The sequence below is a fragment of the Anaerovibrio lipolyticus LB2005 genome (assembly GCF_000621545.1).
GTDB lineage: Bacteria > Bacillota > Negativicutes > Selenomonadales > Selenomonadaceae > Anaerovibrio > Anaerovibrio lipolyticus_A.
This window is the reverse complement of record NZ_KK211304.1, coordinates 1-57,671: the sequence shown is the minus strand read 5'-3', so window position 1 is coordinate 57,671 and position 57,671 is coordinate 1. Positions and strand designations below refer to the sequence as shown.

Sequence of the window (57,671 nt, the reverse complement as noted above, 5' to 3'; positions counted from 1 at the left end):
CCCATACCTACCTTGAAAGCGGCAGAGGAATACTTGCTGCGATACTCGCTGTACTCCTTCTCGCTGAGAAGCTGCTTCTTGCTGAGCTCAGTAGTACCTGGGTCAATTACAATATAAGAGGCAAAATATAAAACCTTTTCCAGGGCTCTTGGAGCAATATCCAAAACAAGGCCCAGACGGCTTGGAATACCCTTAAAGTACCAGATGTGAGATACAGGGGCAGCCAATTCAATGTGACCCATTCTCTCACGACGAACCTTGGCACGGGTTACTTCAACACCGCAACGCTCGCAGATAGTACCCTTATGGCGAATTCTCTTATACTTACCGCAATGACATTCCCAATCGCGGGTTGGTCCAAAGATACGCTCACAGAACAGGCCGGAGGTCTCTGGCTTTAAAGTACGATAGTTAATAGTTTCTGGCTTGGTAACCTCACCGTAAGACCACTCTCTGATCTTATCAGGAGACGCCAGACCTATACGCATTGAATCAAAGTTATTTACATCCAACAAGGGCGTGTCACTCCCTTCCATTATTCATTGTCAAAATTATCGGCATTAACGTCAACGATTAAGTCAGTATCAGAATAGTCATCCGCTGCTTCAGCATCATCCTCCGTATACTCATCGGAAGGTGCTGCCACATTGCCGGAATCATCTACACCATTTACATCAACATCCAGCTCGTTGGCTGCATCTCTGATGTCTTCCTCATCGTCCTGAACCATAATCTCGTTGGCATTCTCATCCTGAACCTTAATATCCAGACCGATACTCTGGAGCTCCTTGATGAGAACCTTGAAGGACTCTGGTACGCCTGGCTCAGGGATATTCTCACCCTTAACAATGGACTCATAGGTCTTAACACGACCCACAACATCATCGGACTTAACAGTCAGAATCTCCTGCAGGGTGTAAGCAGCACCATAAGCCTCCAGTGCCCAAACCTCCATCTCACCGAAACGCTGACCACCGAACTGTGCCTTACCACCCAGAGGCTGCTGGGTAACTAAGGAGTAAGGACCAACGGAACGGGCATGAATCTTATCATCAACCAGATGATGCAGCTTCAGCATGTATACGCAACCAACAGTAACCTTATTTTTGAAAGGCTCACCAGTACGGCCATCGTAAAGAACAGTCTTGGCATCCTCATCCATGCCGGAAGCACGAATAGTATCGAATACATCCTTCTCACGGGCACCATCGAATACTGGAGTTGCAATATGAACGCCAGCCTTGTCAGACTTAGGCATGCCATACTTGTCAAAATCATAACCAATAGCACGGAGACGCTTCTCAACTGTAGGGTCACCGTTCTTAATCTGAGTACCGATATTTCTAACAGCCATACCCAAATGAGTTTCCAGAATCTGACCAATGTTCATACGGGAAGGTACGCCCAATGGGTTCAGAACTACATCTACTGGAGTACCATCTGGAAGGAATGGCATATCCTCCTCACGCATGATACGGGAAACGACACCCTTGTTACCATGACGACCGGACATCTTATCACCTACAGAAATCTTACGCTTCTGGGCAATGTATACGCGAACCATATTGTTTACGCCAGGGTTCAGCTCATCATTGTTCTCACGGCTGTACACCTTTACGTCAACAATCTTACCAGCCTCACCATGAGGAACTCTCAAGGAAGTATCGCGAACCTCACGGGCCTTCTCACCAAAGATAGCACGAAGGAGGCGCTCCTCGGCAGACAGCTCAGTTTCTCCCTTTGGAGTTACCTTACCTACCAGAATATCGCCGGTTCTAACCTCTGCACCAATGCGGATAATACCGTTTTCGTCCAAATCCTTCAGATTTTCCTCGGAAACATTTGGAATATCACGGGTAATTTCCTCAGGTCCCAGCTTGGTATCACGAGCCTCGCAGTCATATTCCTCAATATGAATGGAGGTATAAATATCTCTCTTAACGAGGTTTTCACTAAGAAGAATAGCATCCTCGTAGTTGTAACCTTCCCATGGCATATATGCAACGATAATGTTGTAGCCCAATGCCAGCTCACCATGGTCAGTAGCAGGACCATCAGCTATAGGCTGCTTCGCCTCTACCACATCACCCTTAAATACGATAGGGAGCTGGTTAATGCAGGTGCCCTGGTTGGAACGCATAAACTTCTGGAGCTTGTACTCATCGAAATCGCCGTCCTCAGTGCGGATAACAATCTTGTCTGCACTTACGGAATCAACCACACCGGCATGCTTAGCCAAAATCATAACACCGGAGTCGCACGCAGCCTTGTACTCCATACCAGTACCAACCAGTGGAGCCTGGGTACGGAGAAGCGGAACTGCCTGACGCTGCATGTTGGCACCCATCAGTGCGCGGTTAGCATCATCGTTTTCCAGGAATGGAATCATGGCAGTTGCAATGGAAACCACCTGCTTAGGTGATACGTCCATGTAGTCAACCTTTTCACGGCGAACCTCAGTGGTCTCCTCGTGAACACGGGCTACTACACGCTCATTTACGAACCAGTCATTTTCATCCAATGGTTCGTTGGCCTGAGCAATAACCAAAGTATCCTCAGCGTCAGCAGTGATGTACTTAACATCATTGGTAACGCGCTTGTTTTCCTTGTCAATACGGCGATATGGGGTCTCCATAAAACCATACTTGTTGATACGGGCGTAATTGGACAGAGAACCAATCAGACCGATGTTTGGACCTTCTGGGGTCTCAATAGGACACATACGACCGTAATGGGAGTTATGTACGTCTCGAACCTCGAAACCGGCACGCTCTCTGGACAAACCACCAGGGCCAAGGGCAGACAGACGACGCTTGTGAGTAAGCTCTGCCAATGGGTTATGCTGATCCATGAACTGAGACAGCTGGGAGGAACCGAAGAATTCCTTAATTGCTGCCACAACTGGGCGAATATTAATGAGGTTCTGTACTGCAGAAATGTCCTCCTGAGTAGACATACGCTCACGAACTACGCGCTCCATACGGGTAAGACCGATACGGAACTGATTCTGCAGCAATTCACCTACAGAACGAACACGGCGGTTACCCAAATGGTCGATATCATCAGTACGGCCAACGCCATGCATCAGATTCAGCAGATAGCTGATGGATGCAATAATATCGTTTACAGCAATGGTGCGCTTTTTATCAATGAGAGTTGGGGAGCAAATCATATCCAGCAGGTCACCCTCATCATTCAGCTTAACCTGAACGATAATAGCCTTGCCTTCGCCAAAAATACCCTTCTCCTGATCATCGGAAATCTCATCAATCAAATCCTGGGTAATCAGCTCATTAGCTGGTACTACGACCTCACCAGTCTCCTGATTTACCAATGGCTCAGCCAGAACCTGGCCTACCAGACGATGCTTCCAGCCCAATTTCTTGGTAATCTTATGACGGCCAACAGTAGCCAAATCATAACGCTTCTTATCAAAGAACAAGCTGCGGAGCATAGAGCGGGCATTATCTACGTTAAATGGCTCGCCCTGACGAAGTCTCTTATAAATCTCATCTAAAGCTACTTCTTCAATGGTTCTGCCATCCATGCCCTCAGTAGCATCACGCTCAAGGGTTGCAACGATTGCAGGGTCATTGTTGAAGAGTGCCAAAATTTCATCCTTGGTTCCGAAGGACAAATCAGAGGTCAGCACCTCGATGTGATCCTCGTTACGGCCTGTTTCAGCGGCACTTGCAGTGCCATCGGCAATCTGCTGGTTTCTTGCGATTTCAGCCTTGTTAATGAAATCAAGAGCTCGCAGGAAAACAGTTACAGGCAGCTTACGGGTTCTATCAATACGAACAGAAATAACATCGTTGGTATCAGTTTCAAGCTCAATCCAAGCGCCACGGTTAGGGATAACTGTAGCATTGAACAGGGACTTACCAGAGGAATCCACGGTGACACCATAGTAAGCACCTGGGGAACGTACCAGCTGGCTTACGATAACACGCTCTGCACCGTTGATAACAAATGTACCGGAGTCAGTCATCAGAGGGAAGTCACCCATGAAGATTTCGCTGTCATGGAACTCACCATTTTCCTTGTTAATACGACGAACTTTTACACGAAGAGGTGCAGAATAGGTTGCATCTCTTTCCTTGCTCTCCTCCAAGCCGTATTTTGGCTCGCCCAGAGAGTAATCCAACAGTCTTAATTCAATCTTGTTCTGGAAATCGGTAATAGGGGAAATATCCTCGAAGATTTCCATAAGGCCAGCGCCCTTGGTACCCTTTTCTACATCGCCAATAAACCATTCATAGGACTTTCTCTGAATGTCAAGAAGGTGTGGCATCTCCATAACTTCTTTGATCTTGGCATAGCTATACCTGGTTCGTTTGCCTACCGGCACAGGATGAAACATTAAGAACTTCACTCCTTAGCTAAAAATAACAAAAATGACAAAAAATCCGCACACGAAAAATAAACAGATTCACAACACCTCTTCATGGGCTAAAACCACACGACGCATTGCCAAATGTCCGAAAACACCTGATGAATCCATTTAATACCCCTTGCACGAACTTATTTACTATTTTCTTGGTGACCGAAGTCACTACTACAGTCTTTTAACCTGTAGCAATTTATTTTACCAATATATATTATACATGTCAAGGAAAATACCTATACAAAAACAAAAAAGCTGTGAAAAATGATTGCTCATTTTCCACAGCCTTATGTTTTACTTAGAAGCTATCAATAAAGCAGAAATTACTTCAGCTCTACAGTTGCACCAGCGGCCTCGAGGGAACCCTTAAGAGCCTCAGCGTCAGCCTTGGACAGACCTTCCTTAACAGCAGCAGGAGCACCGTCAACCAGAGCCTTTGCTTCCTTCAGGCCGAGACCAGTAGCCTCACGAACAGCCTTGATTACGTTGATCTTGCCAGCGCCAGCATCCTTCAGGATTACGTCGAACTCGGACTTCTCACCAGCAGCGCCACCCTCAGCAGGAGCAGCAGCAGCTACAGCTACAGGAGCAGCAGCGGATACGCCGAACTTCTCCTCAGCAGCCTTTACGAGCTCGGAAAGCTCAAGAACAGTCAAGTTACCAATTGCCTCTAAAATTTCTTCGTTAGTCATTTTTATTTCCTCCAATTTTTAACATTAATTTCTTTTTTAAATATTTTAAGCAGCGGTCAGATTAAGCGGATGCCTGCTCTTCCTTCTGCTTGCGAATAGCGTCAAGCACATTGACGATGCTGCGAACCATGTTGCCCATGATACCAACAGTGTTGGAAACTGGAGCCTGCATGCTGCCCAGCAGCTTGCCGATGAGGATCTCTCTGGAAGGCAGAGAAGCGATAGCCTTAACTTCGTCAGCACTTACTACCTTACCCTCAACGATACCACCCTTGACTACGAGCTTTTCCTCTTCAGCCAGGTTGTTCTTCTTAATGAACTCGCTGATAACCTTTGCAGGAGCAACTGCATCGTCAGCAGAATATGCCATAGCAGTAGTACCCTCGAGGAATGGAATCATATCATCGAGACCTGCCTCCTTGGCAGCAATACGAGTCATTGTGTTTTTGATTACATGGTAGGTAACACCAGCCTTACGGAGTTCTACACGCAGTGCAGTATCCTGAGCAACAGTCAGTCCCTTGTAAGAAGTGATGACAGCACCCTTGGAGCTAGTGAGAATTTCTTTTAAGTTAGCAACAATTGCCTTCTTCTGTTCTGTAACAGCCATGAATACACCTCCTTTTTTATAATATAAAGAGCAAAAACGGCCTCCGGCTGATTTACCGGAAGCCGCATATTCATGCGTAAGCATCCGGCCTCGGCAGGCGTCTCCTTTAAATGAAGCCGAAGCTCCATACCTGCTGTCTACAGCCATAGACTATTTTATTATACAGCCCACAAAAAATCAAGCATGTACTACTGGAACACCAGGGCCCATAGTGGAGCTAATGGTGACAGAGCGGATATACTGACCCTTTGCAGCAGCCGGTTTTACTCTAATTAATGTATCCATCAAAGCATTGAGGTTCTCTACGAGCTTGTTAGCATCGAAGGAAGCCTTGCCGATAGGGCAATGAACATTACCAGCCTTATCAGTACGGTATTCAACCTTACCAGCCTTGATTTCGCTGATTGCCTTGCCAAGATCCATAGTTACAGTACCGAGTTTAGGGTTTGGCATCAAGCCTCTAGGACCGAGGATTTTACCAAGACGACCAACAGTACCCATCATATCTGGAGTAGCTACAGCGACATCAAAGTCAGTCCAGCCACCCTGGATCTTAGTTACGATTTCGTCGGAGCCAACAAAGTCTGCACCTGCAGCCTCTGCCTCTTCAACCTTTGCGCCCTTAGCAAATACTAATACGCGCTTGGACTTACCAGTACCATGTGGCAGCACGATTGCGCCACGAACCTGCTGATCTGCATACTTAGGATCAACGCCTAAGCGTACATGAAGCTCAATAGTCTCGTCGAACTTTGCAGTTGCAGTCTTCTTTACGAGATCAACAGCTTCCTCAACAGTGTAAACTTTACCAGTCTCAAGAAGCTTTACAGCGTCCTGATACTTCTTACCTGCTTTTGCCATTTTAAAATTTCTCCCTTCGTGGTAATAACGGATTTTCCTCCCACGAGCACGAAATCAATTATTAGTCAACGATTTCGATACCCATGCTGCGAGCAGTACCCTCGATCATACGAGTAGCAGCCTCAATGCTTGCAGCGTTCAAATCTGCCATCTTGGACTCAGCAATCTCCTGAGCCTTTGCGCGAGGCAGCTTTGCAACCTTGTTCTTGTTTGGTTCACCAGAAGCCTTTGCCAGACCTGCAGCCTTCTTCAGAAGTACAGCAGCTGGAGGAGTCTTAGTGATAAAGGTAAAGGATCTATCCTCAAATACAGTAATCTCTACTGGAATGATGAGACCAGCCTGCTTAGCAGTTCTCTCGTTAAATTCCTTAACGAAAGCCATGATGTTAACACCAGCCTGACCAAGAGCAGGACCTACTGGAGGAGCTGGAGTAGCCTTAGCAGCCTCAACCTGCAACTTTACCATCTTTGCAACTTTCTTTGCCATCTTATATACACCTCCTTAAAAGGAAATCAGCTTTTCTCTACCTGATCAAAATCAAGTTCAACAGGAGTTTCACGACCGAACATGTCGATAAGAGCCTTAACCTTGCCCTTCTCGTTGTCCACGGAAACAACCTTTGCTGCGTAATTTTCAAATGAACCGGATTTGATTTTAATGACTTCGCCAACCTCAACATCAATGTTGACAATAACCTTGGCTTCGCCCATTCCCATCTTGCTGAGGATGTTTTCCATCTCTGCTTCACCGATAGGTGTAGGATCTGTACCGGAACCAACAAATCCAGTAACGCCGTCAGTATTTCTAACGTCGAACCATGTCTTTTCGTTGACAATCATCTCGACAAATACATAACCAGGGAAAAGCTTTCTCTTGATTACTTTTTCGACGCCGTTCTTCTTTTCGATCTCATCCTTTACAGGAACAAGCACATTGAAGATTTTGTCTTCCAATCCCAAGGAACTAACTTTTCTCTCAAGATTGGACTTAACCTTATTTTCGTATCCAGAATAGGTATGTACAGCATACCAATGTCTTTCAAGCTTCTTTTCAGATTCCATACACTTGGATGCCCAGCATCCCTACCCTCCAGTCTTAACGTAAAATTAGATTAAACAACCTTGTAAAGAACGTATCGCATATCCAAATCAGAGAGCATACAATGAAAACCGTTATGGATACCACAACAGTATATCTGCCCAGCTCCTCCTTAGTGGACCAGGATACCTTTTTCATTTCAGCCGAAACTTCACGCAAAAACTGCATAGGGTTAAAACCTGAAGACTTCGTCTGAACTGCTGACGCTTTCTCGTTCGTCAATGCATTCACATCCTGTCTAATATTGCAACCCTTACACTCTACTGCTAATTATTTGGTTTCCTTGTGCAGTGTGTGCTTCTTGCAGAACTTGCAATACTTGTTGAATTCGATTCTATCTGGATCGTTCTTCTTGTTTTTGTTGGTCTGATAGTTGCGACTCTTGCACTCAGTGCAGGCCAACGTAACCGCATTGCGCATCGTATGCACTCCTTACTATTGAAAATTATGTACACTTAACAAAATGTCACTAACATAATTTATCATAATATATTCTGAGTGTCAACAGACAAGCTCATTAAAATAAAAATGAAGGACATTTCATTTATGGCATAAATAAAACCCCTTTATTAAGGGGCTAAATTTAGTAGTTGGTGGCTGCGAAGAGATTTGAACTCCTGACACTCCGGGTATGAACCGAATGCTCTAGCCAACTGAGCTACGCAGCCATATATATGGAGCTGATAACCAGATTTGAACTGGTGACCTCATCCTTACCAAGGATGCGCTCTACCGACTGAGCTATATCAGCATACCAAGCTTTTGGTTGCGGGAAGAGGACTTGAACCTCTGACCTTCGGGTTATGAGCCCGACGAGCTACCGACTGCTCCATCCCGCGATATTCTGAAGATATAAAATGGTGGGCAGGGATGGATTCGAACCATCGTAGCCTACGGCGACGGATTTACAGTCCGTTCCCTTTAACCACTCGGGCACCTACCCAGTATCTTCACTTGGTGGCGGTTATCACTCCGATGCACCTCTATCAGTGCGTCTTTTGTGTTTCCCGCTGACAGGTATATATACTATCATCTTATTTTGAGTTTGTAAAGCACTTTTTTTATTTTTTTATTATTTTTTTCTTTTTGCCCTGTCACGAAGCCTGCGAGACCTGTCATTACGGCCTTTGTGGGTACTTCCCTTTCTATTTGCATACTTGCTTTTTGCTTTTTTTGCCTGTTGTTTTTCAGCCTGCTGCTTTTTCAGTGCAAGCTCCTTTTCCCGTTTTTCTCTTTTTATACGGGATGCCAAGCTTCTGCCAGAAATATCCTTGGTAATGTGATTTTTTATGCCAGCCTCGATTTTTCTCAGCATATTATATTGGCGGGCATTTACAAAGGTAATGGCTACACCCTGCTGGCCTGCACGTCCCGTACGACCAATGCGGTGTATATAGCTTTCGGTATCCTGAGGAATATCATAGTTAAATACATGAGTTACTCCCTCAATATCCAGTCCGCGGGCTGCTATATCAGTGGTAACCAAAATCTGGAGCTTAGCCTGACGGAATTTTTTTAACACGTTGGTACGTTGAAGCTGGCTAAGCTCACCATGCAGCTCGTCTGCCAGATAGCCCCGCTTGGCCAATGTCATAGCCACCTGGGACACCCGTGTACGGGTAGAGCAGAAGACCATGGCCAAATATGGCTGCTCCTCATTAATAAGCTCACAGAGCTTGTCCAATTTGGATGTTTCCATGGTATCCACCACGCGCTGTTTAATGGTGTCCAAGGTGATATGCTCCGCCTTTATCTCAACGTGCTGAACCTGGACCATATAGCGATGGGCCAGGGATTTGATACGATCGGGCATAGTGGCGGAAAACAACATAATCTGCCTGTCCTTGGCCATGGTGGAAAGTATGGTTTCCACATCCTCAATGAAGCCACGGCGAAGCATTTCATCCGCCTCGTCGAGAACTATTTTGTTGGTGGTGGAAAAATTTAATGTGCGACGGCGAAGATGATCCAGAATTCTCCCCGGAGTACCAATAATAACGTGGGGATCACGACCCAGCTTATGCTTCTGGCGCTCAATATCCTGACCGCCGTAAATTGCCAAGGAACGTACACCAGTGGCCTTATCCAATATTGCCGCTACCTTGGAAATCTGAATAGTAAGCTCACGGGTAGGAGTGATAATCAAAGTCTGAACATTATCCGCCTGTGTCTTAATCTTGTCATATAAAGGCAGCAAAAAGGCCAGGGTCTTTCCTGTACCGGTCTGGGCCTGAACAATAGTGTCACGGCCGTTTCTGAGAGCCGGAATAGCCTGCTCCTGGACTGGAGTGGCCTCTCTTATACCGATTTTCTTTAAAGCATCACAGAGGGGCTGTGAAACGCTTAATTCTTCAAATAATTTCATAATAATCCCTCATATACATATATACAGATAGCTCCCCCAAATTGGGGGAGCCAATACAACGCTTATTTATTTTCGTACTGTGCAGCCAGACGCTTCTGGAGCTCCTCATCAGCAAGGAAGTCATCATAAGTAGTAAACTTATCAAATACACCACCTGGAGTAAGCTCTATAATACGATCAGCTATAGTCTGTACAAACTCATGGTCATGGGATGTAAAGAGCAAGGTACCCTTAAAGGCAATAAGGCCATCATTAAGGGCGGTAATGGATTCCAGATCAAGATGGTTGGTAGGCTCATCCATCAAAAGAACGTTGGCACCACTGAGCATCATTTTGGACAGCATACAACGAACCTTCTCACCACCGGAGATAACAGAGGCCTTCTTCAAGCTCTCCTCGCCACTGAACAGCATGCGTCCCAGGAAACCACGAACAAAGGATTCATCCGGATCCTTGGAATACTGACGAAGCCAATCGGTCAAGCTCAGTTCGCAGCCCTCGAAATACTTGGTGTTGTCATTTGGCAAATATGCCTGAGTAGTGGTAACGCCCCACTTAAAGGTACCCTCATCTGGTTCCATTTCCCCCATGAGAATCTGGAACAATGCAGTCTTACCAGCACTATTAGGGCCAGTAAACGCCACCTTATCTCCCTTCTTCAGGGTAAAGCTTACATTATCAAGAACCTTCTCACCCTCAATAGTCTTGGAAATACCCTCAACTATCAACAGCTGATCACCAGCCTCGCGGTCAGGGGTGAAGGCAATATATGGATAACGGCGGGAAGATGGCTTAATGTCGTCAAGGGTAATCTTCTCCAGCAGCTTCTTACGGGAAGTAGCCTGCTTGGACTTGGACGCGTTAGCCGCAAAGCGGGCAATAAAGGTCTGTAATTCCTTGATTTTTTCTTCCTTCTTCTTGTTGGCATCCTTGGCCATCTGCAAAGCCAACTGGCTGGAATGATACCAGAAATCATAGTTACCAACGTAAAGCTGAATCTTGCCAAAGTCCACATCTGCAATATGTGTACATACCTGATTTAGGAAGTGACGGTCATGGGATACTACAATAACAGTATTTTCAAAGTCTGCCAGGAAGTCCTCCAACCACTTAATGGATTCCAAATCCAAATGGTTGGTAGGCTCGTCAAGAAGAAGAATATCCGGATTTCCGAACAGAGCCTGGGCCAAGAGGACACGCACCTTCAGATCTGGATCCATTTCGGACATCATCTTGTTGTGATGCTCCTCATGGATGCCAAGTCCATTTAACAGCTTTGCCGCATCAGCCTCTGCATCCCAGCCGTTAAGCTCGGCGAATTCTGCTTCCAGTTCGCCGGCACGAATACCATCTTCATCGGAGAAATCAGGCTTAGCATAAATTGCGTCCTTTTCTTCCATAATATCTACCAGATGCTGGTTACCCATAATAACTGTACGGATAACATCATACTGGTCAAAGGCAAAATGGTCCTGCTTCAGTACGGACATGCGCTCACCAGGAGTAATATCTATGGAACCCTTGGTAGGCTCAATATCGCCGGAAAGCAGCTTCAGAAAGGTGGATTTACCAGCACCGTTGGCACCAATAACGCCATAGCAGTTTCCCGGAGTAAACTTAATGGAAACATCCTTAAAGAGCACGCGCTTACCGAACTGGAGTGTAACACCACTTGTTGAAATCATTGTAAAAAAATCCTCTCTATACTGTTTTAAAAATTACTATATATTAATCATGAATTTAAAATTGCATGATAATAATCTAAAATACTTTGGCCGTAACCAACTCCTGGTACAGCCCAGCGACCATTAAGGTCCTGCCACTGGTTAAGGGTATTGCTACCATAAACGCCCCTTACCAGGGAATAACGTGGATCCACCACCGGAGTAGCCGGATTCTTGGTGGAAACATAGGCCAACAGATGCTGAATATGGGCCCTTACCCCCACCCGTGGGGACTCGAAAAAGGCTCCCTTTACTGTGGCACTAGTGGTTCCCAGACCGCAATAATTATTTTGAGCCGGAATAACGGTACCTCCATAGCTGAAAAAGCCTGTTTCCTTCAGAGCTTGTGCAAAGGCGATATCAGGACGTATGCCCTCCAAGGAAGCCTCTTCATAATAAAAGTTTACCAATTCCTCCGGAGTGGTATTAAGGAGCGGATTTGGATTGTTCTTCAAAAGGTATCTTACACACTGCTCCCGAGTTGCCACAGGACTGCCCATAATATTCATTTCATCGGATGAGGTTGGCAATACGACCTCTGGCTGCTCCACAGGTGTAGGATGAAGTATCTCCTCTATTCTTTCAGCAAAGCTCTTTTTCTTCTCAGTTGAACTGCTCTTGTCGGTAACCACCTTTGTTTTACCATTATTATATGTTCTCTCTGTAGAAACTGTGGTTTTCTTAACAGGCTCTGCATTACTATCAGCAATAGACTTTGCCTCTGTTGCACTGCCACAGCTTAACACTGCCAGCACACCCATGGCAAATAAAAAACGGGCACAATTACCTTTTAAAAACACCCCAAAGACCTCCCAATTTCCATTTTAACATTCTTATTTTATCTTTTTCTGATGCCATTTACCATCTTTAAAGTATAGTACAGAACAAGCCCAAAGCCTATTCCTGACGTAAGACTCCCCCAAAGGGGAACCAGCATCAGAGTAAAAACTCCTGCCAAGACTGATATATTATCATTAATTGGTAAAAATTTCAAATCTGACAGCAAATAGCAGCCTGCTCCAATTACAGATGCGGCAAAAATTACCGGATAATCCTTAAGCCCCATCATCATAGGACCACAAAACAGTAATAATATCAGCAATATTACTGTAACCTTAGAGATTTTTGCGGGGTTATCACTGCCATAACCACCGACAGCAGAAACCTCGGCCACACTCATGGCTCCTCCTGAAAACAGCCCTCCCAGCAGAGCTCCAAGGCCATTAATTCTCAGCAGCTTCGCCTCATTTTCCCCCATGGTCTTGGCTACAGCCAGCCCATCAAAGAGCAATACAAGGAAAACAACTGCTACTGAAGCCAACAGCTCGAAAAATCTGTCAAAATTAATCTGAGCTGCCGTATCTGTAAAGCCCTCCGGCACTGAAAAGATATATGCAGGGATTTCAACATAGCCATTAATAAATGCCATTACCAGAGCCACCAACAAACCTACAGCCAATCCCTGTGTTTTTTTGCTACTCAGAAAAATCATTACAGCCACAAAGCTTACAATAGTAATTATAACCAAAGGATCATTCAGACTTCCCATGGCTGATACTTGAAACGGATCTCCAATAACCAGCCGTCCCATTACAAGTCCTCTATAAATAAGCAGGATTCCCAAAGACGCAGGAATTACTGTTTCCAGATACTTGGGCAAAATGGATATCAGCTTATGATGAAGATTGGCATAAACCAAAAATAATATTAGCAGCCCAGCCAAAAAAGGCACTGTCATGGCCTCCTGCCAGGTATAGCCCTGACAAATAACCAAATCATAGCATAAAACGCTGTTAACCACTATTCCGGGAGCCACTGCCACTGCCGTCTTATAATATACAGCCACCATTGTTCCAAGAACAGAGCTCAGCACAACTGCCGTATATGCTCCATTAAAGGGTACACCGGCTTTCTGCCACATGATGGTAACCACCATAATATTTACAAGAATCAGGGCAAAATTTATGATGCCTGCAATTATTTCTTTAGATACATATTTCTCCATACACTTCACATCGCATAGCACCCATTAATATCATATAAATAAATCAGCCTATAACAAACACGGCTATAGACTGATATACATTACTTATCAATAACTTTAATGGAATTTGGATCATCCTCATCCAAATCCTTGTCCAGCACATGTTTGCCAAATACTGTAATGGTATAATACAGGCCCACAAAAAATGGCAAATACTCTGCAATAAAACGCCATGATACAGCAAGAATACCTACTGTACCAGATGGTACACTTTCACTAAAGAGATATACGAAACCACCCTCTGCAATACCAGAACCTCCCGGGGTAGGAGAAAAATAAAGCAGGATATTCAAAAACATCATGCGTCCCATTACCGTAAGCCAGTCCACAGTAGCACCCAATCCAAGCATAAGGAAAGGGACCACCATGTAAATAAAAATCAGACTTAAACCAGATTCAAAGAAAACCCGAATCATAGATTTGGGTGATGACGCCAGCAAAATTATGGCAGACTTGCTATCTCTGTACATGTCCACAAATTTTCTGCTCCACTTTTTGGATAGCTTTCTGGCAATTTTCACCGCTAAATAATCAAATGCATTTCTGCGAATACCATAGGCTGCCACCAGCATTAAAACAGTTACAGTACCAGCAACATAAACCATTACCGCATTGGAAACACCTGGCAATATCCCCTCGTCATGAAGGAATATAAAAGGCAGACAGCAGGCCAGGAAAAATATGGAAACCACCGTACGGACCAACGCCAACACAGCGGCCTTTCCTCCAGGAACTCCGGCCCTGCGCAGAAACATCACCTGTGCTATGGCACCAGCAGCGGCGCCAGGACCCAGCATGGCCAAAAAATAGTTACCAAAAACCACTTGTACAGCCTGCTTCAAGGTAATATTTTCCCCAGATATTTTTACCATGTGCATTAATCTGGTTCCATCCAATACAAGACCTATGGCCATGGCCAATATTGCCAAACCAACGGACCAGGGCTGGAACATATATAAATTGGTAATGGTATTAATGTCCACCGTAAAATAAATTACGGCACTGGATATTACCAAAACCAATAGGAATAAGCCTAGTATACGCCCATAAACCTTATTCATTCAGCAACTCCTTAAAAAGAAATCAGCACTATTATACCATTTGCTTTCTTTCGTGCCAAATTCTACCTCTATTCCACAAACTCCTCATGACTGGCATAAGCGCTGTGGTTGTGAATGCTTTCAAAATTATCGCAGTCCAGAGCGAACCATTTGATGCCTTCAAGCTGACGAAGGGCAATCACGCCATCTCTTAAAATATCCTCAACGAATTTTGGATTGTCATAAGCCTTTTCCGTGACGAATTTCTCGTCCTCACGCTTTAGCAGCGGATAAACCTGACATGAGCCCTGCTGCTCCATAAGAGCTACCAAATCCTCAATGAGAATACATTCATGTTCATCATCGAAGGAAACCCTTACGTCCATAACACCACGCTGATTATGGGCTCCGTATTCAGAAATTTCCTTGCTGCAAGGACAAAGGGAAGTATATGGAACCTTCACACCCAAAGTAAACTGCAATGGCTGTTCTCTTTCCATAACACCATCAAAGAAGCAGTCCACGTCCAAAACTGATTTTCTCTTACTAACTGGGGCAAATCGATCCACAAAATATTTAAATTCAATATGGATAGCCGCTGTCTCCGCCTGTAATTTATCCATAGCCTCTTGCAAAATATCAGCCATTTCCTCCTCTGCAATTGGCAAACGAGTCCATTTGTTCAGAATCTCCTGAAACCGACTCATGTGAGTCCCCTTGTATTCCATTGGCAGTGAAACTGTAAAGCTAATATTTGCCAAAACCTGCTGGTAGTCCCCCTCCTTTGTTTTTATCAAAAGAGGAAGATGCGCATCCCTGATACCCACCTTCTGAATGGCAATACCGCGGGTATCTGCACTATTTTGTACGTCCTTCATAAATACACCTATTACATATTTTCATACTCAACCGGGTCAACTACACCAGCCTCTGCAAATCCACGAAGTCTCAGCTTACAGCTGTCGCAGACACCACAGGCCTTCTCTCCGCCCTTGTAACAGCTATGGGTAAACTGCAATGGGGCACCCAGTTTACTTCCCAGCTGAACTATTTCCTTCTTAGAAAGGTCCTGCAAAGGGGTTTCTATCTTAATATTACGTCCATCGGCAGTCCCCGCCTTAGTAGCCAGATTTGCAGTTTTCTGGAAGCTACCGATAAATTCTGGACGGCAGTCCGGATAGCCGGAATAATCCACTGCATTCACACCAATATATACATGGTCTGCCCCAATAACCTCAGCATAAGCCATGGCATAGCTGAGAAAAATCATGTTACGGGCAGGAACATAGGTAACTGGAATATCCTCTGCCCCATGCTGAAAATCTCCGTCCGGAACCTCTATCTGACTGTCTGTAAGGGCAGAGCCTCCAATTTCCTCCATATTAGTTTCTATAATAAGGTGCTTTTTCACGCCATAGAATTTGGCAACCTTTTTAGCACTCTCCAACTCAATATTATGTCTCTGATGGTAGTTGAAGCTGATGGGATAAACCTCCATCCCCTTTGATTTGGCCACAGCCATACATACGGTAGAATCAAGACCACCAGAAAGTAAAACAACTGCTTTTTCCATTATGTAAACGCCCTCCTTACCCGACGCAATGCAGTTTACGTATAGCCTCAGTTATATCCTGTGCCTTATATACCGCTGAACCAGCCACCAATACATCGGCCCCGGCCTCTGCCAGTGCCTTGCAGTTGTCCACGGTAACACCGCCGTCCACCTCAATCTCGGCCTTGCTTCCGACCTTGGTAAGCATCGCCTTTAAACGGGCAATTTTATCCAATGAATTAGGAATAAACTTCTGTCCACCATAGCCTGGATTTACGGACATAATAACAATCAAATCCAGATCATCCAACAGCTCCTCAACCATTGAAAGAGGAGTCCCTGGATTAAGGCATATACCAGCCTTACAGCCAGCAGACTTAATGGCCTGCAATACTCTATGAGGATGTTTTGCAGCCTCCACATGGAAGGTAATAATATCCGCACCTGCTTTGGCAAAGGACTCAATTTGAGTATCCGGATGCTCTACCATGAGATGTACGTCAAATACAGCATCCGTAACAGGACGAATAGCCTTTACAATCAAGGCACCTAAAGTAATTTCAGGCACAAAGGTGCCATCCATAACATCTATATGTACATAATCAGCGCCTGCTGTAATAACCTTTTCAACCTCCTGAGCCAAATTGGCAAAATCAGCAGATAAAATTGATGGCGCAACCTTAGTCATCAATATGCCTTCTTTCTTTCTAAAATACTTTGCAATATATTCAAATACGCATCATAGCGCTCCTGACTGACAATTCCCTCTGCCAGGGCATTTTTTATACCGCAGTCGGGTTCATGGCTATGGGTACATGTATTATAATAGCACTTTTCTATTAATGGTCTGAACTCAGGGAAATAACCAGCCAAAAGATTTTTGTCAAGGTGCTCCAGCTCTGCCGCACTAAAGCCCGGAGTATCCACTACGATGCCGCCGCTGGCTACTGGCAGCAAGCAGGCCGCTCTTGTGGTGTGCTTCCCCCGCTTTATCTTTTCAGATATAACCCCCGTGGTAAGAGATAAATTACTGTCAATGGCATTAAGGAGAGATGATTTTCCCACGCCAGAAGGTCCCGCAAAGGCAGTAACCTTTCCCTTCAGCAATTCCCTGATTTCCTCGATTCCCTGCTTTTCATGAGCTGAGGCAAAAATAACTCTATAACCTGCATCCACATAAGGCTTAACAAACTCCTCAGCAGAAGCAGGCAATAAATCAGTTTTATTAAGACAAATTACAATCTCTGGGATATCTGACCACTCTGCCAGTACCAAAAAACGGTTTAGCAACAGCGAGTTAATATCCGGCTCCTTAACTGCAAAGGTTATGATCACCTGATCAATATTGGCAACAGAAGGTCTATGGAGAAGTGTTTTTCTGGGCAGCCGTTTTTCAATAACGCCAGTACCATCACCCAAAAGCTCATATTCCACCATATCCCCGGTCACCACGGAGCCCTTTATTCTTTTTATTCTGCCACGAAGGCGGCAGGACAATAGCTCCGGATTCTGAGTAAGCTCCCTGCCATCTTCAAGCACATAATAAAATCCGTTATATGTTTTTATAACCTGACCTGTTGGCATTTATATATCCTTTACATTTTCAAAATAACTATGGTTTTACAACCTCTTCCGGAGATGTTTTCTGGGTTTTCTTCCCTGGATCTGTTGGCTTGGTAGTAGTTGAGGTAGCCTGTCCGCTGGAAACAATAATATTTACAGCACCGCCTTCCTTTACCTCAGACCCTGCTGCCGGTGACTGCCCAATAACGGTGCCCCTTGACTGGGAACTCGTCTTTTCCGTAACAGTGCCGAGCTTCAGCTTATTTGCTGCCAAATTGGATTTAACACTATCCACAGACATACCAGTATAATCCGGAATGGTCACTCCAGTCTTCTTAGGTCCCTTGCTGACAGTAAAGTCTACGGTCTGCCCCTTGGTAACCTTGGAGCCATTAGCTGGATCCTGCTTCAAAACCGTTCCTGCCGGTTCATCGGCTTCTTCCTCGTAAACTGCGCCTATTTTAAGCCCCATTTTATTCAGCTTGGCTTCAGCATTTGAACGTGACATCCCCTTTAAGTCCGGCATAGTCAGCTCTTCGCCGCCCTTGCTGATATAAATGGTTACCTGGCGCTGCTCCTTAACCATAATTCCCGCCTCAGGGTACTGGGATACAACCTGTCCAGCCGGAACATTAGCATCATAGGTTTCTGCTATCTTAACACGCAGATTCTTTTCCTCCAGCATTTCACGGGCAATCTCCACCTGACGCCCTACCACATCCGGAACCTCCACCTCTACGGAGCTCCAGAAATTTCCAAAGGAAAGGAAGGACCCTGCAAAGAATCCCAATATCAAAATCAAGACCAAGCCAAATACAAACTTTTTGGACTTAATCATTTTCTTGAAGGACCCCTCATCTTCCTCTCCGGAATCATCGTAATCACCATCATAATCGTAATCATAATCCTGAGAGCTGTACTGCTGAGGCTGATTCTGCTGAATCATATCAGGAGTAACCCGTGGAATAACCTGGGTTGCGAAAGGATCATTTTGTGGCTGCGGTGCATTCACGATTGACCCAGTGGATTTGCCCTGAATCATGGACAGAGCCTGCTCCAGATCCATGTACATATCTGTGCTGGTAGGCCGCAACATAGGATCCTTGTTCATTGCCTTCTGTACAATGGCCTCCAAAACCGCTGGAACAGATGGTTTAATCTGACGAATAGGTACCGGCTCCTCCTGCAAATGCTTCAGTGCAATGCTGACAGAGGTTTCGCCGTTGTATGGCAATGTGCCGGTAAGCATCTCATACAGCACCACGCCAAGAGAATATACATCTGACTTAGTGGTAATAGCAGTGCCCTTAGCCTGTTCAGGAGAGAAATAATGGACAGACCCCATTACATTTCCCCCATAGGTCATTGTGGAAGAAGAAACTGCTCTGGCAATACCGAAATCAGTAACCTTAATGTGACCATCATCCATAATCAAAATGTTATGGGGCTTAATGTCACAATGCACCAAATCATTCTTGTGGGCAGCCTCCAGGGCACAGGCCAATTCCTTGGCTATGCGGGCAGCCTCCTCCGGCTCCAGATAGCCCTTTTCCTGAATATATTCCTTGAGGGTTTTGCCAGCCACATATTCCATAACAATAAAATGACTGCCTTCATCTTCCCCTACATCATATATATTAACGATATTCTGATGGGTGAGCTTGGCTGCACCCTTGGCCTCACGATGGAATTTCTCTATGAATTCAGCATCATTGGCAAACTGCGCATGAAGGATTTTTACAGCAACAGCACGGTCCAACAGCTTATCATGGGCTCTGTATACATCAGCCATGCCGCCGCCACCGATATGTTCCTGAATTTCATAACGTCTTGCTAAAACGCGCTCTATCATGCCATATCCTCCTACCTGTCTTTCAAAGCTGTAATTATCTGACGGGCGATAGGAGCCGCTACGGTTCCACCGCCACCACTATTTTCAACAATTATGCAAAAGGCTATTTTCCCCTTTGGAAGCTCAGCTGCGCCAATAAACCAGCCGTGGTCTGCCCCTTGGGAATTTTCTGCAGTACCGGTTTTGCCAATAACCCGGACACCGGGCACTGCCGCTGCCCCACCAGTACCATTGGTTACAACATTCTCCATAAAGCCGCCAATTATGTTGGCACGCTTTTCAGAGGTAACATCCATCCATTTCGACGGAGAGGCTTTTCTTATTACCAGCCCTACAGGAGAAATCACTTCCTCCACAAGATATGGAACCATAATCTTGCCATGATTAACATAAGCACTGGCCAGCATTGCCATCCGCAGAGGTGTTACCAATGTCTCCCCCTGACCGATACCAACCTGGGCCGTATCCCCATCACCAAGGGATGAAAACTTTGGCAAATGGCATTTGCTTTCATTAAACTCGCTGTTAATCGGAGTGGTAAAACCAAATCTTTCAAAGGCACTCTCCAACCCTTTTCCATGCATTCGCATAGCCAGGGTACCAAAGGTAACATTACAGGATTCTGTAAGAGCATCCTTCAAGGTAAGATTGTTACCATGAACTGCCCCGTGACTTTCGCCTATATATTCATTGCCAATCTGCAATTTGCCGTTGCAGTTGAACTTCTCATTTAAGTCAGTAACTTTTTCATCAAGGGCTGCATCAGCTATCAGCACCTTAATGGTGGAGCCCGGAGGATAAAGACCTTGGGTAGCTCTGTTTAGGAGTGGACTGTCTTCCCTTGCTGTGAGACTTTTCCAGTTGCTCTCCACATCTGTAGGATCTACAGTAGGCTTGCTCACCATGGCAATTATGGCTCCAGTCTCTGCATTCATAACCAACACAGCCCCCCTATGGCTGCCCAATGCCTCATAGGCCAATTGCTGAATGTCTGCATCCACCGTCAGCTTCACATTATTGCCCTGGGTTGACTGCATGGCCTGGCCTATTGGCCCCAACATCTGTAGCTGCTGTGACTGACCTGTAAGATCATTGCCTGCCACAGACTCAATACCATCACTGCCTATGGCCTCTCCAAGATACCCTGTTACTGGTGCCATTATTTCACCATAAGGGTAGCTTCTTTCTCCCGGCTGAGAGCTTTTTGCCAGCTCCCGTCCATTTATGTCGAGGATTGCTCCCCTTGTTATATCTAATGCCGCATTGCCACGACGGTTCATAGGATTTGCCGCCAAGGATGGTGCCGCGATAACCTGCAAGTAAACAATATATCCAAAAAGACACAGGAAGCATGCCATCATAAAAAGACTGCAATGCAGAATATATTTTTTTATATCTTTATGCCCCATGAACCTTTTCCTTCTTTGATAATGACAATAAAAGACCTATCATAATAAAGCCTGATACCATGGAACTGCCGCCATAGCTAATAAATGGCAGAGTAATGCCCGTAAGAGGCAGAAATTTTGTGACACCAGCGATAATGATAAAGGCCTGGGTGAAGAGAGCTATGGAAAAGCCCGCGGCTACCAGTGTGTGAAGCTCCTTTTTGCAGTTCATGGCAATCATAATACCACGATAAAAAAGCATCACATATACCATCATAATCACGGTACAGCCTAAAAGCCCCAACTCCTCAGCCACAGCCGAGAAAATAAAATCCGTATGAACCTCTGGTATAAGGCCTGGATGACCATGTGTAAAGCCCGTGCCCCAAACACCACCAGCAGCAAAAGCAAACAGGGACTGAACCACCTGATATGCCTGCCCTGCTGGATCTGCCCAAGGATCAAGCCAAATGTTAAAGCGGACCTGCACATGGGAGAAAAAAGCATAGCTGACTGCAGCTCCCAGACCGAAAAACAGCATAGCTATAAACACATAGGATTTACTGCCGGTCCCCATATAGGTCATAAACACTGCCATACAGAAGAACAACAGGGCTGAGCCCAAATCACGCTGAACTACAAACATAAGGATAGCGATGCCCCAAATAACCAAAAGAGGAGCAATAAATCTTATTGGCGGCAAATCAAGAAAGAGAAATTTACGTTTTGCCGCATTCAGCATTTCCCCATGGTCAGAAAGAAAGGCCGCCAGAAACAGTACCAGCAGTATTTTGCCAAACTCTGAAGGCTGGACAGAAATAGGTCCCAGTACCAACCAGTTCTTGCTGCCGCCGATTTCCACACCGAAAAGCAGGGAAAGACACAATACCACCAAAGTACATATTCCCAAAATATACTGATACTGCATCATATTTTTAAGCTGACGGGAGAAATACAAAACTCCCAGCATTACAACCATGCCAATCATCAGCCATCTTAGCTGAGGCACACACAGTATAGGCTTCAGCCTTGCCAGCATAATTATGCCCAAGCTTGAAAAAAACAGCACCATGGGAAATATCCATATATCGCTGCTATACCTTCCCTTAACAAGGAACAGCTGAATGACAATCCCCATAACAGCCGCCCCCAACGCCCAGGGAACAGGTGAATAATCTATATTTGGATACTGGTTCAGCATTATAATTCCCAAACCAGCAAACATAATCAAAAAATCAACTGCCACCAAAAGCAGGCTTTTAGTTTTCATTATATTCCACCACTATTGCTGAGATATTGTCCAAACCACCGCCAGCCTTGGCCTGCTCCACCAATGCTGCCGCCTTGTCCTGGCAATCCCCGTTATCAAGAGTCGCCTGAATATCAGGCAATGTCACCATATTGGTAAGACCATCGGAACATAAAAGAAATACATCGCCGTTCTGCAGTGCCAATTCACCGGTATCCACCTTTACCACAGGGTCTACACCCACTGCTCTTAAAAGCATATTCTTGTTGGGATGGTCCTTGGCCTCATCGGCAGAAATGCTGCCATTGGCCAAAAGCTCAGCCACATAGGTATGGTCGCTGGTTATCTGCTTAAGCTCACCATTTCTGAGACGATATAATCTGCTATCCCCCACATGGGCCCAAAATGCTGATTTCTCCTCAATGTGAAGTAGGGTAGCGGTAGTACCCATACCACTTCTTTCAGGATTTTCTTGGGTACATTCAAAGATGGCATCATTGCCATCAATAACCAAATAACGAAGGCCGTCCTGATCAAGGATAGTGTCCTCAGATGACAGTTTGTTTTCCACAGTTGCCGTAAAAATATGGCTGGCTATTTCACCGGCCACATGACCACCCATACCATCGGCTACCACAAATACATCCTTAGGCCCGACTAAAATGCTGTCTTCATTTAGCTCTCTCACTAAGCCGATATCAGTAGCCTGACTAACCTTTAACAAATCTATCACCTCCCGAACTCAAATGTAGCAGAGCCTACAGAAATCAAATCCCCGGACTGCAGATACTGACGCCCGGTGATAGGCTCGTTATTCACATAGGTTTTATTTACGCTGCCCATATCCTCTATTACATACAGGTTATTCAAAAGGGCTATTTCCGCATGATGATGTGAAGCAAAGCTATCATTTAATACGATGTCGTTATCGTTCCCCCGTCCAATACTGATATGATTGGAAAAGGCAAACCGCTGTCCCACCATACTCTGATCAGCAGCCTCCAGCACTGTCAGCACCGCTTCCACATTGGAAATTTCCGTAACTGCGTATATATCTTCCACCACATGCTGACTATCCTTTTTCATAAACTTCATCAGCTTGTAGACAAAATACAGTAATAATAGAAGCAACCCATATTGAAGGGCAATGCCCAACGTCTTAATTACTATTGCAGTTCCCTGCATATCAAATCACCTCATACACCAGCACCGTCTCACCAATCCGAATTTCATCCCCGGTATGAAGGAGCTGTGGTGACACTACCATTTGTCCATTTACAAAGGTGCCATTAAGACTTTCGGCGTCATACAATATATGACGATGCCTTTCATAGGTTATAAAAGCATGGACTCTGGAAGCATTGGTATCAGTAAGAATAAAATCGTTATTAACCCTTCTGCCGATATATATCTGCTTTTCTCCAAACTCCAAATATGAATCTATATCAGGCCCCTCTATTGCCAGCAGACTTACTGTCTTGTGCTCCACCGGCAGGTTAAGAGGCGGCTTGAATTCTGATTTGTTCAGCACAATGGTATGGCACTCAGGCACCTCAATTGGCTGTTCCATTTCTCCGTAGCTGTCATCCACAAAGGTTCCCTTCACCTCGCAGGTGCCCTTCTTGAACTCCTCATTGGCATTCAGAGTAATTTCCAGCTGCCCATCCATAAAACAGTCATTGGAAATAATCATCTTTTCCACCATGACATAAAGCTCATCAAGAAAGCGACGGGCACAGAGACGCTGATAATCATCAGGGGCCATTTCCACATAATAAAAATTAGGCACAATCAGACCCGTCTGACTCTTGCGCCTTTTTCTGATTATTTCTCGCTCCAGCTGCTTTATGACCTCAGTTGGTTCCAGGACAGAGCTCAGCTTGCGATTAAAAAATCCCTCTATCTTTTTTTCCAGAAAAGACTCCAGATTTCCTATAGACATAATAGTCCCTCCTAAGCCTTACTAGTCTTAATTTTACATCTTAAATCTATACAAGTAAATAAGATAATCCGCATAAAATCAGCTATCTCAGCCATTATCCAGATGTCTGTTTCTCAACTGTCCGCAGGCAGCCTGAATATCATTCCCCATTTCCCGACGAACTGTTACCGTAATATGGTGCTTGGCCAAATACTTCTCAAAGAAATCTATTCTCTCCGGGGAGGGACGATTCCAATTCCGTTCCACAACGGGATTTATAGGTATCAAATTTACCGAGGCCAGCTGTCCCTTCAGCAGCTCCACCAATTCCTTGGCCTGCTTGGCATTATCATTTACTCCATCTATAAGAATGTACTCATAGGTAACCCGGCGATGGGTCTTTTCACCATAATCCCCTCCGGCCTTTACCACATCAGCCATAGGATACTTGCGATTAATGGGCATAAGCTCCGAGCGAAGGCTGTTCTCTGGTGCGTGTAGGGAAATTGAGAGATTAACTGGTATCTCCTCCTGGGCCAAACGATAAATGTTGGGAACAATACCAGAGGTGGATAAGGTTACACTGCGGTAGCTCATTCCAAGACAATAATCCTCATGGAGCAATCTTATATATTTTAGAACATTATCATAATTAGTCAGTGGCTCACCAGAACCCATAATAACTATGGTATCTACCTTTTCCCCGGTCTTTGACAGCATATCATTTATGTAATAGGTCTGGGCCAGCATCTCTCCCGCAGTAAGGTCACGGACCATGCCGTGAAGAGTTGAAGCACAAAAGGCACAGCCCATATTGCACCCCGCCTGAGAGGAAACACAAATACTGTTTCCGTAGGGCTGGCGCATAAGCACCGTTTCCACCCCTACCCCATCAGAGAAATTAAGGAGAAACTTGGATGTTCTGCCGTCGGCAGAATCCAGCTGATCCACCCTGGCAGCACGGTCAATCACGCACTCCGTCGCCAGCTTTTCCCTCATACTCTTAGGAAGATTTTGCATTTCATTAAAATCAGTAACGCTTTTCTTGTACATCCAATCCGCCAGCTGCTTGCCGCGGAACTTTGGCAATCCCCATTCCGTAAGAAGCTCTGTAAGCTCCTCCAATGTTTTGCCGAAAATATTAACCATGATGATTTATTTTCTCCTCATACATGAAATAAAGAATCCGTCTGTACCATCACGCTGAGGATACAGCTGAACCATTTCATCATCTCTTGGTACAGGTAGTCTCTCCCCGGCATTTTCCAGAGTAAATTCCTTGGCCTTTTCCAAAAATGCCTTAACCACATCCTGATTTTCCTCGTGAGCTATAGTACAGGTACTATACACCAAAAGTCCCCCCGGCTTTACTGCTGCAGCAGCACTTCTGAGAATTTCCAGCTGCAGCTTAGGCAGCTCCTTTATAAGCTCAGGAGATTTACGCCATCTGGAATCAGGCTTTCTTCTGAGAACTCCCAAGCCAGAGCACGGTGCATCCACCAAAACCCTGTCTGCCTCTTGTGGAAATTCCTGCCAGATTTCCCTTGCATCAATAAGCATTGGATCAATAATGGTGATACCAAGGCGCTCTGCATTGCTTCTGACTCTTTCCAGCTTATGATCATAAATATCACAGGCCACAATGCGTCCACGATTTTCCATCATGGCTGCCATGTGGGTAGTTTTTCCTCCCGGAGCACTGCACACATCCAATACCAGCTCCCCCGGCTGCGGATCCACCACATGGGCCACCAGCATGGAGCTTTCATCCTGGACCTGGCAATAACCATCCTGAAGCACCTGCAAATCATCAAGGGAGCCATGGGAATTAATAATAACTCCCTCTGGAGTGAAGACAGACTGCTGACAATCCACCCCCACTGAAATAAGCTGAAGCATAAGCTCTGAACGGTTTGTCTTCAGTGTATTGGCCCGTACAGAAAGCGGTGCCTGCTGATTATTAAATGCACACAGCTTTGCCGCCTCATCATAGCCAAATTCCTTAATCCAACGGCGAACCAGCCACTCCGGATGCTGCTCCGTAAGGGCCAACTGAACAGTGGCATTGCCCTTTCCCTCTGGAAATGCCCCCTTTTCCGGCTCTCTTACCATGGTACGCATTACACCATTGACAAATTTGGCAACCCCCGCATGTCCAAAACGCTTAGCCAGCTCCACAGACTCATTGCAAGCAGCGGAGTCAGGCACCTTATCCATGTATTTAAGCTGATAAACGCCCATGCGCAAAATATCCCTTATAATCGGGCTAACCTTGCTTATGGGACGATTAATATACTTTCTGATAATCCAGTCCAGAGTTTCCCCTGCCTTTACGGTACCATAAACAAGCTCAGTAACAAAACGACGGTCCATATCACTAAGACCGCCCTTGCGTAGCTCCTTGGCCAGAGCTACATTGGCATAAGCCTCCTGTTCATGGACCGCATTTATAATTTTCAAAGCCGTTTCACGTGCTTTATCCATTTAATTCTCCTTTTCCTGGCTGACAGCATCAGACGCAGGCAAATCTATAATATCCATAATGACCCTTTTGAACTCCTCAACATCTACCTTAGTATTGAAGCATGGACCATTAGGGCGAATATTCATAACACCTACTGAAGGAATAGGGTATACATCCTGGATACCGCTGGCCAAATCTCGCTCGCAGGCCACAGCCACAACCGCCTGTGGTCTTATTTCCATAACCTTTTGACGGGCCAGGGTTCCCCCCGTTACCACGAAAAAATGAAAGCCGATTTCTTCAGCCAAGGTTACCAAATCTCCAATATTACAACCACCACAACGCTTGCAATTATTGGGATCCGTAGTTATCTTATGGGGACAAGTGCTCAGCTGCAAGCAGTGGGGTGTCACCACTAACAGTCTGTCAGCCGGCACCTTTAAATGACGATTACCTACAATGGTATTACTCACTGCCACATAGGATGCCTCTATGCGCCGACGATCAATCCCAACGATTTTTCCTGCCGAAATAACAATATAATAAAGGACATTCAAAAGGGTATAGGTCTGCTTTTTAAAAATAGTTGGCAATGGCCAACCTTTTATGCCAAACACCATTCCCAAAATGCCAAAACCAATAAGGAACAGGATTCCTATCATAGCCGCCGCAAAGGCAGGGGCCAGATGAGGATTTATATTATTAAGACCAGGAAGGGTTATAAACCAGACTCCTGCACATATTATCAGCATAATAATATAGGTTATGCACAAAAGACTGATGAAAAGTCGCTTCTTAGCCTTTTTTACCGTGTATTTCATAACTTATCCTCTGGGAAAACAACATTAATTAAAAATCAATCCAGCTTTTACGCCATTTCCCCGAACAAAATCACCTGCTGACATGCGTTTTTTACTAGGTGGCTGAATCTCTGTGATTTCCACAGCCCCCTTGCCTGCAGCAACAATAAAGCTCTTTTTGGTAAGCTCCAGCACCTCACCCGGATTACCGGACTTATCATTTCTCACCTTGGTGCTCCACACCTTGTAGTTTTTGCCGTCCAACAAGGTCCAGGCCACTGGCCAGGAGTTAAGGCCACGCACGAGATTGTGAACCTCCTGGGCAGACTTGGTCCAGTCGATATGACCGGTTTCCTTGGTAAGCATGGAAGCGTAGTTAGTAAGGCTGTCATCCTGTTTTTCCGGAGTGATAGTCCCAGCCATAAGCCCATCAACAGTATCTGCCAACAATTTGCTGCCCATAACCGCCAGCTTATCGTGAAGCTCCTCTGTAGTCATATCCGGTGTAATCTCTATTTTACTCTTAAGAAGCATATCTCCGGTATCAAGGCCCGCATCCATCATCATGGTGGTTACGCCAGTTTCAGTTTCCCCGTTAATAATGGACCAATGAATAGGTGCCGCACCACGATATCTAGGCAACAAAGAAGCATGAACATTTACGCAGCCCAGGCGGGGAATGTCCAAAACCTCCTGGGAAAGGATTTGACCAAAGGCTACCACCACAATAAGATCAGGATTTAACTCCTTTAACCTTGCCACACAATCAGCTGTCTTTATTTTCTCTGGCTGCCAAACAGGCAAACCATATTCCAGTGCCTTAACCTTTACTGGAGAAGGTGTCATTTTCTGACCTCTCCCCTTTGGACGGTCAGGCTGTGTAATAACGGTAAGCACTTCCGTCTTTTCCTGCATTACCTCCAGACAACCAACGGCAAAGTCCGGAGTTCCCATAAAAACAGTTTTTAATTTGCTCATTTGTTTTCTCCCTGCTTAATGGTCTTGGCCACATCAATAAACAATGTACCCTCCAAATGATCCAGCTCATGCTGAATGCAGCGTGCCATAAGGCCCTTTGCTGTAAGATGCTTTTTCTTGCCCCAACGGTTAAGGTAATCAACGCTAACCTTCTCCGCACGTTCCACATCGCCAAATACATTTGGCACACTTAGGCATCCCTCCTGGCCGATCTCGGTGCCCTCACGACGTGTAATCACAGGATTCACCATTTCCACCAGGCCATTGTCGTCACCAACATCAATTACCACCAAACGTATGGACTGACCCACCTGTGGCGCGGCCAAACCGACTCCATCAGCCTTATACATGGTCTCAGCCATATTTTCCATCAGCTTTCTAATTTTGCTGTCAACCTTCTCTATTGGAGCGGCAACCTGTTTTAAAACAGGATCACCAGCTTTTACTATATCTAACAGTGCCAACTATAACACCCTCCTATTTCTCTATATCCGTCTAATTTTATCATATTATGGAAGGAAAGTCCAAACTATACCATCTCAGCAAACAAATGCAAAAAAGGGAGCACTGTCAACGTATCTGATCAGTGCTCCAAAATATTTCTAGGGGTTAGTATAGCAAATTAGCAAATTAGCAAAATAGTGATTTATTACTCTTTACCAGCCAGTCTCTTGTAGTTAGCGAGTCTGGTTTCAGCATCCTTCTGAGTCTTCTCGAAGAGAGCCTCAGCAGCCTCTGGGAATGCACGCTTCAAGCTGTTGTAGCGAACCTCGCCCATGAGGTAATCCTGGAACTTGCCAAAGTCTGGCTCCTTGGAATCAAGGGTGAATGGGTTCTTGTCAGTGCCAACCAGCTCTGGGTTATAACGATAGTTAGCCCAATAACCACATTCAACAGCACGGGCTGCTTCCATCTGGGACTTGCCCATACCAATCTTGATACCATGGTTGATACAAGGAGCATAACCAATGATAAGGGATGGTCCTGGATAAGCCTCAGCCTCTGTAATAGCCTTCAGAACCTGATTCTTGTCGGCACCCATGTTAACCTGTGCTACATATACATAGCCATAGGACATAGCCATCATGCCCAGATCCTTTTTCTTGGTCTTCTTACCAGTTGCAGCAAACTGTGCAATGGCAGCGGTAGGAGTAGCCTTGGAAGCCTGACCGCCAGTATTGGAGTATACCTCAGTATCGAATACGAATACATTTACATCCTCGCCGGAAGCCAATACGTGGTCCAGACCGCCGTAGCCAATATCGTAAGCCCAGCCGTCGCCGCCGAAGATCCACTGGGAACGCTTAACCATGAAGTCACGGTTATCATAAATCTTGTTGAGAAGTGGATCGTCACCCTTCTCAGCTTCAAGAGCACCAATCAGATTCAGTGAACGCTCACGGGTACCCTCACCACAGTTCATGTTGTCCTTCCAGTCAATCATTGCATCCTTTAATGCAACGGACAGCTTGCCGGACTCAATAGCTGCAGTAACGTCTGCTGCCAAGGCCTCGCGAACAGCCTTAACACCGAGGAACATACCAAGACCATACTCTGCGTTGTCCTCAAAGAGGGAGTTAGCCCAAGCAGGACCATGGCCCCAAGCATTCTTGGTGTATGGCATTGCAGGAGCAGATGCACCCCAAATGGAGGAACAGCCTGTAGCGTTAGCTACCATCATGCGGCCGCCGAAGAGCTGAGTAATGAGCTTAGCGTATGGAGTCTCGCCGCAACCTGCGCAAGCGCCGGAGAATTCAAGGCAAGGAGTCTCAAACTGAGAACCCTTAACAGTGGTCTTCTTCATAGGGTTAGTCTTAGGGCTAACCTTCACACCATAATCGAATACAGCCTGCTTGTCAATCTGAGTAGCGATAGGCTTCATAACAAGAGCCTTCTCCTTGGCAGGGCATACAATAGCACAGTTGCCACAGCCAGAGCAGTCAAGAGCAGAAATAGCCATAGTGAAGTTCAGGCCCTTGGTGCCAAGAGCTGGCTTGGAAGTAAAGCCCTCTGGTGCAGCATCCTTTTCCTCATCAGTTGTGAGAACTGGACGAATTGCAGCATGTGGGCAAACAAATGCGCACTGATTACACTCAATACACTTGGTAACATCCCATTCAGGAACGTTAATTGCAATACCGCGCTTCTCATAAGCAGCAGTGCCGGATGGGAAGGTACCATCTGCATGGGCAGCCATCTGCTTAACAGTAATCTTGTTACCCTCCTGACGGTTAACTGGCTCCAGAATCTCCTTAACGTAAGCTGGAACATCAGACTTGCATTCTTCCTTGGCATCCTTTGCATCAGCCCAGTCAGCAGGAACATTTACAAGATGAAGTGCATCAATACCGGCATCAACAGCGCCATTGTTCATATCTACGATATTCTGGCCCTTCTTGCCGTAAGAAGTTACAATAGCATCCTTCAGATAGCCAACAGCCTTCTGAAGTGGAATAATATCAGCCAGTTTGAAGAATGCAGACTGCATTACCATATTGAAACGTCCGCCAAGGCCCAGATCCTGAGCAATCTTAACAGCATTTACAGTGTAGAACTTAATATTGTTCTTGGCAATGTAGCGCTTCATGGAAGCAGGCAGCTTCTCAGACAGCTCATCGTCAGACCAAAGTGTATTAAGCAGGAAAGTACCGCCTGGCTGTAAGCCTGCCAAAAGGTCATACTTATTTACATAAGACTGCTGGGAGCAGGAAATAAAGTTTGCATTATCAATAAGATATGGAGAAGCGATTGGGGACTTACCAAAACGCAGGTGGGACATGGTAATACCACCGGACTTCTTGGAGTCATAAGCGAAGTATGCCTGAGCATACAAATCAGTCTTATCACCGATAATCTTAATAGCAGACTTGTTGGCACCTACAGTACCATCGGAACCGAGACCCCAGAACTTACAAGCAGTGGTTCCTTCTGGAGTGAGGTTAACATGCTCTGGATATGGAGCAAGAGATGTATTGGAAAGATCATCAACAATACCAATGGTAAAGCCATTCTTAGGTGCATCCTTCTTCAGTTCCTCAAATACGCCGAGAACCTGGGTAGGAGTTACATCCTTACCACCTAAGCCATAACGGCCGCCAACGATCAGTGGATGACGATGGCTTGCATAGAATGCAGTACGAACATCCTGATACAGTGGCTCACCAAGAGCACCAGGCTCCTTGGTACGGTCGAGAACTGCAATCTTTTCTACAGTAGATGGAATAGCCTTCAGGAAATGGTCTACGGAGAATGGACGGAAGAGATGAACTGCAACCGCACCAACCTTCTCACCCTTAGCGTTGAGGAAATCAACACACTCCTGAAGTGTCTGGTTAATGGAACCAATAGCGATTACTACGCGCTCAGCATCCTTGGCACCATAGTAATCAAAAATATGATGCTCACGGCCGGTAATCTTGGCCATCTGGCCCATAGCCTCTTCCACGAGCTCTGGCAAAGCATCATAGGCTTTGTTTACAGCCTCACGGCCCTGGAAATAAATATCATCATTCTGAGCAGTACCACGAATTACAGGATGGTCAGGATTCAGAGCGTTACGACGGAAAGCATTTACTGCATCCCAGTCAAGAATCTTGGCCAGATCATCATAATCAACCAGTTCAATCTTCTGAATCTCATGGGAAGTGCGGAAACCATCAAAGAAGTTCAGGAAAGGAATCTTGCCCTTGATAGCAACCAAATGTGCTACAGCAGCCAAATCCATTACTTCCTGTACAGAGGATTCTGCCAGCATAGCCACACCAGTCTGACGTGCAGCCATAACATCCTGATGATCACCGAAAATATTCAGTGAAGAAGTAGCCAGTGCACGAGCAGATACATGGAATACACCTGGGAGCATCTCGCCGGAAATCTTATACATATTTGGAATCATCAGCAGCATACCCTGAGAAGCAGTGTATGTGGTGGTCAAAGCACCAGCCTGCAAGGAACCGTGAACTGCACCTGCAGCACCAGCCTCGGATTGCAACTCAACAATGCGTACCTTCTGACCAAAAAGGTTCTTCTGCCCCTTTGCAGCCATCTCATCAACATGCTCTGCCATTGGTGAAGATGGGGTGATAGGATAGATAGCAGCCACATCGGTAAATGCGTAAGACACATAAGCCGCAGCTGTATTACCATCCATAGTCTTCATTTTCTTGCCCATACTTGATTAACTCTCCTCTCATAACACGAAATTTACCCGAATACCAATCAAGTAACAATAACATCTATAACAATTTCCTTATAAATGTTTTACAAATTCATTATACATCTAACATATTCTTTTGTAAAACAAAACGCCTTTTTCTTTTTATTTTCGCACAAATGAAAAGAAAATAAAATTATTTTGAACAAAATTTCATTTTATCGTCAATAATCATCAGACAAATATTTCTTATTTATACTGATATAGATAAATTTAATTATGTGATTAAAAAGGAAAAATAAAAAAGCTGGATTCGAAAATCCAGCTTTAAATGCAATGGTCGGAGCAGCAGGATTCGAACCTGCGACCCCCTGGTCCCAAGCCAGGTGCTCTACCAAACTGAGCCATGCCCCGTTGCTGACCGTTGTCGCGTCAACATTGATAATAATACTACAATCTCCATCGCTTGTCAACAAATTTTATAACTTTTTATTTTATTACTTTTGCCAATAATCAAGGCTATCTGTAATTCCAATATCCCTGGCATAGAATACAGGATCCTTCCCTGCATTTCTCTGGCTTTCATAATCTCTGAGACATGCCATTGCCTTACTGCCCAGGATAACGATTACAGGCAGGTTGATGATGGCCATGCAGCCCATAAGCACGTCGGCCAGATTCCACAGAAGATCCATACTGAGACCAGCACCTACAAAAATAACCAGTGCAGCAAATGTACGATAAACGGTCATAAACAGCTTACCAGGCACCTTGCCGTTTACATAAGCCAGACAATTATCTACATAATAAAGATTACCCAGCAAGGTAGTAAACGCAAAGAGCAGCATGGAAATAGTTAAGAACACACCAGCCCCGGAACCCAGAGTTGCATCAAGAGATGCCTGAACGAATGGGGCACCAGCCAATTCCTTGGTAGGAGCCACACCGGAACTCATGCAAAGGAAAGCAGTAGCAGTACAGAGAATCATAGTATCAATAAATACGGAGAACATCTGAACAAGGCCCTGCTTTACAGGATGAGAAACATCTGCGGCAGCTGCGGCATTTGGTGCAGAACCTACACCTGCCTCATTGGAGAACAAACCGCGCTTAATACCAAACATTACGCAGGAACCAGTGAAGCCACCAAAAATTGCTTCAAAATCAAAAGCCTGAGTGAAGATGGTATCAAAAACACTTGGCAAAAGGCCAATGTTCATAACCACCACGATTAATGCTACCACAACATAAATAAGGCCCATGAGAGGAACCAATGCGGAAGTAGCCTTGATAATTCTGCGACCACCACCAAAGATGCACCATCCTACAAGAACTGCCAGAATGCCACCAATAACCCATGGTGTGGTGTCCGGGTTGTAGAATGTGAATCCAGAGAATGTAGACTGGAGGTTATATGCACACAGCATATTAAAACCAATACCATAAGTACAAATCAGTGCCAATGCAAAGATAATTGCCACAAATCTGTTATGAAGGGCACTCTCAATATAATAGGCCGGGCCGCCATAGCTGGCATGTTCACCGCGCTTCTTATACACCTGAGCCAATGTGCTCTCCACGAATGCAGCTCCGCCACCCAAAAATGCAGCCAGCCACATCCAAAACATGGAACCAAAGCCGCCCAGACACAGTGCTGTGGAAACACCAATGATGTTACCAGTACCAACTCTGGAAGCAGTGGAAACCATCAAAGCCTGGAAGGATGATACCTTCTGTCCCTCTTTCTTCTCCATGATAACCTTCAACGTCTCCCCGAAAAGACGAATCTGGACAAATCTGGTCCGTAGTGTGTAATAAAAGCCTACGCCCAGAATCATGACAATCAACAGCTTGCCATACATGAAGTTAGAGATTTCTCCAATTAACGCATCCAACATTTTCTTATCTACCCCTTTTCCTTTTAAAAATAAATTTAAATTCCCCTATTCAGGGAAAAAATCCCCTAAAGTTTCTTTATCCTCAGGCTTACCCACGTAAGAACCTATCAAGAACAAAATCAATGAAACGGTAATACCGATGGTAATCTGGTGAAGCCCCATAATCTTAAAGCCCATGCCCTGGGCGAGACAATAAAGCACCGTACCGCCAACCATAGAAAGCATGGCTCCGGTCTTATTTGCCCTTGGCCAATAAAGCCCCAGCAAAAGTGTCCAGAAGAAAGCAGTTTCCAGACCTCCAAAAGCAAACATATTAATAAGCCAAATAAGGCTTGGCGGTGTCATAGCAATAAAAAATACTATAGCGCCAATGACTGCCGTTGCCAACATGGACAAGATACGCAGCTTGCCATCGCCGGGCTTATTGCCCTTTCGCTCCTGACGATGGAGATAAATATCCTTAATAATTGCTGACGAGCCTACCAACAGCAAACTGCTGATGGTGGAAATGCTGGCAGAAAGGGGACCAATTATCGCAATACTTGCCAAAGTGGCTGGCATTGCCGTTACCACGATGCGCGGAATAATGCTGTCAGTTCCGCCATAATCAGCAGGAGCCCCCGTCATCACTCCCTGTCCCAGAATACCAGTGAGATTTACACCAATATTCATAAAGCCTACCACGAAAGTGCCAATAAGCATGGCTCTAACCAGACTTTTATTGTTCTTGAAAGCCAATCCCCTTACCACAGACTGTGGCAGTGCAATAGTACAGATACCCACCAAAATCCACTGGGTAAGATACAAGCCATAAGGCATCTTGCCTCCGGAAAGAGGCTCCAACATATCGGGACGATTTGTTTCCAAATGGGCCACAATACTGTCATAGCCGCCACCGGCCTGAAGGACAAAATATACCAGCATCATAATGCCAATCATCATCATTACAGCACAGCAGGTATCCGTAATGGCCACTGCCCTAAAGCCACCAATGGTGGTATATACCACTACCATGGCACCAAAAAGAATCAATCCCGTCACATAGCTATACCCGGTCACCGCTTCAAATAGCTTGGCACCACCCACAAACTGGGCAACCATAGTAGCACAAAAGAACAAAACTATAATAAATGCAGAAATCTCTGCCAATAAATCCGACTTATACCGATGGCGAATAATATCAACCACCGTTACTGCATTAAACTTGCTGGCCAGCAATGCCACCCGCTTGCCGAATATGCCCAGCACCAAAAATACCGCAGTTACCTGAACCACAGCCATATAAACCCAGCCAAAGCCCACATTCCAAGCCACGCCAGGCCCGCCGACAAAGGAGCTTACGGAGCTATAGGTGGCAACAGTAGTCATGGCAAGAACAAATCCACCCAAGTCCCGATTGCCAATGAAGTAGGTCTTGACAAAATTATTCATCAACCCTGACTGCTGCTGATGACGTACATAGAAGCTGATACCAATCATAAAGGCCATATAACCTAAAAGAGGTAAAAGCTGACTTATATCGCCATTCATGGCTGTCCCCCCTTTCGGGAAGGATTACCATCTGTTTCCAAATCAATGTCCTTGAAAACAAAGGTAGTAAGCAGCTTTACCAAAACCATGGCAAAAATCCACACGCCGAAGGTTCCGGCAACAGCCCAAAGCGGCAGTCCAAAAACCTTAATATCCACACCAGCCAGACCGAATCCGGCCAACACCCAAAAGACAATCAAAATCAATAGGGTTATGCCGGTCCACATGGCTTCCCTGCGAATCTGAAGGTATTTTTCTTTTTCTGACATACAAAGCACCTTTCTGTAGAACCTGGCCATAAAATTAAACAAAGCTTGTCCAACCAGTGTCCTCAACACCTGTAATTATACTATGCCTTCTTAAACTTGGCAAAAATTTCGTCTATTTCAGGACCTGTAAGCTGATATTTCTCCACCAGCTTGTCTGCCAGTGCCTTAATAGCTTTCTTGCCTTTTTTTACAATTTTCAAGGTGTTTTCGTATTCCTGCTGTATTATTTCATTTGCTTCTTCATAAACCTTCACCGCCGCTGGACTTACAGAAAGGGTTTCCAATGGTATATAGGCCCGAAGCTGTTTACCCATACCTAGATTATTAACCATCAGAACAGCATGAACAGTAGCATTTTCCAAATCGCCGCTGATACCGGCATTGACCCCTTCCTTTTCCCCGAAGAAAACCACCTCAGCTGCACGTCCCGCCAAGCTAACACGTATCTTGTCAACATACCACTGACGATTGTAGTTCTTGGAGATTTTTTCATTTACCTTTGGCTTGGTGTAGCCACCGTATTCCTCCCGGCCCACAATAGTTACAAAGGATGACTGTTCACCGGTAAGCCACAGGAGATAAGCATGTCCCGCCTCGTGCACTGCAGTGGCAAAATAGTTAATCTCCTCCCAATCATGCTTTTGACCAAATGTCAGCTCGTCAAGGGCGTCTGAAAGAATATCACTGTCCACCTCTTTTTGCTGCTTTAAGGCCATACGGGTAGCCAAGGAAATAAAATCATTAATATCCGCTATACTATGTCCAAAAACACGATCTGCAATATTATTGATAATGGTATCAGGAATTGTTGTTATTCCTTTATTGTTTAGGGCTTTCTTGATACCAGCAATACGTTCATCACGGTCAGGCAAACGAACATATATCTTGTGCTCCAAAAGGTGCAGCAGCTCCGGATCCAACTCAGAATTTTCATCAGAAACAGTTGAATGGGACCAGTTCATCGTTCCCACAAACAGCACTGGCGAACCACAATTTTTTATGTCCTTGATACCATTGATAAATGTTCTTACAGCCCCCAGTCCGCAGGCCTTTATCAACAGGTCAAACTTCTCTATCAGAATAACCGCTGGTGCCTCACGAATGGCCTTTTCAAAAAGGTCCTTTAATAACTGGCAGGCCCCCTCAGGGGTAAGGTCAGCCAATCTTGATGGGGTTATCATCAACAGACTTGCTTCCGCCTCAGTAGCCAACGCCCTGGCCAGAGAAACCTTCCCTGCATCAGCGGAACCAAAGAGCAGAACTCCCCCTGGCACACTGTGATATTTCATCACAAAGGCCTCAGGATTAACCAAATACTCCTTCAGATATTTTAAATCCTCTTTAGCACTGGTACCTCCCACTATATCATCAAAATACCGTGGCTCCTTCTCTTCCTCAAGATACTCATCCACTGGATCTGGTCCCTTCAGGGTTTCAAAATCAAAATCATAGAAAATTACTTCAGCTGTCTTACCATCATCAGAAAGCTGCTGAGCCGTGTTATATTTTACTATTAAATCCTCCCGTTGAAGGGCATCATAGTTCTTCTGAATAAGGGTATCCCGTGCAACCAGCAGCATCTCAGCCTGGGCGTGTTCACGGTCCACGGAAAGATCCACCGTCCCTCTGGCCCCCTTCTGCATAAAAGTAAAGTAATCCGCCAAAGTAATGTTGTCGTGCTTAATGAGATAAACTGGCAGGGTGGGAAGATTCTCACGAACAATTTCAAAAACGCCAAGACCTACCGATACCTCATCATCCAGGCTCAGCACATTAAATCCCCTGTCCTCCACTCCTTCCATAAGGTCCACCACCACAAAGGAAAGAATAGTATTAGAAAGGGTTTTCACCGCTTCATCGATACTGGTGACAAAAATGTAATCTATAAATTCATTTTCCAGCAGACATTTATATTTTTCCCTGTCTGCCACCAGCATCACCTGAGGCTTTTCCTTATAATTAAACAAAGTGGCCATAGGGCTCTCCACCTCAGGACACTCCACCGTGAAAATAATTTTCTGGATTTTTGTAAGAGCATCTGGTGCCAGATGACGGCTTAATTCATAAAATTCATTTTTAAGAAATGCCCTGCTTAGAGGCAATACAGAATTGGCATCAATCATATCACACTGATTAAACAGGCACAGATTCAGCATATCCGGGTCCAAATCCATATCATAGCCATACTCATTTTTAATTTCATTGGCAAAGTCAAAAAAGCTCTGCTCCATGAGCTCAAGCAAATGGTTAACCGCCATGTCCTTGAAGAAAATAATATTTTCATTATTAAAATATTCGTAGAAGAAAATAATCGGAAAATCAGATTCTTCCAGCTCCTTGGCAAAGGAGCCCAAAATCACGGATTTAGGCAGCATGGAGCCAAGATTGTCATTTAGATACAGCTCCGCCCCTACATGGGTAGTAAAAATAATAATACTCTCCCCAAAGGATATCGACTTTCCCGTAGAGGCATCCACCACACGGCCCGTTTCAATGATCTGGCTTATAGCAGAAACCACCTTTGGACTGGCCTTTTCTATATTTTTCAGCAGCAAAATGCCGCTGGGATTTTCCTCCACGAATTTTGTAATCCTGCCAGCCTTTTTGCTACCGCTTACGGTATTAACCAAATCCTTGGCAAAGGTTTCCGCCGCGTTCATATCCAGATTAATTTCCAAAATACTGCGCTTCAGTACATCTGCCGTAATATGGGCCAAACGGGACTTGCCAATGCCAGGAGGCCCCGATAGCAGGAAAATATTATGAAGTGTCTGCCCCGATGATTCAGGAATAAACTGGCCCTTAAAAATTCCCTGAACGAAATAATGTATGGCTGCATCCTGCCCCTTAATATTGGCACATAACGTCTGGTAAAGGGTCTTGGTATTCTTGGATAGCTCCACCAGCTCTTTTTTCTTGTTTCGCTTCATAATAATCCCCCCTTGGGTACAATATTGTCCTTTATTCAACTGATAAGCCATCCTCCTTGGCCCATGATAACTCCAAGAGGGATGGCTAATCTAAATTATTTCATTTCTTTACCCTTTTCCCGGAGGATTCTATTGCTCCGGCTGGGCATACCAGCAAGCACAAGTGAATTGCATATCGTTTTAAAGGAAACCCCAGCCCATCCTGCCTCAAAAGCTCTGGCACACATATCATAATTGCTGCCCACAACGGAGGAAGATAGCAAAAATGGATTTTCCAAAGGTATACCACAAATATCCGTCTGCAAAATGCTTTCATCAGCCAGCTGCTCCTTTGTTATCACTGGCTTTACTTCATTTCTGAGACGGGTAATCAGCCCTTTTATAGGCACCAGACCCGGGCGAACACAGGCCTTTTCACATGGAGCATCACAAGCTGCACAAGCATCCGTTTCCGGCAAAAAGGACACCGCATGATGCTCGCCTCCCAACCATATTTCTCTCAGCTTTTCACCTGGGTTAATACCGGACGGACACGCCTCATCGCAGGGTGCATTATCACACAAGGCACAATTTATCATGTCCCGCCTTTTTATATTAGGCTGCAAAAACACCATACTCACTCCTACTTACACACAACATGAGCCTTAAAGGCTACCACCCAGCTTTTCCAAGGAATTAATTACTACCACACAATCTGGCTGAACATGCTTCATTACAAATTCCATTTTGTCCAATGGAATAGCTACACACCCACCAGTATATGGCTTTTGTGGTCCAAAGGAATGGAGGAATATAGCCGACCCTGCCCCCGGAAGGCCCTCAGCATTATAGCTGATATTCATACAGTAAAGATATTGAGGATTATAATCCACTATACGTTCACTGCTCTCCTTATCCAAGTCTGGCAGGCTTCGGATATCCACCATTTCATTATATTTCATGCCCGGACGAACATCTCCGGACCAATATATATTTTCATCCACTTGACGATAAGGGATAGCGCAACCAGGATCAGGTGCAATGCCAAAGGCAGCATTGAAGCGGAAGGTTCCTACAGGAGTCCTGCCATCCCCTTCCTTATTTTTACCCAAACCATTTTTCCCAATAATGCCAGGAGTTGTCATTATCTCTTTCCAGTTACCATCCCAATCCCTTTCGTGCATAGAAACCCAGGCAGTGGTATCCCCTATGCCAGCCACCACAAAAAGCTGCTTTGCCTTTTGTGCCTCAGTAAGCTGCTGTACCCAAGCTGGAGATGGCTCGTAAATACCTTCAGTGTATCCCTTATAATTTGCCATGGCATTGCGCCAACTATCCATAACCTCATCATTATTAAAAGCTACTGACACTAACCCAGGATTATTCTTAACGAATTCATCCCTTACATATTTATAGCCCCACTGTACCAATTCAGTCCACTTAGCCTGGTCCTCTTTCATTTCCTCTATAGTAGACCTATGATAACGCACATCCGTTGGGTGTCTGAATACATAGTACATACCAGATATATCCTTGGCAAAAATTTCCACGCCGGACATATCATAACAAAGCATTTCATTTAATTGTTTTTCATTAATCTTGCCGATACTGAACAGCCAGCCCATACCATCATAGCGCATACCAGCTGCCCTGCTCTCCTCCACAGATTTCTTTTCTGATACAGAGAACAGCGTCCCCTCGTACTTATCAAAAATTGTAGTCGTCAATAAATCATCCTTATACTTGTTGGGAACCTCAAGCCGATACCCATTACTGGTATAGAAGGTACTGTCCTTTGCCAATGCTTCTCCTGATGACAATGCCACCAGCACAACTGCCAACATCATTGCAGTCACTGTCGTCCTTATAATATGTCTTAAAATTGTAAACATCATAGCACCTCCATAATAATCTTATCACTTTGATATATTCGACCTTCATCTTCAAATACCTTTTTAGCAAAATAATAACCCCAAAGCCAATATGATTTGACTCTGGGGTTATGATAGTTTATTTATTTAAGTCATGCTCCATGCTGCACTCAATTAAAATTTAAACTGGTGCAACGAATGCTGCAGGTCTTCAGCCAATCTTGACAAGGATTCACTGGCAGTGGCAATTTCGCTGGCAGATGCTGACTGCTCCTCTGTAGCAGCCGAAACAGTCTGCATTTCGTCGGAAACCGCACGTCCCTGCTTATCGATATTGTCCACCTGCGTAGTGATATTCTCTGTATCGGAAGTAGCTGAATGAACAGCCTGACTCATTTGCTTAACTTCCTGGGTAACTTCATTTACCAGTGACTCTATTTCTATAAAATTCTGTCGCAGATTAGCCACAGACTCAGCACCGGCATCCACTGTAGCTCTGCCCTTCTGCATAGAAGTAACCGCCTGCTGGGTTTCCTGCTGAATCCCCGTAATGAGCTGGGTAATCTTCTGAGCTGCTTCGCCGGACTGCTCGGCCAGCTTGCGGACCTCCTCAGCTACTACCGCAAAGCCACGACCATGTTCCCCAGCACGAGCAGCCTCAATAGCCGCATTAAGAGCCAGCAAATTGGTCTGCTCAGCTATGCCGGAAATAGTTTCTACGATAGTACCAATCTCCTGAGAGCTTTCTCCCAGCCTATCCACGATTTCTGAAGAATCCTGGACACCAACAGCGCCATTATGAATCTGCTGAATGGTCTCTTCAATGGATTTTAAGCCCTGAGCCGCAGACTTTGCTGCAGAATCTGCTCTGGAGGCCACATTATTTGACTGATTATCAATGGCAGACACGGAATCATTAATGTTGCTAACTGCCCGTGTACTGGACTCAATAGCTCCCTGCTGTATCTGCACTGCACCGGCAGCATCAGTAACGGACTGAGCCACCTGAGTAGAGGCCTGGGCTGACTGCTGGGCACTGGCGGTTAATTCTTCACCAGCAGCGGCAATCTGTTCAGCACTGGAGCTTGCCTGACGCATAAGCTTATTAAGGTTTTCACGCATAATACATACGGTATCTGCCAACTCACCGATTTCATCAGTAGTGGTTATGGTACGAGGAGTAATGCGGAAATCGCCATCACCCATACGACGGCAGGTTTCCACCATTCTGTTCAACGGGCCAGTAATTGCTTTAATGATCAGCATTGAGAAAGCAAACAGGGCAATCAAAGCAGCAACACTGAATAACACCATCATCCTGCTGGCTGAAGTCGCATCACTTTCCATCTTCTCAAAAAGGGCCTGGGAATTTTCCTGGGCCTGCTTTTGCTGAGCCTCCAACAATAAACGCAGCTGCTTGGTTGCATCGCCGGCATTCTTGCTAAGATAAGTAGCACCTTCGTCCTTCTTGTTATCCTGGGCCAGAGCTACTACCTGATCAATTGTGCCACAAAAAACATTCCACTTATCTTGAATAGCCGCATTGCCTTTTTCAGCCTCAGTTCCCGCTGTAGCCTGCTGATACAGTTTCCAGTTTTCCTCAAAACTTGCACGAATTTCCTTTTGGTCATTCTTCAGATCATCAATACGTTTCTGATCCTTGGCAGACAAGGAAAGTGCACCTCTGGATTGCATATCACGGAGCATATACTTTATCTCGCCTATACAGTAAAGCTGCTGCATATTTTTCTGATAAATAATCTCCAGGGAATCACGGGATTCAGATATGGTGGAATAGCCACGATAGCCGATAAGAGCCATACCAATGGCGGCAATAACCACAAGGGTCAATATTTTGTACACCATCTTTAAATTGTAAAAAAAGTTCATATACATCCCCTCTTTCTTTCCACATTCACCTACTGAGTAATTCTATATTTATAACTAAAGTCCTTTATATTTATTTATTTTTATCTAAAAATTATAAACTCGTATTCCAAATACTAAAAATTTTTCAAACTTCTAAAATCAAATCCCCCTGACCGTTGTGATCAAGGGGATTTTAAGTTTAGGCTTTTATCTTAAATTTGCTTTACAAAGGTATTTACACCTGGAATTCGCCAACCATAGAGCTCATATCTGTTGCCATCTTGGCAAGAGCATGAGATGCTGCGGCAATTTCTTCATTGGACGCAGATTGTTGCTCGGTAGTTCCAGCAATCATGTTCATGTGCTCAGCAGTCTGCTTGCTGACAGAATCAATAGCATCTACGGCCTGAACGATCTGAGTAGCACCAGTAGAAACTGTCTGTACGGAATTGTTGATTTCCTTCATGGAATCACCAATGCCATTAACCTTGTTCATGATTTCAGTGAACTGGGTACCAACCTCACGGATGGCCTTAGTGCCCTGTTCAACCTCTCTGGTACCCTGTTCCATCGAAGCCACTGCTCTATCGGTATTTTCCTGAATTGAAGCAATCCTGGCCTTAATCTGTTCAGCAGATTCCTTGGATTCGGTAGCCAGCTTTCTAACCTCTTCAGCTACTACTGCAAAGCCACGGCCCTGTTCACCGGCACGGGCTGCCTCGATAGCTGCATTGAGAGACAACAGATTGGTCTGTTCTGCAATGGAAGAAATAGCTTCTACAATCTGGCCAATTTGCTTGGAGTTCTCACCCAGTTCCTTTACAACCTCAGCAGACTGAAGAACACTGCCCTCCAAGGAGCCAATCTTCTCCATAGCTGCTCTCATAAGTGCTGCGCCCTCTTCAGCAGCCTGAGCTGCATCCCTGGAGGCATCTGATGCTTCGTTGGTCTTGTTTGTCATGAGCTTAATATCGTCATATACGCTGTCTACGCTGACCTTAGCCGTATTAACATCAGAAATCTGCTGATCCATATTAACACTTACCTGAGAAACGGTTTCAGCAGTGTGTACAGAGGACTCTGCACTCTGCTGGGCGTTGGCGGTAAGCTCCTCAGAAGATGCTGCAACCTGCTCAGCGGTAGTAGCCATTGAACTGATGAGCTTGGCAAGATGCGCCCTCATAGTGTTAAAGGCCGTTACCAAGGATCCAATTTCATCGTTGGAAGTTTTCACAATATCTTTAAGTCTAAGGTTACCATGGGCCAACTGATCAGCATGATCCTTCAATGCAACGATTGGAGTTGTGATAGTATCAGCAAACTTCAGGCACATTGCAACAACGATCAAGAAGCCAACAACAGTAAGAATACCAAAGGCAATCTTCAAGTTAGTAATTGGTGCATAGACATAATCATAAGGAACGGACAAGCCAAATACCCAGCCATTGCATGGCATTTTCTTGTAACCAAATACCTGCTTTCCTTCATCATTTTCGTAGAGGAAGAAGCCAGTATCATTCTTCAGCATTTCATCAAAATGCTCTCCTATGCCCTTTACCTTGCGGATATCAGACATAATCTCTTCGTTGCCGGCAGTACCAAGAATATTGCCAGCAGTATCGATAACGATACCCTGTCCTGTCTCACCACGATACTTTGCTGCCTTGGCGCGTTCACTAACAATATCCAGTGCAATATCAGTACAGAGAGCGCCATAGAAGCCACTGGTACCATTAAATGGAGAAACAACGGAAACTACCAGCTTGCCAGTATTTTTGTCCACATAAGGCTCGGTAAATACCGTCTTGCCGGCATTCTTGGCATCATTATACCAAGGACGCTGCTTTGGTATTAATTTGCCAGTCATATTGCCGCCATAAAAAGATGCAAAATAATCATCTTCTGTACCAATATTTAAATCAAGAATATCCTTGTCGGAAGAAATAAGTGACAAGGAATCGATCGACTCGATACGCGCTTTATCTCCTTTAAATGATGACATAAGGTTTGCCGCATAGGTAGCGGAGGTTGCCTTTTCCTTAAACCAGCCATCAAGCTCAGCAGATTCATGGCTTACCACTGCAGTAAGCTCTGCTTCTACACTTGATTGCAGATTGGAATCAGAAATAATAAAACCAATCATGGATACTACGGCAAGCAAGATACCGACACCCATGGCTAAAATTTGAAACTTCTTTTTAATGCCCATACAATAACCTCCTTTAGAATGTGTATAATGGATAGTTCTACATGTATGGCTAAAATCCTTTATTTATATTCATTATTTTTAACAAATAATTAATGTCTCTTCACAAATATTAGTACAACAAATATATCCTTTATTTTTCTACGGGAAATAAAAAAAGTCCTCAAAGCCTTGACATTCAAGACTTTGAGGTTAGTTTCATTTCTATTCTTTATTTTGCTGTTGGGGGACAAATTGGGGTACAAAGCTTCGAGGCTCACTCTAAAAAAGCTATGTATATTTATGGGAAGGTTCTGTATATGTTACTCGTATTGGAATACATCTCTACGACGTAAAAACACCACTTTTTATAATTTCCTTTATAGACTCTATGACTTGGTCATAAGGTATAAATTTATATAGTAGCTTTTCCGTCTTATCATTATAATCGTCTTTAAAGAAGTCCTTTTCGACAATCTCAGTAAGCAAAGCACTTGGATTCATACCTTCTTTAACAGACAAGCAACGACTATCCTTCAGACGTTCCTGACAAACTTCATCAACTAACTGTCGACTTATATCAGCCAATGGTATCTTTGTCAGAATCTGATTAATATCATAAATATGGCGGGAATACCTTTCTGATTTACCTTCAAGATAGTAATCGCACAATGCAAAAACTTTATCAATAAAGGTCCTTCGTATATCCTGTACTGGCATAGTAAATGCCAATAGATTATATTCCAAAGCCGCCCCATTATTGTATTTCTCTACAGTTTCCCCTACAAAAGAGCTAATCATCTTCTCTTCCGTTGGAAAAGCCAACAAAGTCACAAATATCTCCACTATAATCTGTGGACTGATGACTGATTTTCTAAATACAGAATCATATTCAAAAATAAACTTATTAAACTGACCCCTGTGACGAAGCTGAGCCGGATTGACTATCCTCAAGCGAAGTTGTTTTGCACACTCCAGTACAGTATCAACCATCTTTATGCGCTGTCCCTGGGTTGGCTTCGTTGTAACTGTTAGGTCAATATCTTCTGAGAATCGCTCAATAACTTTATATGCCTTGGATAAAGAGGTTCCGCCCTTAAATACGAAGCCAATATTGGATGCTGCAAGCAATCTCAACATCATAGACACATAGTAATCCTTCTCGATAATAGCCGGCTCTATGCCGGTCTCTTCACGCGTCTTTTGAACAGCATCTATAAATATATCTTTATCTTCATGCAAGTACATCATAAATCTCCATTTTTATCAGTTCCTGACTCACTCTGGTCGGATAGGCATCAATATTGTCCTTGATCTGCCGCCATGTAACCTTGGCATTGACAGCGAATCTCTTAACTATTTCTATCGTTTCTTTTCTGCTAAGTTCCGAGTATTTATTGGCGACAGATACTAAATCCAGCAACATCAGAGCCATAACATTATCTTTGTTTATAAGCTTTTTGGGACGGCTGATAAGCAATTTTTGGTTTCCTATCTTTACTTCCCGACGCCGTTCACCTCTCTCATTATTTGTAACAATTATTGTTTTGGCTGGAACCTGTGTGGTGATCCCAACCATGTTGGCTAACGTGAAATCTGCGTAATAACCCAAAGGCTTTTCCTTAGTGCCAAGGTACTTATCCTTTATAACCTTCTGAGTATCAAATGCAGCTTCTCCAAACAGCTTTGATGCCTTAGGGAAATAATATACCCCTCTTTCAAAGCGTTTGAGCTGGTTATTTTTTACCCACTTTGACATCAATATTCTGCAATAAGAAGACGTAACTCCTAATACCTTCATCGCATCCTCAAGATAAATAGGTTCGTTATCTTCATATTTTTCCCGTAACTCCGCCAGTAACATAGTTTATCACCACCTTTTAGGTTATTATACATTTTTTACATATATGCGTCAATTTTTGTATAATATTTATTAATACCTACCCTCAGAAAACAAAACACCCCAAAGCCTTGTATGCAAGTCCTTGAGGCAATATTACAATATTTGGCTGTCACTTTTCCTTTTTCAAGCATTATCAAAATCTTCTTGTATTTCATCTTCAGCATAATTAAATACAGATACCTTGTGTTCCCCCAGAAAAATCATAAAATCCTCTATCGACATACCGGCTATTTCAGCACAATACCCGATAGAAACGTGATGGTTCACATAGCAATACAAAGCTGTGGCCCGTTTTACCATTTGCTCGGCGTCTCTGCGATTCATGCAAGTGTCATATAACACTTCATCTGGTATATTTATCACTATTTGGCACATAGTAGCTCATCCAACCTTTTGAACCGCCAGCTCAAGCTCTAAGTCATGCAGCCCACTATAGGCTTTCATCAGGAATTCAATAGGGACTTTATCCAGCACCTCGGTACTGGACATATTGTAATACCACTGATAATAAGCATAAAACTCACCCAGCCAGTCGGGCATGAACCCTTCCATGGCTTTGCCGTCTTTAAGCTCATACTTATCATTTTCCTGAAAATACTCCCAAAGGCTCTCGGCATTCATGGTATTCACATAAGCCTGTGCTTCATCAATACTTTTTCTAGTCTTGCTCAGCATATAGGCTCTTATAAAATCCTTTGTATCCTTGTCTGGATAATTCTGCGCTACTAAATCAAACAGCTTTCCCTGATTTTCTACAACGTCATTTAAGTAATCCTTCGCATATGCGTGCATTCCCATCACCTCTCAAGCAATGTACTGAAAACCTTTGTAACCGTATTGGCGTCAGAGTCAACAAGCTCCCGCATTTTTCTTCTGGCAGTGGCATCTCTCAAATTGTATCTCTTGTTAAACTCAGCATAATCCACAGCACTCATTTCTGAATCAAATTCCCGCAACTTGGAGTAAGCCTTCTCGGTCTTAATACAATATTGAATACCCAAGCCTCCTAAAGATAAGAGTTCTTCCAGTATATCTACATCAACATTATCTCTGACAAACTCCTTCGCAATATAGAAGTACGACGCATTCGCACGCCACCCTTTGATAACATCATAACCAGATGCGTCCACGCCATACTTCTCAATGAACTTGGCTGATAACATACGATAACGTTTAGTATCAGAAGCGTCCCGATGCTTCATCAGCTCTGCCAGCCAGGCCAAAATATCTTTTGTCTGAAAATCGAGTATATTTAGTCCATCAGTATCCAGTTCATATTTATGAACCCAGCCATTTTTCTCATTCGGCCGACATACCGCCCATTCCTTGGCTAGTTCATAGTCCTCCGTCAAGTAAAAACCACGCCCGTAATCATGCTTATCATTTCCTAAACCATAAGTTGGCTTTGTTTCCTTATCCGATGTTCCGTGATATAAAATAATCTTTCCCATTTTCTGTATACCTTTTATTGCCTACATCAAACATCCAAACTCACAAATATCATTATCGAATCCTATATTTTCCTTATTATAGCATACTATTTAGCATATTCGTTTCACTTCCTTAGCAATACAATCTAAAAAAATGCAAATGTGAACAAATTCTCAGATTTAACCTGAAAATAAAAAATCCCCAAAGCCTTGATACACAAGACTTTGAGGTTAGTTTCAAATGGTGCGACAGGAGGGATTCGAACCCCCGACCCACGGCTTAGAAGGCCGTTGCTCTATCCAACTGAGCTACTGTCGCAAATAAAAATGGTCGGAGCAGCAGGATTCGAACCTGCGACCCCCTGGTCCCAAGCCAGGTGCTCTACCAAACTGAGCCATGCCCCGATCGTGTCTTCGCTTAACGCGTCAACACAACACATAATATACTAAATTACAGACACTGTCAAGTAATTTATATATATTTTAAAACAAGAAAATAAAATTACACCAGACGCTTTAAATCATCACGCATCTTAATAATCTCATTGTATCTGTCCATGGCATCAGCTGGCATATTACCGGCACGCAGCTCCTCAGTCAGAGCAGCAACGATTTCGTACATAGGAGTAATACCAAGATTTGCACTAACGCCCTTCAGATTATGGGCCATGCTAAAGCCATCCTCCACACTGTTTGTGGACAAAGCTGCCCCTAAGCCCTCAAAAACAGTATCATCCAAAAATTTCTTAAAGCACTTCTCGTAAAAAGCCTCATTATTCAAAAATCTGGCCATTGCCTCGTCAATTCCGCATCCCATGGATTTTAAGGTATCTGTTAAAACTGACATAATCGTCACTCCTTATATAATAAAATAATATTTATAGACTATTGATATACGTCAATTCAAGTTAAGTATAGCATACACCATATTTTATGGATAGTAAAGAATTAACAAATTAATAGGGCTCTCCAACTGATAAACCGTTGAAAAGCCCTTTTGGGTTGATATTCAATTATCCGGCAATACGTCTCTTATCTGGTGCCAATATACGGGCACTGTTCAGTACCACAGCTAAAGTTGCTGTGTTATGAATCACTGCCGACCAAAGAGGGTTTATAACCCCCAAGGCCCCAAGAAGCATAGCCGCAGAATTTACCATAATAGTTGCCGTAAAATTCTGGTGAATAAGGTTCATAGTACGACGTCCCAGCTGCAAAGCCTCAATCAGGCGTGTAGGATCCTCGGAGCGAATAGTCACTGCTGAAGATTCAGCCGCCAAATCCGTCTGTCTGCCTCCCAGGGTTACCCCCACATGGGCAAAGGCCAGAGCTGGTGCATCGTTTATGCCATCTCCTACCATCATAACGGTTCCACGTTTTTTCAGCTTCATTACATGGTTTGCCTTATCCTCCGGCAGCACCTCAGCATGATAAGCATCGATATCCATATCCCTTGCCACTTCGCTGGCAACGGCTTTAGAATCACCGGTGAGCATTACTACCTCATCCACACCATGGCGACGCATCTGATTTAAGGTCTTCTTCATTAACGGGCGAATAGGATCCTTGATGCCAATAGCACCTAACAGCTTACCATCTCTGGAAACATAAATATAGCCCATGGTAATGTCTTCCACGGTAATCTGCTCCATACCGGAAACCTTCCGCTCCTGCATGAGCTTGGCACTTCCTACCAGTACCTCACCGCCTTTATATTCCTCAAAATCTGGTACAACCGCAGTCATCCCCCTGGCCACAATAGTCTTGGAGGATTTATGCTGCGGAACAGTCCATTCCTTGTCCTTGACATACTTTTGAATTGCCACCGCCAAAGGATGCACTGAATGATGCTCTGCAGATGCCGCCAGAAGCAACAGCTCCTTTTCATCCACATTCTCCACTGTAAGAATGGAAGATACCTGAGGCACACCTATGGTAATGGTACCTGTTTTATCCAGAACCACTGTATCAGTATCTGCCAAAGCCTCAATATAGTTGCCGCCCTTTACTAATATACCCTTTTTGGCCGCAGCACCAATAGCCGCAGAAATCGCTGTAGCTGTAGACAGCTTCAGACCACAGGAGAAATCAATAAAGAGAAGGTTCAACACCCTTTGCCAATCTCTGGTGGCACCATAAACAATAGCCGCTCCCAGGAAGGAAATTGGCACCAAAAGGTTTGCCATAGTATCAGCGAAATTCTGTACTGGGGCCCTTCTGGTCTGGGCTTCCTCCACCAAGTGTACTACATGAGCAAGGGAAGTATCATCCCCCACCTTTTCTACCTTGATAACGACCTCACCAGCTTCCACCACACTGCCTGCGTACACTGGCAATCCCTTTTTCTTCATGGCAGGAGCTGATTCTCCGGTAATGGAGGCCTGGTTAATAGCCGCTGTACCCGACAACACCTGTCCATCGATACAGATTTTTTCTCCAGTATGGGCTGCAATAATATCCCCAGCCTTAATTTCCTTTACTGGAACCTTTCGCTCAATACCATTATCCACCAGCCATACATAAGGCTGGTTCAAATTCAGCAATCCGGAAATATGACCACGGGCCTTTTCAGCCGCATAGCTTGTAAGCATTTCCGCACCATTGGAAAGAGCCAGCAGACTAAGGCTGGATTCTGGCTTACCTGCTAATACTGAGGCCACCACTGCTGTCGCTGTTAAGGTATCCGCATTTGGCCTGTTATCCCTTACCAGTCCCGTAACACCATTTTTTATGAAATTACGGGCAATATACAAAATCAGGGCACTTCGCAATAGCTTTACGCTGGCAAAAGCCCCAGGTGAAGCCTTTTTGAGAAGCTGCATGGCAATAAAGCTGCCCAAAGATAAAAGTGCTTCACGGCGATAATCCGCCATTTCCGGCTCTTCCCCCTGCTTTTTGTAGGATTTCATAATACTGGCCACCAGCAAATTCACCTTAGAAGCTGGAAACATGCCGTAGTACCATATTTTTAGCTCTGTCCCAAACACAACGGCAGAAACTATTCCCGAAAAAGATCTGAGGCGAACACAGAGCATTCTGCTGTCAGGCTGGGATAACCGGGCTCCCAATTTTATACTGTAACATTTAAAAGCCATTAAAACTTCCACCCCTTCATCATGTGAAGAGCCCACCATACCATGGTAGGACCAGATGGTCGCTGACCTAATAGCAACATCTTACGAATACCACGAATCAAAAAGATAACTGACAACAGAGTTGATAAATCGAACCAGCCACTGGTCAGGCATCTTACACGATTATTAAGGGAATCAGTGGTGTTATACCAATTAGTGGCATAAATAACAGGTGCCTTTCCCTTTTTTACAGGAATCATGGATTTTATCTGCATCATAAGAGAATCCATTGCCTTGTCATCCTTTTTATAGATGATTAAAAGACTGCCTGTGAGAAAATTGATTTCCACCTTGGAAACCTTTCTGTCCTCTTTAAGCTTCTTTTCAATAAGAGCACCTAAAGCAGCATTATTCACCAAGGCCTGGATCCGATAACGACGACGCCCTGGCAATTTACTTACTAAGGCAAACTCCTCTACTTTAGCATGACCTTTGCCACAGCAACTGCCTTTGCTTTTTTTGCCCATTGCCATGCCATTTGCCTTGCTCCTCCAGCGTTTTTTACCGCCAATTATTTCATGGATATTACGCCCGATGGCTGCCCCCATCATAATTCCAGACATAAATGACATTATGTTACCTCCTCACATGGGTTTTGATATATTCCTCCACCCTAATTAATTCCTTATTGGCTCGCAATATCTGAGGGGTATATAAAATCAAAATAGAACCGGTAACTTCGTTTACCTTCACTTCATCCAATTCCCCAACCCCATGCAGATATTCCAGGACCTGCTGGCACTTTTCTTTATTGCCGATAAGGGCCTTGCTGTATAAGCGCACACGTCCCGGTATATACGAAGACACTTCCACGGAGCGTACAAACAAATCCAATTTACTCTTTGGAAGATTCAAAACATCCATTAATCCCATTTTATTTACCACCTTTGCCGCATCCTGTCTTACCTTTTTGTAATGCTGCCATGTATGTACTGCTGACACTCCCAGCCATACCATACCACACAGAGCATGCACCCTTTTATTGGCAAGCCATGCGGAGGCTGCAGTTCCAAGGGCTGCTACCCCCATTGGCAAAGACAACGGCATATCCTTAATTGTATTTTTAAAACTCTTTTTATCCATACTGCTTCACTCCTACAGCACAACGAGTTTCCTAATAAAATATCTTCAATAACAAGAAAGAGGTTGCTCCAGATATTCCAAAGCAACCTCAATCAAATCGCGCAATTACTCAGCCTGAGCTGCTTCCTGAGCTGCAATCATGTCCTCAAGCTCTTCCTTCTGACGCTGAAGCTCTGCCAAAGGAACCTGACCTGCTGGAAGCATGGACTGCTGCATAGCAGCCATCTGCTGCTCACGCTCCTGCATGAAACGATAACCAAAAATGCCTGCAACTGCACCAACTGCTAAACCAATCCAAAAATCTGTCTTCTGAAACATTAAATTTTCCTCCTTCAACATATAACAATGAAGAATAACTTCATCACAATTGTAACTCTTTTGTTAGTGTACATTCAACGTTAAAGATATTTTATTACCTGGTGGCTTTGTGGAAATAATAATTGTTATCATTATTATAATCCATTATTCAAATCCAGTCCAGTTATTTTTATCTAATTAATTGTTCCGGGATGCCATCGGCTCCAATCTTAAATACTTCCTTATATGTTTCGCCAGTTTCTTCATTGAAGGCTGTCATAAAGAAATCATCTGGGTCTGACATAATATAAAAGTTTTTCTCCATTTTCTTATTTTTATCCAAATTTGCCTTTTTATAGTTGGCAGGCACGTTTTCCCGGCGGCTGAGCCAATTCTTAAAAGGTACAGCAACTGGGGCTCCGCTGGAAATATCATATACCCTTGTACGCTCGAACTGTTCTCCTTCTTCCACCGCATCCACATATAAATACCGCCTGCCATCTGCCAGACTTACCAACACCGGGCGGGCTTCTCCCTTGAAACCACTATCCACCAAGGTCTGTCCCCCGGCCACTACACGAACGCCACTGTCTGTACCTCCCACCTCAACAACTGTGCTGCTACCATCGGCAAAGCCAGTACGTACCGGTAAATAAGGATACAGCTCCATACAGTAGTTGGCTGGCATAGAAGCGTATTTTTCTTTAAACAGCCCTGGATAATCATCATAGAGAATTGTGGCATTAAATATACCTTCAGCATAACAACCAATAACATAAGGGTTAAAGTAGAATGTAGCACCACAAGGATCAAGGCTCCAAGAGATAACTTCATCCAATACCATTCTGGAAACCGTGTCCTCCATCAGAGTGCTGCCCTCCTCCATAAAGGTAGCGTTTGGATAATCCCGACGAAGCTGAGTTTCAATAGCGCCTATAAGCATATTGGTATCGGTGAATACATCTTTTAGGCTCAATTCTTTGCCGGACCTGGAATCAAAATTCCTTCCCCGAACACCGTACATACCATGTACCCCACCTTCATAGGTATGAGAAAACTCCAATAGACTAGTAGCAACAGTATCAGCCCGGCGAATATATACATCTGTGCAATGCTCAAAGGGATAAAATACATAAGGCTGATATTCCTTACGCAAAGCCTTTTCCTGCTTTGCTGCATCAAGTATACCTTCCCTTATATCCTTGTGCTTCTTATTTACATCTTTGCAATATTGCCAAAGGCTATCCTGAAGGCCTGATATTCCCTTTCCCTTTTCAGAGCCTACCACACTAACAAGTGTTTTTGAGGACCAAAGCAAGTCCCCATCCTTGTCTCCATCCCAGTAATATTTGGTATTTACCGAAAGCTGAACAGGCTGAATAGACCTATCCACAGGTATTTCAGCCTCGCATAGAGAAGCACTAAGTGCCAGCACCACGCCGGCCGCCATCGCTTTCTTTATCCATCTGCATTGGAACATTGTCATCTCCCCTTCCTAAAAGATAGCTAAAACGGACCATGCACGCAGACACAGCCCGTTATTAGCCCATTTACTTTTATAATTTGAATCTTCTGGTTTCTTCCTGCAGCTTGCCAGCCAGACTTGACAAGGAATGGGATGCAGAGGCAATTTCTTCACTGGAAGCTGACTGCTCCTCAGCTGCAGCAGAAATAGTCTGGGTTTCCTTGGAAGTATTTCGGCTAATTGTGTCGATTTCATCCACTGCCGTTACAACTTCCTGCATTCCCTTGGAAACCGTCTGAACTGCAGAGTTTATTTCATTCATCTCATTCTTTATGGAAGCTACTCTATCCGTAATATCCTTGAACTGCTCACCCACCTCACGAATAGCCTGGGTACCCAGAGCAACCTCTTCGGTACCTGTTTCCATGGCGGCTACAGCCTTTTCAGTATCGGACTGAATAGTAGAAATACGGCTCTTAATTTCCTCAGTAGACTCCCGTGATTGTTCAGCCAGTTTTCTGACTTCTTCAGCAACTACAGCAAATCCCCGGCCGGCTTCACCAGCACGGGCAGCCTCAATAGCTGCATTCAGGGCCAACAGGTTAGTCTGGTCAGCAATGGCGGAAATACTTTCCACAATAGCACCAATCTGCTGGGAATTCTCCCCTAATTTCTTTACAACCTCTGCAGAATGGGAAACGCTTTCCTCTATACCGCTCATCTTATCCATGGCATTGCGCATAAGCTGGGCACCATGCTCTGCAGAAGCAGCCATATTCTCGGTATTTTCTGTAACTACACCGGCTTTTTCCGTCATAGCATTAATATCCACAAAGGCCTTGTCTATATTGTCCTTGGCTTCGGAAACACTTGTAAGCTGTCTCTCCATGCCATTAGCAACCCCCACAACAGTTTGAGCAACATGGGTTGCTGCCTCAGCTGCCTGCTGGGAGCTGGCAGTAAGCTCTTCAGAGCTGGAGGCAACCTGTTCTGCGGAACGGGACATCTGAGTAATCAATCCGTGAATATTATCCCGCATTGCGTTAAACTGACCTGCCATCTGACCAAATTCGTCACTGGACTTAATCTCCAGAGGTGCAAGGTGAAGATTGCCCTCTGACATTTCCTTCATATGCCCTACCAATCCCATAATGCTGTTAACTACAGTATTGGAGAAGAACAGCAGGGAAGCCATAATCAGCACAATACCAATAATGGTAAGGAGGCCGTATATCATCTTTAATCTTGCTATATCAGCAAATACGAAATCTGCAGGTACTGCTACGGCTGTTACCCAACCAGTGGCCGGCATAGACTCATAGGCAATAACCATTTCCTCACCGTCAATATCATCTATGAAATAACCGGACTTGTTGGATGCCATATCCCCAAGATGTGCCTTTAAGATTGGGCTGTCATTGGCAGACTGCAAATTCTCGCTCTCATCAGCAGATGCCAAAATAAGTGCAGACTCAGGATTGATAATCATGCCCTTGCCCTGTCCATCATATTTAATATTCTTTGCCAATTCTGACAAGGTATCAGTTTTGAAAGTAACACTAACTACACCACTTGGGGCACCTTTTCTGGTATAAGGAATACCAGCAGCACATACGATATCACCAGTAGTCTTGGATTTATATGGATCTGTAAAAATGATCTTTCCAGCTTCCTTGGCCTTAGTATACCAAGCGCGCTTTGTCCATTCGGACTGGCCAGTCTGATTACCACCGGTACGGGCCATGCAATAGCCATCTTCCATGGCATTAATAAGGTTAGTTACTTCTTTATCGTTGGTTACGGCCTGAGTAAGTTCATGACTTCTAGCCATATCCTCCTGATCAGCCGACAATTGGGTAAGGATAGAAGCAACGCCTTCACCCAACTGCCCCTTTTGTAGCAGCCAGGCCTCCGCAGCGTTATTTTCTGCATGGATAATAGAAACAATCTTTTCCTCAGTCGTTTCATAAACAGCACTGGAAGCTGTAAAATAGCCGATTCCGGATACGATAGCCATAATAAGACCAGCTATACCAGCCAATGCAAAAAACTTTTGTTTAACATTCATATAACCACTCCCTTGCATCACCTAAATAAAAGAATGGACATCCGAAACACCATGTGAAATTTATTATTCTATGTTTTAGTTTAATTTTCCTGCTAAATTTAATTATCTTTTCGAAAAACATTAGATTATTTTGTTATGTATCTCCCAGCAATCTCCAGCAGCGGAAGACGGGTGGCATGGGATGATTACGTGAATATGTGGAGCTACAAATGTCGCATCTACACTAACATAATTGAAGTATAATTGAAGTGGCTGACGGCTGCGAAGCCCGTCAATATCCATTAAATACCGTACACTACTTGATGTGACACTAGCGAAACGTATGAATGTAACATCCCATGGCAGGCCCCGCATTTTTTGCCGGCAACTTCCAACCGTACTAGGCCGACCGCGGAAATAGTTCGATATACAGTCGAACTATTTCCGGTGAACATGCCACCGGCATGTTCACCCCCAGCCAAGTACTTCGGCTAAAAATCTATAGTCGCACATAAACGCCGAGACGTCCTGAAGAAGCAATAAAAAAAGAGCTATCTCATTAGAGATAACTCTTTTCAAACCGGCAACTTCCTATCCTCCCAGGCCGTCTCCAGCCAAGTACTTTCGGCGTTTATGTGCTTAACTACTGTGTTCGGAATGGGAACAGGTGGGACCACATAGCCATCATCACCGGATATTCTATTGAAGGTCTGTACCTTCAAAACTATACAGAAACAAGAACCATCTTAGTAATTAGCGCTTAAGTTAAGCCCTCGACTTATTAGTACTGGTCCGCTTCACATGTCACCACGCTTCCACTTCCAGCCTATCTACCTCATCGTCTATAAGGAGTCTTACCAGATTACTCTGTGAGAGATCTCATCTCAAGGCGGGTTTCACGCTTAGATGCTTTCAGCGTTTATCCCTTCCGAACGCAGCTACCCAGCTGTACAACTGGCATCATAACTGGTACACCGTTGGTTCGTCCACTCCGGTCCTCTCGTACTAGGAGCAGCTCCCTTCAAATCTCTTACGCCCG

The 57,671-nt window shown here is 44.5% G+C and carries 50 protein-coding genes, 7 tRNA genes, 2 rRNA genes and 1 other annotated feature (1 of these 60 running past the window's edge); all 59 genes read right to left on the bottom strand.

Translation table 11 applies throughout. The features are described 5' to 3' along the window. Positions 1–515 carry the start of a DNA-directed RNA polymerase subunit beta' gene (gene rpoC, locus T355_RS0112625; RefSeq protein ID WP_027398046.1) on the bottom strand. The gene continues 3,592 nt to the left of window position 1, outside the view, so 515 of the gene's 4,107 nt are visible here — the first part of the coding sequence; its start codon is at positions 513–515; its stop codon lies beyond the left edge, outside the window. 20 nt (positions 516–535) lie between these two features. Then, the gene (locus tag T355_RS0112620; RefSeq protein WP_027398045.1) at positions 536–4,363 is read right to left on the bottom strand and encodes a DNA-directed RNA polymerase subunit beta; all 3,828 of its coding nucleotides are present in this window, start codon (positions 4,361–4,363) and stop codon (positions 536–538) included. Between the two features lie 347 nt (positions 4,364–4,710). Then, positions 4,711–5,079, bottom strand: coding sequence for a 50S ribosomal protein L7/L12 (gene rplL / locus T355_RS0112615; protein WP_027398044.1), 369 nt, complete (start codon positions 5,077–5,079; stop codon positions 4,711–4,713). A 61-nt stretch (positions 5,080–5,140) separates the two neighbouring features. Then, a complete protein-coding gene (rplJ, locus tag T355_RS0112610; RefSeq protein ID WP_027398043.1) occupies positions 5,141–5,689 on the bottom strand; it encodes a 50S ribosomal protein L10 in 549 nt (182 codons plus the stop codon). Positions 5,690–5,711: 22 nt separating this feature from the next. Further along, positions 5,712–5,850, bottom strand: a sequence feature (ribosomal protein L10 leader region). A 16-nt stretch (positions 5,851–5,866) separates the two neighbouring features. Continuing rightward, on the bottom strand, positions 5,867–6,550 hold the full coding sequence (rplA, locus tag T355_RS0112605) for a 50S ribosomal protein L1 (RefSeq protein ID WP_027398042.1): 684 nt from the start codon (positions 6,548–6,550) through the stop codon (positions 5,867–5,869). Between the two features lie 61 nt (positions 6,551–6,611). Next, positions 6,612–7,037: a 50S ribosomal protein L11 gene (rplK, locus tag T355_RS0112600; protein ID WP_027398041.1), complete on the bottom strand. Its 426-nt coding sequence runs from the start codon at positions 7,035–7,037 to the stop codon at positions 6,612–6,614. A 26-nt stretch (positions 7,038–7,063) separates the two neighbouring features. Then, positions 7,064–7,612 carry a transcription termination/antitermination protein NusG gene (gene nusG, locus T355_RS0112595; protein ID WP_027398040.1) on the bottom strand — a complete coding sequence of 183 codons (549 nt, stop codon included), beginning with the start codon at positions 7,610–7,612 and terminating at the stop codon, positions 7,064–7,066. Positions 7,613–7,646: 34 nt separating this feature from the next. Continuing rightward, positions 7,647–7,817, bottom strand: coding sequence for a preprotein translocase subunit SecE (gene secE / locus T355_RS15090; protein ID WP_071997220.1), 171 nt, complete (start codon positions 7,815–7,817; stop codon positions 7,647–7,649). 102 nt (positions 7,818–7,919) lie between these two features. Continuing rightward, a complete protein-coding gene (rpmG, locus tag T355_RS0112590; RefSeq protein ID WP_027398039.1) occupies positions 7,920–8,069 on the bottom strand; it encodes a 50S ribosomal protein L33 in 150 nt (49 codons plus the stop codon). A 171-nt stretch (positions 8,070–8,240) separates the two neighbouring features. Beyond that, positions 8,241–8,317, bottom strand: a tRNA-Met gene (locus T355_RS0112585). A gap of 7 nt (positions 8,318–8,324) precedes the next feature. Continuing rightward, a tRNA-Thr gene (locus tag T355_RS0112580) sits at positions 8,325–8,400 on the bottom strand. A gap of 12 nt (positions 8,401–8,412) precedes the next feature. Beyond that, a tRNA-Met gene (locus T355_RS0112575) sits at positions 8,413–8,488 on the bottom strand. Between the two features lie 19 nt (positions 8,489–8,507). Further along, positions 8,508–8,592: transfer RNA gene (locus tag T355_RS0112570), tRNA-Tyr, on the bottom strand. Positions 8,593–8,721: 129 nt separating this feature from the next. After that, positions 8,722–10,014 carry a DEAD/DEAH box helicase gene (locus T355_RS0112565; RefSeq protein WP_027398038.1) on the bottom strand — a complete coding sequence of 431 codons (1,293 nt, stop codon included), beginning with the start codon at positions 10,012–10,014 and terminating at the stop codon, positions 8,722–8,724. 62 nt (positions 10,015–10,076) lie between these two features. Beyond that, positions 10,077–11,699 (bottom strand): ABC-F family ATP-binding cassette domain-containing protein, encoded by a 1,623-nt coding sequence (locus T355_RS0112560; protein WP_027398037.1) that lies wholly within the window; start codon positions 11,697–11,699, stop codon positions 10,077–10,079. Positions 11,700–11,746: 47 nt separating this feature from the next. Next, positions 11,747–12,499 carry a glucosaminidase domain-containing protein gene (locus T355_RS0112555; RefSeq protein WP_051555592.1) on the bottom strand — a complete coding sequence of 251 codons (753 nt, stop codon included), beginning with the start codon at positions 12,497–12,499 and terminating at the stop codon, positions 11,747–11,749. Positions 12,500–12,576: 77 nt separating this feature from the next. Beyond that, the gene (locus T355_RS0112550; protein WP_037330192.1) at positions 12,577–13,743 is read right to left on the bottom strand and encodes a hypothetical protein; all 1,167 of its coding nucleotides are present in this window, start codon (positions 13,741–13,743) and stop codon (positions 12,577–12,579) included. A gap of 80 nt (positions 13,744–13,823) precedes the next feature. Continuing rightward, positions 13,824–14,843, bottom strand: coding sequence for a lysylphosphatidylglycerol synthase transmembrane domain-containing protein (locus T355_RS14475; RefSeq protein WP_051555579.1), 1,020 nt, complete (start codon positions 14,841–14,843; stop codon positions 13,824–13,826). Positions 14,844–14,911: 68 nt separating this feature from the next. Continuing rightward, positions 14,912–15,700 (bottom strand): GTP cyclohydrolase FolE2, encoded by a 789-nt coding sequence (folE2, locus tag T355_RS0112540; RefSeq protein WP_027398034.1) that lies wholly within the window; start codon positions 15,698–15,700, stop codon positions 14,912–14,914. Positions 15,701–15,711: 11 nt separating this feature from the next. Then, the gene (gene queC / locus T355_RS0112535; protein ID WP_027398033.1) at positions 15,712–16,395 is read right to left on the bottom strand and encodes a 7-cyano-7-deazaguanine synthase QueC; all 684 of its coding nucleotides are present in this window, start codon (positions 16,393–16,395) and stop codon (positions 15,712–15,714) included. A gap of 16 nt (positions 16,396–16,411) precedes the next feature. Beyond that, entirely contained in the window at positions 16,412–17,062 is a 651-nt protein-coding gene (gene rpe / locus T355_RS0112530) for a ribulose-phosphate 3-epimerase (RefSeq protein WP_027398032.1), read from the bottom strand. Further along, entirely contained in the window at positions 17,062–17,958 is an 897-nt protein-coding gene (gene rsgA, locus T355_RS0112525) for a ribosome small subunit-dependent GTPase A (RefSeq protein ID WP_027398031.1), read from the bottom strand. The genes rpe and rsgA overlap by 1 nt, the downstream gene beginning before the upstream one ends. Positions 17,959–17,986: 28 nt before the next feature. Next, positions 17,987–19,789 carry a Stk1 family PASTA domain-containing Ser/Thr kinase gene (pknB, locus tag T355_RS14470; protein WP_037330190.1) on the bottom strand — a complete coding sequence of 601 codons (1,803 nt, stop codon included), beginning with the start codon at positions 19,787–19,789 and terminating at the stop codon, positions 17,987–17,989. An 11-nt stretch (positions 19,790–19,800) separates the two neighbouring features. Next, on the bottom strand, positions 19,801–21,198 hold the full coding sequence (locus tag T355_RS0112515; RefSeq protein ID WP_027398030.1) for a peptidoglycan D,D-transpeptidase FtsI family protein: 1,398 nt from the start codon (positions 21,196–21,198) through the stop codon (positions 19,801–19,803). Next, on the bottom strand, positions 21,188–22,447 hold the full coding sequence (locus tag T355_RS0112510) for an FtsW/RodA/SpoVE family cell cycle protein (protein WP_027398029.1): 1,260 nt from the start codon (positions 22,445–22,447) through the stop codon (positions 21,188–21,190). The genes T355_RS0112515 and T355_RS0112510 overlap by 11 nt, the downstream gene beginning before the upstream one ends. Then, positions 22,437–23,159: a Stp1/IreP family PP2C-type Ser/Thr phosphatase gene (locus tag T355_RS0112505; protein WP_231483051.1), complete on the bottom strand. Its 723-nt coding sequence runs from the start codon at positions 23,157–23,159 to the stop codon at positions 22,437–22,439. The genes T355_RS0112510 and T355_RS0112505 overlap by 11 nt, the downstream gene beginning before the upstream one ends. Next, the gene (locus tag T355_RS0112500) at positions 23,156–23,611 is read right to left on the bottom strand and encodes an FHA domain-containing protein (protein WP_027398027.1); all 456 of its coding nucleotides are present in this window, start codon (positions 23,609–23,611) and stop codon (positions 23,156–23,158) included. The genes T355_RS0112505 and T355_RS0112500 overlap by 4 nt, the downstream gene beginning before the upstream one ends. A gap of 1 nt (position 23,612) precedes the next feature. Beyond that, entirely contained in the window at positions 23,613–24,368 is a 756-nt protein-coding gene (locus T355_RS0112495) for an FhaA domain-containing protein (protein WP_027398026.1), read from the bottom strand. Positions 24,369–24,455: 87 nt separating this feature from the next. Further along, the gene (gene rlmN, locus T355_RS0112490) at positions 24,456–25,496 is read right to left on the bottom strand and encodes a 23S rRNA (adenine(2503)-C(2))-methyltransferase RlmN (RefSeq protein WP_027398025.1); all 1,041 of its coding nucleotides are present in this window, start codon (positions 25,494–25,496) and stop codon (positions 24,456–24,458) included. Between the two features lie 6 nt (positions 25,497–25,502). After that, entirely contained in the window at positions 25,503–26,831 is a 1,329-nt protein-coding gene (gene rsmB / locus T355_RS0112485; protein ID WP_027398024.1) for a 16S rRNA (cytosine(967)-C(5))-methyltransferase RsmB, read from the bottom strand. Next, positions 26,832–27,632, bottom strand: coding sequence for a DUF116 domain-containing protein (locus tag T355_RS0112480; RefSeq protein ID WP_027398023.1), 801 nt, complete (start codon positions 27,630–27,632; stop codon positions 26,832–26,834). A 24-nt stretch (positions 27,633–27,656) separates the two neighbouring features. Then, positions 27,657–28,589, bottom strand: a complete 933-nt coding sequence (fmt, locus tag T355_RS0112475) for a methionyl-tRNA formyltransferase (RefSeq protein WP_027398022.1) — start codon at positions 28,587–28,589, stop codon at positions 27,657–27,659. After that, positions 28,586–29,053 (bottom strand): peptide deformylase, encoded by a 468-nt coding sequence (def, locus tag T355_RS0112470; RefSeq protein WP_027398021.1) that lies wholly within the window; start codon positions 29,051–29,053, stop codon positions 28,586–28,588. Before def ends, fmt begins: the two co-directional genes overlap by 4 nt. A gap of 185 nt (positions 29,054–29,238) precedes the next feature. Next, complete coding sequence (nifJ, locus tag T355_RS0112465; RefSeq protein ID WP_027398020.1) at positions 29,239–32,760, bottom strand: pyruvate:ferredoxin (flavodoxin) oxidoreductase; 3,522 nt, start codon at positions 32,758–32,760, stop codon at positions 29,239–29,241. A gap of 319 nt (positions 32,761–33,079) precedes the next feature. Continuing rightward, positions 33,080–33,156 (bottom strand) — tRNA-Pro (locus tag T355_RS0112460). 83 nt (positions 33,157–33,239) lie between these two features. Beyond that, a complete protein-coding gene (locus T355_RS0112455) occupies positions 33,240–34,640 on the bottom strand; it encodes an alanine/glycine:cation symporter family protein (protein ID WP_027398019.1) in 1,401 nt (466 codons plus the stop codon). Between the two features lie 45 nt (positions 34,641–34,685). Next, positions 34,686–36,170 carry a sodium/pantothenate symporter gene (gene panF, locus T355_RS0112450; RefSeq protein ID WP_027398018.1) on the bottom strand — a complete coding sequence of 495 codons (1,485 nt, stop codon included), beginning with the start codon at positions 36,168–36,170 and terminating at the stop codon, positions 34,686–34,688. Beyond that, complete coding sequence (locus T355_RS0112445; protein ID WP_027398017.1) at positions 36,167–36,439, bottom strand: YhdT family protein; 273 nt, start codon at positions 36,437–36,439, stop codon at positions 36,167–36,169. The genes panF and T355_RS0112445 overlap by 4 nt, the downstream gene beginning before the upstream one ends. 80 nt (positions 36,440–36,519) lie before the next feature. Then, positions 36,520–39,369, bottom strand: coding sequence for an AAA family ATPase (locus T355_RS0112440; RefSeq protein ID WP_027398016.1), 2,850 nt, complete (start codon positions 39,367–39,369; stop codon positions 36,520–36,522). Between the two features lie 95 nt (positions 39,370–39,464). After that, positions 39,465–39,983 carry a hypothetical protein gene (locus T355_RS0112435; RefSeq protein ID WP_027398015.1) on the bottom strand — a complete coding sequence of 173 codons (519 nt, stop codon included), beginning with the start codon at positions 39,981–39,983 and terminating at the stop codon, positions 39,465–39,467. A gap of 30 nt (positions 39,984–40,013) precedes the next feature. Continuing rightward, positions 40,014–41,243, bottom strand: a complete 1,230-nt coding sequence (locus T355_RS15515) for a L,D-transpeptidase family protein (RefSeq protein ID WP_231483050.1) — start codon at positions 41,241–41,243, stop codon at positions 40,014–40,016. 150 nt (positions 41,244–41,393) lie between these two features. Then, positions 41,394–43,109 carry a methyl-accepting chemotaxis protein gene (locus tag T355_RS0112425; RefSeq protein WP_027398014.1) on the bottom strand — a complete coding sequence of 572 codons (1,716 nt, stop codon included), beginning with the start codon at positions 43,107–43,109 and terminating at the stop codon, positions 41,394–41,396. 214 nt (positions 43,110–43,323) lie between these two features. Continuing rightward, positions 43,324–45,297: a methyl-accepting chemotaxis protein gene (locus tag T355_RS0112420; protein ID WP_027398013.1), complete on the bottom strand. Its 1,974-nt coding sequence runs from the start codon at positions 45,295–45,297 to the stop codon at positions 43,324–43,326. A 321-nt stretch (positions 45,298–45,618) separates the two neighbouring features. Then, positions 45,619–46,515: a nucleotidyl transferase AbiEii/AbiGii toxin family protein gene (locus T355_RS14460; RefSeq protein ID WP_197019591.1), complete on the bottom strand. Its 897-nt coding sequence runs from the start codon at positions 46,513–46,515 to the stop codon at positions 45,619–45,621. Next, complete coding sequence (locus tag T355_RS0112410; protein ID WP_027398012.1) at positions 46,508–47,137, bottom strand: DUF6088 family protein; 630 nt, start codon at positions 47,135–47,137, stop codon at positions 46,508–46,510. Before T355_RS0112410 ends, T355_RS14460 begins: the two co-directional genes overlap by 8 nt. Positions 47,138–47,299: 162 nt before the next feature. Continuing rightward, entirely contained in the window at positions 47,300–47,551 is a 252-nt protein-coding gene (locus T355_RS0112405) for a UPF0175 family protein (RefSeq protein ID WP_027398011.1), read from the bottom strand. A 6-nt stretch (positions 47,552–47,557) separates the two neighbouring features. After that, a complete protein-coding gene (locus T355_RS0112400; protein ID WP_027398010.1) occupies positions 47,558–47,968 on the bottom strand; it encodes a hypothetical protein in 411 nt (136 codons plus the stop codon). 5 nt (positions 47,969–47,973) lie between these two features. Continuing rightward, positions 47,974–48,627, bottom strand: coding sequence for a DUF3990 domain-containing protein (locus tag T355_RS0112395; RefSeq protein WP_027398009.1), 654 nt, complete (start codon positions 48,625–48,627; stop codon positions 47,974–47,976). A 221-nt stretch (positions 48,628–48,848) separates the two neighbouring features. Further along, a tRNA-Arg gene (locus tag T355_RS0112390) sits at positions 48,849–48,925 on the bottom strand. 9 nt (positions 48,926–48,934) lie between these two features. Then, positions 48,935–49,011: transfer RNA gene (locus T355_RS0112385), tRNA-Pro, on the bottom strand. Positions 49,012–49,108: 97 nt separating this feature from the next. Then, positions 49,109–49,453 (bottom strand): Hpt domain-containing protein, encoded by a 345-nt coding sequence (locus T355_RS14455; RefSeq protein WP_051555576.1) that lies wholly within the window; start codon positions 49,451–49,453, stop codon positions 49,109–49,111. Positions 49,454–49,619: 166 nt separating this feature from the next. Further along, complete coding sequence (locus tag T355_RS0112375; protein WP_027398008.1) at positions 49,620–51,701, bottom strand: heavy metal translocating P-type ATPase; 2,082 nt, start codon at positions 51,699–51,701, stop codon at positions 49,620–49,622. Beyond that, positions 51,701–52,312: an HMA2 domain-containing protein gene (locus T355_RS0112370; RefSeq protein ID WP_027398007.1), complete on the bottom strand. Its 612-nt coding sequence runs from the start codon at positions 52,310–52,312 to the stop codon at positions 51,701–51,703. The genes T355_RS0112375 and T355_RS0112370 overlap by 1 nt, the downstream gene beginning before the upstream one ends. A 4-nt stretch (positions 52,313–52,316) precedes the next feature. After that, on the bottom strand, positions 52,317–52,823 hold the full coding sequence (locus T355_RS15580; RefSeq protein ID WP_331279595.1) for an HMA2 domain-containing protein: 507 nt from the start codon (positions 52,821–52,823) through the stop codon (positions 52,317–52,319). 105 nt (positions 52,824–52,928) lie between these two features. After that, complete coding sequence (locus T355_RS0112360; protein WP_027398005.1) at positions 52,929–53,141, bottom strand: hypothetical protein; 213 nt, start codon at positions 53,139–53,141, stop codon at positions 52,929–52,931. Positions 53,142–53,310: 169 nt separating this feature from the next. Continuing rightward, positions 53,311–54,600 (bottom strand): DUF3298 and DUF4163 domain-containing protein, encoded by a 1,290-nt coding sequence (locus T355_RS0112355; protein ID WP_027398004.1) that lies wholly within the window; start codon positions 54,598–54,600, stop codon positions 53,311–53,313. A 76-nt stretch (positions 54,601–54,676) separates the two neighbouring features. Continuing rightward, positions 54,677–56,653, bottom strand: a complete 1,977-nt coding sequence (locus T355_RS0112350) for a methyl-accepting chemotaxis protein (protein ID WP_027398003.1) — start codon at positions 56,651–56,653, stop codon at positions 54,677–54,679. A 557-nt stretch (positions 56,654–57,210) separates the two neighbouring features. Continuing rightward, positions 57,211–57,327: ribosomal RNA gene (gene rrf / locus T355_RS0112345) — 5S ribosomal RNA — on the bottom strand. A 66-nt stretch (positions 57,328–57,393) separates the two neighbouring features. Beyond that, positions 57,394–57,671: ribosomal RNA gene (locus T355_RS0112340) — 23S ribosomal RNA — on the bottom strand; the annotation flags it as partial.

Coding starts and splice junctions, on each gene's coding strand:
- rlmN (WP_027398025.1), bottom strand. CDS start 25,496: ATGGTTAATATTTTCGGCAAAACATTGGAGGAGCTTACAGAGCTTCTT.
- rpmG (WP_027398039.1), bottom strand. CDS start 8,069: ATGCGCAATGCGGTTACGTTGGCCTGCACTGAGTGCAAGAGTCGCAAC.
- secE (WP_071997220.1), bottom strand. CDS start 7,817: ATGCAGTTTTTGCGTGAAGTTTCGGCTGAAATGAAAAAGGTATCCTGG.
- fmt (WP_027398022.1), bottom strand. CDS start 28,589: ATGAGCAAATTAAAAACTGTTTTTATGGGAACTCCGGACTTTGCCGTT.
- nusG (WP_027398040.1), bottom strand. CDS start 7,612: ATGGAATCTGAAAAGAAGCTTGAAAGACATTGGTATGCTGTACATACC.
- T355_RS0112455 (WP_027398019.1), bottom strand. CDS start 34,640: ATGTTGGATGCGTTAATTGGAGAAATCTCTAACTTCATGTATGGCAAG.
- rplK (WP_027398041.1), bottom strand. CDS start 7,037: ATGGCAAAGAAAGTTGCAAAGATGGTAAAGTTGCAGGTTGAGGCTGCT.
- T355_RS0112555 (WP_051555592.1), bottom strand. CDS start 12,499: ATGGGTGTGCTGGCAGTGTTAAGCTGTGGCAGTGCAACAGAGGCAAAG.
- panF (WP_027398018.1), bottom strand. CDS start 36,170: ATGAATGGCGATATAAGTCAGCTTTTACCTCTTTTAGGTTATATGGCC.
- T355_RS0112395 (WP_027398009.1), bottom strand. CDS start 48,627: ATGGGAAAGATTATTTTATATCACGGAACATCGGATAAGGAAACAAAG.
- T355_RS0112360 (WP_027398005.1), bottom strand. CDS start 53,141: ATGTTTCAGAAGACAGATTTTTGGATTGGTTTAGCAGTTGGTGCAGTT.
- T355_RS0112550 (WP_037330192.1), bottom strand. CDS start 13,743: ATGGAGAAATATGTATCTAAAGAAATAATTGCAGGCATCATAAATTTT.
- nifJ (WP_027398020.1), bottom strand. CDS start 32,760: ATGGGCAAGAAAATGAAGACTATGGATGGTAATACAGCTGCGGCTTAT.
- T355_RS0112560 (WP_027398037.1), bottom strand. CDS start 11,699: ATGATTTCAACAAGTGGTGTTACACTCCAGTTCGGTAAGCGCGTGCTC.
- rsgA (WP_027398031.1), bottom strand. CDS start 17,958: ATGCCAACAGGTCAGGTTATAAAAACATATAACGGATTTTATTATGTG.
- T355_RS0112440 (WP_027398016.1), bottom strand. CDS start 39,369: ATGAAGCGAAACAAGAAAAAAGAGCTGGTGGAGCTATCCAAGAATACC.
- T355_RS0112375 (WP_027398008.1), bottom strand. CDS start 51,701: ATGGCTTTTAAATGTTACAGTATAAAATTGGGAGCCCGGTTATCCCAG.
- T355_RS0112355 (WP_027398004.1), bottom strand. CDS start 54,600: ATGTTCCAATGCAGATGGATAAAGAAAGCGATGGCGGCCGGCGTGGTG.
- rplA (WP_027398042.1), bottom strand. CDS start 6,550: ATGGCAAAAGCAGGTAAGAAGTATCAGGACGCTGTAAAGCTTCTTGAG.
- T355_RS14455 (WP_051555576.1), bottom strand. CDS start 49,453: ATGTCAGTTTTAACAGATACCTTAAAATCCATGGGATGCGGAATTGAC.
- rpe (WP_027398032.1), bottom strand. CDS start 17,062: ATGACTAAGGTTGCGCCATCAATTTTATCTGCTGATTTTGCCAATTTG.
- T355_RS0112410 (WP_027398012.1), bottom strand. CDS start 47,137: ATGTTACTGGCGGAGTTACGGGAAAAATATGAAGATAACGAACCTATT.
- T355_RS0112510 (WP_027398029.1), bottom strand. CDS start 22,447: ATGAAAACTAAAAGCCTGCTTTTGGTGGCAGTTGATTTTTTGATTATG.
- T355_RS0112350 (WP_027398003.1), bottom strand. CDS start 56,653: ATGAATGTTAAACAAAAGTTTTTTGCATTGGCTGGTATAGCTGGTCTT.
- folE2 (WP_027398034.1), bottom strand. CDS start 15,700: ATGAAGGACGTACAAAATAGTGCAGATACCCGCGGTATTGCCATTCAG.
- pknB (WP_037330190.1), bottom strand. CDS start 19,789: ATGATAGAGCGCGTTTTAGCAAGACGTTATGAAATTCAGGAACATATC.
- T355_RS0112435 (WP_027398015.1), bottom strand. CDS start 39,983: ATGGTGTTTTTGCAGCCTAATATAAAAAGGCGGGACATGATAAATTGT.
- T355_RS0112425 (WP_027398014.1), bottom strand. CDS start 43,109: ATGAACTTTTTTTACAATTTAAAGATGGTGTACAAAATATTGACCCTT.
- rplJ (WP_027398043.1), bottom strand. CDS start 5,689: ATGGCTGTTACAGAACAGAAGAAGGCAATTGTTGCTAACTTAAAAGAA.
- T355_RS0112495 (WP_027398026.1), bottom strand. CDS start 24,368: ATGTCTATAGGAAATCTGGAGTCTTTTCTGGAAAAAAAGATAGAGGGA.
- T355_RS0112400 (WP_027398010.1), bottom strand. CDS start 47,968: ATGCACGCATATGCGAAGGATTACTTAAATGACGTTGTAGAAAATCAG.
- T355_RS14475 (WP_051555579.1), bottom strand. CDS start 14,843: ATGAATAAGGTTTATGGGCGTATACTAGGCTTATTCCTATTGGTTTTG.
- T355_RS0112500 (WP_027398027.1), bottom strand. CDS start 23,611: ATGCAGGGAACTGCAATAGTAATTAAGACGTTGGGCATTGCCCTTCAA.
- T355_RS0112445 (WP_027398017.1), bottom strand. CDS start 36,439: ATGTCAGAAAAAGAAAAATACCTTCAGATTCGCAGGGAAGCCATGTGG.
- T355_RS0112620 (WP_027398045.1), bottom strand. CDS start 4,363: ATGTTTCATCCTGTGCCGGTAGGCAAACGAACCAGGTATAGCTATGCC.
- T355_RS0112420 (WP_027398013.1), bottom strand. CDS start 45,297: ATGGGCATTAAAAAGAAGTTTCAAATTTTAGCCATGGGTGTCGGTATC.
- rsmB (WP_027398024.1), bottom strand. CDS start 26,831: ATGGATAAAGCACGTGAAACGGCTTTGAAAATTATAAATGCGGTCCAT.
- rplL (WP_027398044.1), bottom strand. CDS start 5,079: ATGACTAACGAAGAAATTTTAGAGGCAATTGGTAACTTGACTGTTCTT.
- T355_RS0112480 (WP_027398023.1), bottom strand. CDS start 27,632: ATGAAATACACGGTAAAAAAGGCTAAGAAGCGACTTTTCATCAGTCTT.
- T355_RS0112565 (WP_027398038.1), bottom strand. CDS start 10,014: ATGAAATTATTTGAAGAATTAAGCGTTTCACAGCCCCTCTGTGATGCT.
- T355_RS15580 (WP_331279595.1), bottom strand. CDS start 52,823: ATGGATAAAAAGAGTTTTAAAAATACAATTAAGGATATGCCGTTGTCT.
- T355_RS15515 (WP_231483050.1), bottom strand. CDS start 41,243: ATGATGTTTACAATTTTAAGACATATTATAAGGACGACAGTGACTGCA.
- T355_RS0112405 (WP_027398011.1), bottom strand. CDS start 47,551: ATGTGCCAAATAGTGATAAATATACCAGATGAAGTGTTATATGACACT.
- T355_RS0112370 (WP_027398007.1), bottom strand. CDS start 52,312: ATGTCATTTATGTCTGGAATTATGATGGGGGCAGCCATCGGGCGTAAT.
- queC (WP_027398033.1), bottom strand. CDS start 16,395: ATGGAAAAAGCAGTTGTTTTACTTTCTGGTGGTCTTGATTCTACCGTA.
- T355_RS0112515 (WP_027398030.1), bottom strand. CDS start 21,198: ATGGGGCATAAAGATATAAAAAAATATATTCTGCATTGCAGTCTTTTT.